At 57.9% G+C, this 57671-nt stretch carries 42 protein-coding genes and 6 pseudogenes (1 of these 48 running past the window's edge); 22 read left to right on the top strand and 26 right to left on the bottom strand.

All coding sequences use genetic code 11. The features are described 5' to 3' along the window. A pseudogene (locus SO139_RS19290) lies at positions 1–600 on the bottom strand (transposase); the annotation flags it as partial. Between the two features lie 257 nt (positions 601–857). Further along, positions 858–5771 (bottom strand): Ulp1 family isopeptidase, encoded by a 4914-nt coding sequence (locus tag SO139_RS19295; protein ID WP_498540362.1) that lies wholly within the window; start codon positions 5769–5771, stop codon positions 858–860. 773 nt (positions 5772–6544) lie between these two features. Between SO139_RS19295 and SO139_RS19300 the strand changes: the two genes are divergently transcribed. The 3 genes and pseudogenes from SO139_RS19300 to SO139_RS19310 all read left to right on the top strand — a co-directional run bounded on the left by SO139_RS19300 (position 6545) and on the right by SO139_RS19310 (position 8255). Then, on the top strand, positions 6545–6775 hold the full coding sequence (locus tag SO139_RS19300) for a transposase family protein (protein ID WP_498540363.1): 231 nt from the start codon (positions 6545–6547) through the stop codon (positions 6773–6775). A gap of 131 nt (positions 6776–6906) precedes the next feature. Further along, positions 6907–7102, top strand: a pseudogene (locus SO139_RS19305) (ISL3 family transposase); the annotation flags it as partial. Between the two features lie 125 nt (positions 7103–7227). Beyond that, positions 7228–8255: pseudogene (locus SO139_RS19310) on the top strand (IS110 family RNA-guided transposase). A gap of 849 nt (positions 8256–9104) precedes the next feature. Here SO139_RS19310 and SO139_RS19315 read toward each other — a convergent pair. From SO139_RS19315 to SO139_RS19330, 4 genes are all read right to left on the bottom strand, one after another. Further along, positions 9105–9407, bottom strand: a complete 303-nt coding sequence (locus SO139_RS19315) for an HU family DNA-binding protein (protein WP_498540364.1) — start codon at positions 9405–9407, stop codon at positions 9105–9107. Between the two features lie 826 nt (positions 9408–10233). Next, positions 10234–10710, bottom strand: a complete 477-nt coding sequence (locus tag SO139_RS19320) for an Lrp/AsnC family transcriptional regulator (RefSeq protein WP_458194561.1) — start codon at positions 10708–10710, stop codon at positions 10234–10236. Positions 10711–10919: 209 nt separating this feature from the next. Next, on the bottom strand, positions 10920–12020 hold the full coding sequence (locus SO139_RS19325; protein WP_498540365.1) for an NAD(P)-dependent alcohol dehydrogenase: 1101 nt from the start codon (positions 12018–12020) through the stop codon (positions 10920–10922). A gap of 226 nt (positions 12021–12246) precedes the next feature. Further along, positions 12247–13722, bottom strand: coding sequence for a benzaldehyde dehydrogenase (locus tag SO139_RS19330; protein ID WP_498540366.1), 1476 nt, complete (start codon positions 13720–13722; stop codon positions 12247–12249). Positions 13723–14111: 389 nt separating this feature from the next. Between SO139_RS19330 and SO139_RS19335 the strand changes: the two genes are divergently transcribed. From SO139_RS19335 to SO139_RS19350, 4 genes are all read left to right on the top strand, one after another. Beyond that, positions 14112–15899 (top strand): sigma 54-interacting transcriptional regulator, encoded by a 1788-nt coding sequence (locus SO139_RS19335; protein WP_498540367.1) that lies wholly within the window; start codon positions 14112–14114, stop codon positions 15897–15899. Positions 15900–16262: 363 nt separating this feature from the next. Beyond that, the gene (locus tag SO139_RS19340) at positions 16263–16928 is read left to right on the top strand and encodes a hypothetical protein (protein WP_498540368.1); all 666 of its coding nucleotides are present in this window, start codon (positions 16263–16265) and stop codon (positions 16926–16928) included. Between the two features lie 70 nt (positions 16929–16998). After that, complete coding sequence (hemN, locus tag SO139_RS19345) at positions 16999–18333, top strand: oxygen-independent coproporphyrinogen III oxidase (RefSeq protein ID WP_498540369.1); 1335 nt, start codon at positions 16999–17001, stop codon at positions 18331–18333. Positions 18334–18899: 566 nt separating this feature from the next. After that, positions 18900–20573: a carbon-nitrogen hydrolase family protein gene (locus SO139_RS19350; RefSeq protein ID WP_498540370.1), complete on the top strand. Its 1674-nt coding sequence runs from the start codon at positions 18900–18902 to the stop codon at positions 20571–20573. 228 nt (positions 20574–20801) lie between these two features. On the opposite strand, the gene SO139_RS19355 is transcribed toward SO139_RS19350, so the two are convergent. Then, a complete protein-coding gene (locus tag SO139_RS19355; protein ID WP_498540371.1) occupies positions 20802–21431 on the bottom strand; it encodes an FMN-binding negative transcriptional regulator in 630 nt (209 codons plus the stop codon). A 415-nt stretch (positions 21432–21846) separates the two neighbouring features. Beyond that, the gene (locus tag SO139_RS19360) at positions 21847–22581 is read right to left on the bottom strand and encodes a hypothetical protein (RefSeq protein WP_498540372.1); all 735 of its coding nucleotides are present in this window, start codon (positions 22579–22581) and stop codon (positions 21847–21849) included. 543 nt (positions 22582–23124) lie between these two features. On the opposite strand from SO139_RS19360, the gene SO139_RS19365 reads away from it, so the two are divergent. The 4 genes from SO139_RS19365 (at position 23125) to SO139_RS19380 (ending at position 26188) form a co-directional block, all read left to right on the top strand. Beyond that, on the top strand, positions 23125–23265 hold the full coding sequence (locus tag SO139_RS19365) for a hypothetical protein (RefSeq protein WP_498540373.1): 141 nt from the start codon (positions 23125–23127) through the stop codon (positions 23263–23265). Positions 23266–24164: 899 nt separating this feature from the next. Continuing rightward, positions 24165–24890: a LuxR family transcriptional regulator gene (locus SO139_RS19370; protein ID WP_449379823.1), complete on the top strand. Its 726-nt coding sequence runs from the start codon at positions 24165–24167 to the stop codon at positions 24888–24890. An 86-nt stretch (positions 24891–24976) separates the two neighbouring features. Beyond that, positions 24977–25609: an acyl-homoserine-lactone synthase gene (locus SO139_RS19375; RefSeq protein WP_449379824.1), complete on the top strand. Its 633-nt coding sequence runs from the start codon at positions 24977–24979 to the stop codon at positions 25607–25609. A 72-nt stretch (positions 25610–25681) separates the two neighbouring features. Continuing rightward, complete coding sequence (locus SO139_RS19380; protein ID WP_449379825.1) at positions 25682–26188, top strand: hypothetical protein; 507 nt, start codon at positions 25682–25684, stop codon at positions 26186–26188. Between the two features lie 42 nt (positions 26189–26230). On the opposite strand, the gene SO139_RS19385 is transcribed toward SO139_RS19380, so the two are convergent. Beyond that, positions 26231–27520: a cytochrome P450 gene (locus SO139_RS19385; protein WP_498540374.1), complete on the bottom strand. Its 1290-nt coding sequence runs from the start codon at positions 27518–27520 to the stop codon at positions 26231–26233. Beyond that, positions 27480–28127 (bottom strand): acyl-homoserine-lactone synthase, encoded by a 648-nt coding sequence (locus tag SO139_RS19390; RefSeq protein ID WP_449379827.1) that lies wholly within the window; start codon positions 28125–28127, stop codon positions 27480–27482. Before SO139_RS19390 ends, SO139_RS19385 begins: the two co-directional genes overlap by 41 nt. 90 nt (positions 28128–28217) lie before the next feature. Here SO139_RS19390 and SO139_RS19395 point away from each other — a divergent pair, with 90 nt between their 5' ends. Next, positions 28218–28991, top strand: coding sequence for an autoinducer binding domain-containing protein (locus SO139_RS19395; protein WP_449379828.1), 774 nt, complete (start codon positions 28218–28220; stop codon positions 28989–28991). Between the two features lie 871 nt (positions 28992–29862). Here the strand turns inward: SO139_RS19395 and SO139_RS19400 are convergent. After that, the gene (locus SO139_RS19400) at positions 29863–30435 is read right to left on the bottom strand and encodes a hypothetical protein (protein ID WP_498540375.1); all 573 of its coding nucleotides are present in this window, start codon (positions 30433–30435) and stop codon (positions 29863–29865) included. A gap of 155 nt (positions 30436–30590) precedes the next feature. Further along, positions 30591–31373, bottom strand: coding sequence for a hypothetical protein (locus tag SO139_RS19405; protein ID WP_449379830.1), 783 nt, complete (start codon positions 31371–31373; stop codon positions 30591–30593). A gap of 572 nt (positions 31374–31945) precedes the next feature. On the opposite strand from SO139_RS19405, the gene SO139_RS19410 reads away from it, so the two are divergent. The 3 genes from SO139_RS19410 to SO139_RS19420 all read left to right on the top strand — a co-directional run bounded on the left by SO139_RS19410 (position 31946) and on the right by SO139_RS19420 (position 33514). Continuing rightward, the gene (locus tag SO139_RS19410) at positions 31946–32233 is read left to right on the top strand and encodes a helix-turn-helix domain-containing protein (protein ID WP_498540376.1); all 288 of its coding nucleotides are present in this window, start codon (positions 31946–31948) and stop codon (positions 32231–32233) included. A 130-nt stretch (positions 32234–32363) separates the two neighbouring features. Next, the gene (locus SO139_RS19415; RefSeq protein ID WP_498540377.1) at positions 32364–33167 is read left to right on the top strand and encodes a HipA domain-containing protein; all 804 of its coding nucleotides are present in this window, start codon (positions 32364–32366) and stop codon (positions 33165–33167) included. After that, positions 33122–33514: a HipA domain-containing protein gene (locus SO139_RS19420; RefSeq protein ID WP_449379892.1), complete on the top strand. Its 393-nt coding sequence runs from the start codon at positions 33122–33124 to the stop codon at positions 33512–33514. Before SO139_RS19415 ends, SO139_RS19420 begins: the two co-directional genes overlap by 46 nt. Positions 33515–33979: 465 nt before the next feature. Here SO139_RS19420 and SO139_RS19425 read toward each other — a convergent pair whose 3' ends face one another. Continuing rightward, positions 33980–34474 (bottom strand): GNAT family N-acetyltransferase, encoded by a 495-nt coding sequence (locus tag SO139_RS19425; RefSeq protein ID WP_498540378.1) that lies wholly within the window; start codon positions 34472–34474, stop codon positions 33980–33982. 86 nt (positions 34475–34560) lie between these two features. After that, positions 34561–34818: a LexA family protein gene (locus SO139_RS19430; protein ID WP_449379893.1), complete on the bottom strand. Its 258-nt coding sequence runs from the start codon at positions 34816–34818 to the stop codon at positions 34561–34563. A gap of 43 nt (positions 34819–34861) precedes the next feature. Between SO139_RS19430 and SO139_RS19435 the strand changes: the two are divergent. Both SO139_RS19435 and SO139_RS19440 read left to right on the top strand, forming a co-directional pair. Next, positions 34862–35275, top strand: a pseudogene (locus SO139_RS19435) (helix-turn-helix domain-containing protein); the annotation flags it as partial. Positions 35276–35717: 442 nt separating this feature from the next. After that, positions 35718–35942, top strand: a complete 225-nt coding sequence (locus tag SO139_RS19440) for a hypothetical protein (protein ID WP_449379834.1) — start codon at positions 35718–35720, stop codon at positions 35940–35942. 2122 nt (positions 35943–38064) lie between these two features. On the opposite strand, the pseudogene SO139_RS19445 reads toward SO139_RS19440, so the two are convergent. The 3 genes and pseudogenes from SO139_RS19445 to SO139_RS19455 form a co-directional block, all read right to left on the bottom strand. Then, positions 38065–38604: pseudogene (locus tag SO139_RS19445) on the bottom strand (IS21 family transposase); the annotation flags it as partial. Between the two features lie 260 nt (positions 38605–38864). Next, positions 38865–39232, bottom strand: a pseudogene (locus SO139_RS19450) (ribbon-helix-helix domain-containing protein). A 107-nt stretch (positions 39233–39339) separates the two neighbouring features. After that, the gene (locus tag SO139_RS19455) at positions 39340–39942 is read right to left on the bottom strand and encodes a DJ-1/PfpI family protein (protein ID WP_498540379.1); all 603 of its coding nucleotides are present in this window, start codon (positions 39940–39942) and stop codon (positions 39340–39342) included. Positions 39943–40936: 994 nt separating this feature from the next. Here SO139_RS19455 and SO139_RS19460 point away from each other — a divergent pair. Then, positions 40937–41491 (top strand): peroxiredoxin, encoded by a 555-nt coding sequence (locus tag SO139_RS19460; RefSeq protein ID WP_498540380.1) that lies wholly within the window; start codon positions 40937–40939, stop codon positions 41489–41491. Positions 41492–41673: 182 nt separating this feature from the next. Then, positions 41674–41805 carry a hypothetical protein gene (locus SO139_RS19465; protein WP_498540381.1) on the top strand — a complete coding sequence of 44 codons (132 nt, stop codon included), beginning with the start codon at positions 41674–41676 and terminating at the stop codon, positions 41803–41805. Between the two features lie 1130 nt (positions 41806–42935). Here the strand turns inward: SO139_RS19465 and SO139_RS19470 are convergent. The 9 genes from SO139_RS19470 to SO139_RS19510 form a co-directional block, all read right to left on the bottom strand. Beyond that, positions 42936–43673: a sulfite exporter TauE/SafE family protein gene (locus SO139_RS19470; RefSeq protein ID WP_498540382.1), complete on the bottom strand. Its 738-nt coding sequence runs from the start codon at positions 43671–43673 to the stop codon at positions 42936–42938. A 160-nt stretch (positions 43674–43833) separates the two neighbouring features. Further along, positions 43834–44694 carry a xanthine dehydrogenase gene (locus tag SO139_RS19475; RefSeq protein WP_498540383.1) on the bottom strand — a complete coding sequence of 287 codons (861 nt, stop codon included), beginning with the start codon at positions 44692–44694 and terminating at the stop codon, positions 43834–43836. A 753-nt stretch (positions 44695–45447) separates the two neighbouring features. Then, positions 45448–46398, bottom strand: a complete 951-nt coding sequence (locus SO139_RS19480; RefSeq protein WP_498540384.1) for a class I SAM-dependent methyltransferase — start codon at positions 46396–46398, stop codon at positions 45448–45450. An 8-nt stretch (positions 46399–46406) separates the two neighbouring features. Next, positions 46407–47759, bottom strand: a complete 1353-nt coding sequence (locus SO139_RS19485; protein WP_498540385.1) for a coproporphyrinogen-III oxidase family protein — start codon at positions 47757–47759, stop codon at positions 46407–46409. A gap of 633 nt (positions 47760–48392) precedes the next feature. After that, entirely contained in the window at positions 48393–50171 is a 1779-nt protein-coding gene (locus SO139_RS19490) for an FAD-dependent oxidoreductase (RefSeq protein WP_498540386.1), read from the bottom strand. Positions 50172–50203: 32 nt separating this feature from the next. Next, positions 50204–51034, bottom strand: coding sequence for a phosphoenolpyruvate hydrolase family protein (locus SO139_RS19495; protein WP_449379845.1), 831 nt, complete (start codon positions 51032–51034; stop codon positions 50204–50206). Further along, positions 51021–52265: a Tm-1-like ATP-binding domain-containing protein gene (locus tag SO139_RS19500; protein WP_498540387.1), complete on the bottom strand. Its 1245-nt coding sequence runs from the start codon at positions 52263–52265 to the stop codon at positions 51021–51023. The genes SO139_RS19495 and SO139_RS19500 overlap by 14 nt, the downstream gene beginning before the upstream one ends. A 387-nt stretch (positions 52266–52652) precedes the next feature. Further along, the gene (locus tag SO139_RS19505) at positions 52653–53351 is read right to left on the bottom strand and encodes a hypothetical protein (RefSeq protein WP_498540388.1); all 699 of its coding nucleotides are present in this window, start codon (positions 53349–53351) and stop codon (positions 52653–52655) included. Between the two features lie 441 nt (positions 53352–53792). Beyond that, positions 53793–54677, bottom strand: coding sequence for a helix-turn-helix domain-containing protein (locus SO139_RS19510; protein ID WP_449379894.1), 885 nt, complete (start codon positions 54675–54677; stop codon positions 53793–53795). Positions 54678–54849: 172 nt separating this feature from the next. Between SO139_RS19510 and SO139_RS19515 the strand changes: the two genes are divergently transcribed. The 3 genes from SO139_RS19515 to SO139_RS19525 form a co-directional block, all read left to right on the top strand. Further along, positions 54850–55866 (top strand): ribokinase, encoded by a 1017-nt coding sequence (locus tag SO139_RS19515; protein ID WP_498540389.1) that lies wholly within the window; start codon positions 54850–54852, stop codon positions 55864–55866. Positions 55867–56193: 327 nt separating this feature from the next. Then, positions 56194–57024, top strand: coding sequence for a 3-methyl-2-oxobutanoate hydroxymethyltransferase (locus SO139_RS19520; RefSeq protein ID WP_498540390.1), 831 nt, complete (start codon positions 56194–56196; stop codon positions 57022–57024). A gap of 120 nt (positions 57025–57144) precedes the next feature. Continuing rightward, on the top strand, positions 57145–57671 hold the 5' portion of the coding sequence (locus SO139_RS19525) for a sterol desaturase family protein (RefSeq protein WP_498540391.1). The gene runs 469 nt beyond the window's last position; only the first 527 of its 996 coding nucleotides appear in the window; it begins with the start codon at positions 57145–57147; its stop codon lies beyond the right edge, outside the window.

Below are 57671 nucleotides of genomic sequence, written 5' to 3' on the forward strand. Positions count from 1 at the left end.
CTGGATGAACGAGCCGGCCACGCTGGTTCCACCATGCGCGACCATGTCGATCTCACAAAAACCAGGCGGCGGGTTGGCCCAGTCGTTGAAGGTTCTGATCGGCACCTCGCGTCGAATCGCCGAGTAGAATCCAACCCGCCGCCGGCGCCCCCCAGCAGCCGCAACTTTGACGTCGATTAACATTCGATCGATCGTCGCCGCACTCATCGTTACCAGTAGCGCGCGCTCTTCGCTTGTCGGCCTCAGCCGACCATGCCGCTCGAGTGCAGGCAACAGCGCTGGGATCATCGATACGAGGCGTTTGCCGCAGACGCGATCCGAGGCTTCCCACAGCGCGACCAGCGCGTCGCGCACACTGGCGTATCTGCGCCGCCGACTTCTCGCTGGTTCGGTTGCGCCGGTGACTTCCTCTTTCGATGGCGGTCTGGTTGGATCCCTTGCAAGCGACAGTGCTCGCACCGCGTGCTTGCGATGCCAACCCGTCGTTGCCGTCAACTCATCAAGGATGCGTCCCTTCTCAACTCGCCCTGCCGTACGGTAACGCTTCGCCACCGCCGCCAAAACCTCGCGCCGTGCGCCCATGCTGATCCCGCTTGCCATTGGCGCCACCGACCTGATTCGGTGACGCTGCCCCAGTCATCGGCGCGGAATCCTCCGGTAACATTCTCGATGAGGCAATGCGCCCCGGTCAAATTTGGAAGCCGATTGACAGTCAAGTGCCTGAACCAAGCAACATGGTCTCGCCGCGCTCCTTCCAACTCCTCACCGGCGGGGAACAATGGTATCTCCGCCGGGTGAAAGGGTACGAGGTATTCGTCCTCACATACGAGTTGTGTTGGCCGTCAGCCGTACTGCGCTCACTGCCTGAGGCGGTTTTGCAGCGCGCCCCGATTCGCGACGAGGTGGTCGAGATTCAGCAGCTCTGGCCGTTGTCCTTGCGCCAACTGGCCAACCAGCTCTCGCGTGCCGTCCACCACGTAGACGCCGCAATCATAACTGTTCTGCTGCTGGGCCATGGGGCGTCGCTCGAGGCGGGCATGCAGCGCCTCGGCGAGCTTTGCTGCAGAAGTGTGATTGCGTCCCTCGGCGGAGTCGTAATGATAGGCAACCGGCCCTTCCCGCGCGGCGCGATCAAGGAGCAGCAGGGACCAATGGCGGCCGCCATCATCCTCATCATCATTCACCGGCAAAAACAGAAAGCGTGCGGTATCGTTACCATCCTTGTCGTTCACGATTCCATGCAAGTTTTCCAGGATGACGTCCTCGTTTAGAGTCCTGCGCAGCATATGGGCCGTCGCGGGCTCCACGAAGCGAGTTCGGGCCGCCAAATCCGGATTGTCGCTCTGCAAGTCACGTGACAGGAGGGCGTAATCCGCCGCGATATGCTCATCGCCCAGCCATTCCAGGTCGTCGAGGATCCGCCCGCTCGGTCCGTGGATCGAGGCTGCCGGATCCCAAGTCCCGACTAGAGCATCAGGCGGTGTGCGCGGAAACGCGTAGTCAGCATCGTCACGCAGCTCGTAGGGTGTCAAAGGCGGCTGAGCCGCAACAGGCAATGATGGCGCGGCTTCCCAGGCCGGCCACAGACTCCAATCAAAGTCGGACGGTATCTGAAGCGACCAGGTCGAGGTGGATCCGGCAGGTTCCTGCCGTGGAGCTTGTTCTACCTCCTGCGTCTGCTCATGGCTTGTCAGGCCATTCGGTGGGCCGTCTTCCTCTATCGCCCAAAGCAGATCCTGATCGTCACCTTCCGGAGGGAGCTCCTCTGGCCAGTTATGCTTCAAAGCGACGCGCTCAACGTTTCCCTGGCGGACTATAATTGGTGCTATTCCGCCTTCGGACCGGGAGTCTCGTAGACGATCTAGGGCCGTAGATACTCGATTTTTTCGATCTTTTTCGAAGGCTGCGGCATCGTTGTCCAGCGATTCATCCTCCAAACGATCAGCGATTCCCGACCTGTCGTTTGCAAATAGCCACTGACTGAATCTGCGCAGAGGACGAACATACAGGGTTTTGGCCGTGATTGCCTCGTACCCCGCGCCGATCAGTGCGGGCTCAAGGTCTGCAATAAGGGAGGCGTCCGCAGAGTACAAAGGAGCGGGAATGCGTTTGCTCGCTCCCGCCCGGAGATGTGCGAGCGCCGCAGTGACAGCTCTGTAACCGCCAGCCTCTCTATAAAGATTAGCGTCTGTCTCTAGTTTATCGACGGCCCTGTCGTTAAGTTGGGCAGCAATGCTGTGTTTCTTGTTCTGACGAAGGTAGCGACTGAAATCAGTGAGCAGGCTTGCATAACCTTTAGCTGTACTTGCGGTACCCTCAGTCACGGCTTGCAGTTTGTACTTCTTGATCAGGTCCGCGTCGTCCGGATAGGGAGACTCATCAACCGCCGCTGCAGTCATCGCGACTTGGCTGGCCGACTGGGTCGTCGTGGCGAGACTTTGCGGACTGAAAATCCTCCGCCTTTTGGCCGGCGCGAAATCCGCTGTTCCATGCGCACAGTTGATCATCACCTCTTCGCTTGGCGAAAGGTTGATTATATCTAGCCGGTGCGAAACCGAAGATTGGAAGGCCTCGCCGGGGTTTTGAGCCGGGTAACCACTCGCAGCCGGCTCAAGTGTCATCTGGGCGTTATCCTCCCCAGGTATCCCTAGCCAGCTCAACGTTTGCTCAGAAACCCTCTGGTCATCCTCTCCGGGAGCGAGCTCCACTGGCCAATTGAAAGGCCTTTGTGACGCACCGTGCTGTTCGGCGGTTTCCGCGACCTCACCCCGCCGCTTGATTGGAGCGATTCCGCCGGCCGATTTGAATGCCCGGAGATGGGCTAGTGACAAACCGGCGAAGTACCCACCGCACTTCTTGGCATCCAGGTCCAGCAATTCGCTCTCAAGCTGAGCATTTATCGCTGGTTTCTCGTTAACTAAGAGCCATTGGCTCAGCCTGCGCAGAGCCTGTGCAGTGGCAACTGCGGTCCTCTCCTGGTAACCTGCCGAAATCATCGCTTCCTTAAGCCCAGAGATGAAGGAGGCATCCTCAGGATAGATCGGACGCGTGCTCGGTCCCCGGTCGACACGGAACCGGCGACCAGAATCTGCTTTCGCGTTGATAGAGAACTCGGCTGACGCGCCTAGAGTATGCAACGACGTCGTGCATCCATATCCTCCCGCGTACATCGTGGGCTGCGCCTCCTGCCAGACCGTCTCCAGGTCATCCGTGAAGGCCTGTGGCTCGCGATCGCCCAAGTTATCGCTCCAGCAGAGCCTGCGGTCAGCCGGAAGTGCTTGCGAATCGTCAAAAGCAGGCGTTCTCTCCACTAACGCTAATTCCGTTGTGTCTTGTGGGACTCGCTCATCGTTGAGCACCTCTTCGCATGATGGCTCCTCGAGTTCGATCGCTCGTGTGCCTGTCGGCGATTCTCGCAGGTGAGTCAGTGCGGCACCGATCTTCCGATTGCTATCGGGCTCCTTCCGGTAAGCCGAGACATCTTCATCCAACGATTTGCTCGAAAGCCGAGCAGCAAATCCCGGCTTGTTGCTCCCGCGGAGGTACTCACTGAAACGCCCGAGAGCAGTTGCGTATGTGCTCGTAGTTTTGAAGTTCTTGGTGGTGGTTGCTTTGTACTCTTTAATGAGGGCCGCATCGTTATCGTAAGGATTCAATTCTGCGCGGCTTGCGATGGGCGTGCCGCCGCTTTGCGACTGAGAAGCCCGAAGATGACGCAATGCCGTAAGGATGGACCCGTTCGGAGTCTTGTCGAAGACCTTGGTATCTTCATCCAGTGACTCGTGGTTGAGCCGAGCAGCCATTTCCGGCTTCTTACTTTTGAGGAGCCAACGCCCCAATCTGAGAAGCGCATTGACATTATCCCTGATGGTGCGCGGCTTGAAACCCCGCTTGATGAGTGCTGGCGTTAATCTGTTAATAAGCGATGCATCTTGGGAATAGAGAGGGTCCCCAATGGGACCTACGAAAGCCCAAGGTGACTGGCCCGGCTGCGATGCCGACGCGCCTGGCAGCGTTGCGCCGCCTTCCTGCGATTCCTGGATGTATTCACGCCCGCTCGCCGTCTCCGTTAGTGATGCAGCGACTTGCGCGGTTAGCTCAAGCGCCGACGAAGGGCGGGCTTCATCCATCATCTCCCAAGCCAAACTCTGATCGTCCTCCTCCGCACGGCGGACCTCGGCCACTCCCAGGGACGCGCTGTGCTGCGCAGCATCCTCTCCGACATGTCTCGGCTCTGTCAGGACCACGACGGGATCAGGACCGGCGGGACTCCAGCGCTCGGGCTCTATCGCTCTGACGCCCCCTCGCGACTTGAGGAAATGCGCCAGTGCGGTACGGATTTTCCGTTTGCCACCGGAGTCCTTATAGCCCTCGACATCCTTATCAAGTTCATGCAGCGACCTGGCGGAAATCTGAGCAGCAATGCCAGGCTTGCTTTTTTTGCGCAGATAGCTGCTGAAATCCGCAAGCAGAGTTGCATAGGTCTTGGCGGTATCTTGAGTGATCCCTCCCGCAGGCGCTTTTTTGTACTCGTTGATGAGAGCCGCATCCTTGGGGTAAGGGTTGAGGACGGCGCGTTTCACGAGCGGCGGGGCTACGTCGGCCGACCGGGGAGCCTTGAGACGAGCTAAGGCTGTAAGGAGCGACGAGGAGCCCCAGCTTCTCTCGAACTCTTCGACATCCTGACTGAGCGAGTCGTCGTGCAGGCGAGCGGCAATGCCCGGCTTATCGCTTGCAAAAAGCCATCGAGATAAGTTGAGCAAGTGCTCTCCGTCGGACCCAGCGACGGCCTCTTCAAGGCCGAAAATAAGGGAAGCGTCATCGGAATAGAGAGGAAGCTGGCTGCCATCGACGTAAGCCGCAACTGGCTGAGTCGACGGCAGTAGCGAATCGCACAGCATCGCTCCGCCGTCTTCACCGTATGGAGCGGGCGAGCGGTCCTGCACGCTCTGTTGCAAGATGCCTAGCGAAGGGTCCACTGGGGTACTCGACTGAAAAGGCGACGAGGGGGCCGTTTCGTTCATCATCTCCAACGAAACATCCTGATCGTGACCTTCCGCAGGAAGGACCTCTGGCCAGCTGATAGCTACCTCCGAGAGGCTTTGCTGCGTAGAGGCGTCTCCAATGCACGTCGTCTCGGTCAGGACCTCCTCTTCAGAACCTGAAGCTGTTGGGATAAGACGCTCGACTTCAATCGCTTGCGCGCCCGTTTGGGATTTTCGCAGGCGACCCAATGCGGATACGATCTTGGGATCATACCCGACGCTTTTCTTATATTCGTCGACATCATTGTCCAGCGACTTGTCAGAGACGCGGCCAGCAATGGTCCGTTTGCTCTTTTCGCGTAGGTAGTCACTGAACCTGGTAAGAGCAGTTGCGTTGTTCCGGCCGGTAGCTGTTCGTGTTTCGTTTTTGTACTGCCTGATGAGGGCCGCGTCTTGTGGATAAGGACTTAGCTTAACGACGCCCGTGATCGGCACGACTCCACCCGCGGACTCGGAGGTGCGAAGATGATCTAGTGCCTTACGCACCTTCTTGGTACCGCCCTTCTTTATAAACTCCTCGACATCAGCCGCCAGCGACTCGTCGTTAAGCCGAGCAGCAATAGTCCTCTTCCTGTTCTCAAAGAGCCAGCGGTCGAGAGTGAGAAGATTACTTACGTTGTTCTCTGCGGTGCACTTCGCAGCGCCTCCTTTGACGAGGGCTGACCCAAGCCTCGAAATGATGAGCGCATCTTGGGAATAGACAGGGCGATTGCTGTGACCGACCAAAACCCCAGTCGACTTACTCGGTGCCGAACCGCCTCCACCGCTATTTGGTGCCCCGCTATCTTCTGCCCCGGTCCGTTGCAAGACGGGCTGAGCCTCCGATGCCGATGCACCCGGTCGCCTGGACGGCTGCATCAGCACGCGACCACCTGAATTGCTTGTTTCGCTCAGCTGCTGCTCGAAAGCCGTAGCATCCGCGGACGGAGCCGGTGAGTTCTCTTGCGGGGCCGCCCTGCTCAATTGTTGACGCACCGGGTTTGTTGAGGCGCACTCCATTCGTTCTCACTTTCAAGATGTGGTAGAATTAAATCTTGAGTTTGGGGGCAACTTGCCTCGACGCGGCCTCGTCGGAACCGACAGAAAACCAAGGTGCGTCCCCCTCGACGCGCTCCATGTTCTTGCATTGCGATCGGCAGCTTGTCCTGTGGACACAGCTATGGGCGATAGCTGTCGAGAACCTGACGACAGCCCTGTTCCGAGTGCCGCGTCAGGACAAATGCGTGCACCGGGTTGTTGGGGACGAGGAGGTCACGCCGACGCGGGTGAGCCGTAGGCGCGGTCGCTGGCATGGAAGTTGGCCTTGACCTTGCCGCGAGACTCCCTCGTGCCGGGATGCGGCGCTGGGCGAGCTGATGGCAGGAATTGGCACTCCGCACATCAAGATGAAACGATTATGGAGTTCAGGAGGTGTCATTCGGCCTGCAATATTGGCTCTGACTCACTTTTGATGCAGTTTCGGGGATGTCTGGCGTTTTTGATTGGGGAGAATCAGCGCCATGCAGCAAGCACTCCAGCGCTCCAATTTGGTGCCGAGTGGATTTGTTGTAGAGAGTGCGTACTTCGAAGGTGATAATGCCGTTATTGCGGTCCGGGCGTCGGGAAGCGTTGGTCTGTGTCCATCGTGCGGAACGGTTTCCCGGCGTGTCCATAGTCGATATCGGCGACGTGTGACCGATCTGCCGCTCGCGGGGCGGATCGTCCAGCTCCTGGTAATCGCCCGCCGCTAGCGGAGACCGTCACGATCGCTGCGATCGAAGCTGGCGTACCAAGCTTGGTCGAGGCCGGCGACATCATCGCCGAATTCCACGTGATGATCCGGCGCAAGGTTGAGGAAGGGCTTACCTCATGGATCGAGGGCGCCCGCATCAGTCTCGTCGCCTCGTTCGCGAGCGGCGTCGTCAGGGATGAAGCGGCGGTTAGGGCGGCAATCACCTCGCCTTGGTCAAACGGACAGACTGAAGGTCAGATCATGCGCCTTAAGCTCGTCAGACGTCTAGATGTATGGCCGCGGTAAATTCGATCTGCTTCAGGCCAGACTAATCGGCGCAGAATAATCGGAGCTGCACCAAAACTGCTACAGAGCCAATATTGCAGACGATGACGTAATTGCGGTCGGCGCCCGCGGCACGAAAGGTCCGCTATCTTCAAGCCTTCCGCAATCTTACGAATCGGAGGGGCTATGAAGCAATATGTTGGGCTGGATGTGTCGCAGAAAGAAACGTCAGTATGTGTGGTCGACGAGGTAGGTCAGGTCTTGTTCGAGGGAAAGGCCAAGTCCGACCCCGGGACGCTCTCGGCACTGCTTCGCAAGCGAGCTCCACACGCCGAGCGCATTGGTTTTGAGACCGGGGCGATGGCGAGTTGGCTGTGGCACGAGCTTCGTAGGGTTGATCTTCCAGTGGTCTGTATCGACGCTCGGCATGCGCACGCGGCTTTGTCAGTGCGCATGAACAAAAGCGATCAGAACGATGCTCGAGGTCTGGCCGAATGGTACGGCTTGGCTGGTATCGAGAAGTCAAGATCAAGAGCGAGGAAAGTCAGAGGATCCGTGCGATACTCGTGGGGAGATCTCCGCTCGTTGCCATTCGTCGAGATATCGAGAACCAGGTCCGCAGTCTCATCAAAGAATACGCCTTGCCTGTTCCCTCGTGCGATCGGACTGCAATTCCGCAAGCAGGTTCGCGAGCTATTGGGCGAAGATCATCAGCTCCTCAGTGCAATCGCGCCGCTTCTGTCGATCCATGAGCAGATCTGCAAGCAACAAGGCACATTCGACAACGAAGTCCGCCAGTTGGCGAAGTCGGATGAGGCGACGCCTCGCCTAATGACGGTTCCTGGTGTTGGCGTGGTGACTGCCTTGACGTTCCGCCATACGATCGATGATCCATCGCGCTTCCGATCGGCATCAAGCGTCGGCGCCTATCTGGGTCTTACACCGCGGCGCTGCCAATCTGGCGAACGGATATCAACGGCAAGATATCCCGATGGGGCGACCGTCTGCTCCGGACTTACCTGTTCGAGGCGGCGACGGTGCTGCTTTATCGCACCAAGAAATGGTCTTCTCTCAAGGCTTGGGGAATAAAGCTTGCCAAACGAATTGGCAAGAGAAAGGCAAAAGTCGCCATCGCCCGCAAGATCGCCGTGATTCTCCACTGCATCTGGGTCGATGGCATACCGTTCGATTGGGGTCAGGCGAAGGAAGCCTGATCCTATTTATTAGCTTCTGGTCCGGTTCGCCAGACTGGCGATGTCCGGCTGGGACGGTGGTTGTGACGACCTCGTTCATTCGGCTGGTGGCGGCATGACCGTACCCCGCTGCAGACGTTGAGGCGTCCGCCCCGGACATCATCATGAGGCGCTGCGCGACCTCGGAAAGGACCATGACCCCGGCGATGGCATCAGGCTCAACGACGCCAAGCCGCAACCGAACTGGCATCGTCATCACCCGCGCTCGCCCTGTCTACGTAATGGCGGGCTCCGACAGGTCGAGCGCTACCGCCTTCAAGAAAGGAGACACCACTTGACATCAAACCGCAATTAAAGGTGCGAATGACATATTTTTCCCAGAACAGGCTGTGTATCAAAGCGTCAACCTGTTAGGATTGGGAGACGTGCCATGAAACTGAAGAGTGCACTTCTGGCCACTGCGTTTGCCTTTACGGCAGTGTCTACACTACCGGCGCTCGCCCATGACGAGTGGGACCATGGGCACGGCATTTCATTTCGTCTTGGAGGTTTTTGGCAATCGTCAGCGCCAGCACGGGAATATGCTGGCGCCCGCGGAAAGATCCTTCTGGCCGGCCCTGATCGCAGATAGGGAACTGGTTCCACTGCGCCCGTACGGTCACTTAGCCGGAATACTGGAAATCCTAGGTGTTCGGCCAGCTGTCGCGGAAAGAGCGGTGGGGGAAACGCGATATTCAGCTCCTTGCGGAGATGTGCCGCGTATGATCTGAAACCGTGACGGAGGCCATTTCCCAGGTATTGTCTTTTCCTGACCTGTCAGGCCGAGGGCGTTCACGCGCGTGAGGCTATCCACAGAGGGCGGGAGCTTCATCATATCGCGACTGCGTCTTTAGCAACCTTGAGCGGTGACGCCTTAACCGATTTGCTGGCCGGCTTGGCCGCGAATTCCATCGGCTGCTTAGTGAAGGGATTGACTCCGCTGCGAGCTTCGGTAGCAGGTTTGTTCACGACCGACATTTTGACGAAGCCGGGAATGACGAACTCACCGGACTGGTTCAACTCATTGTAGCCTACAGTTGCCATCTGCTCGATGACTGCCTTTACGTCAGCCTTGGAAATCTGCGTTCCTTGAGCAATTGCGTCAATTAGCTGGTTCTTGGTCATCTTAGGCACGCTGATCTCCTTTGAAAGCACAGAACAATTCAAATGCGTGAAATACGCCGGCTCCGTGACTCGTTCGAGTACGGCAAAACCGCACGAATCGCTTTCCTGTTCACGCGGAGGTTATGAAGAAGTAACGAGCTTAGAACCTATTGGAAGCCAAAACACAAGGATCAGTTCGGTGTATTTCCGGCATCCTGCCTGCTTCTTATACCAGGTAGGTTTGATCGCCGGCTCTTTTCCCGTCTTCTGATCGGGACCGAGAGAGCGCAGTGTTGCCGAGCGATTGCCTATGTGAACCGGTCCCTCCGAAGGTTGATCTCTATGACGTTTTGTTGGCAAGGGTCTCGCTGTAAAAACGGGCGCATTCATCGCTATCTGATGCATCAGTTTCTGGCACGTCGGGGATCCAACCCGGCGGGCGTGCATTTTCTTTTGTCGTCGGCCATCCTCGATCGGATCGCAAACGTGCTTGAGAGCTATTCGGGCAGGCAGCTTTCTTGCATCCGGTGGAGGCGACGCCAAGCGGCAACGTCGAAGTTCTCAACGATACGGGAGACTTCTACCGGTTCTTCGATGCGACGCGGCAGGTGGAGTTTCTGTGCGCGTGCGTTCGTCAGACAATAGAATGGGATCTTGCGTAAGCTGTCGAAGCGAGAGAGAGAGAACAAGTTCGCGGCACTTACGATGAACGAGGCCTCAAGGACAGTGCATCAGAGCGGGAATCTCGGCGTCTTATTGACTTCACATGACCTCGAGCTGCCCGGAGTCGCAGCGTATCGGGGGATTGCGGCTTTGTTACTTGCAGCGTCAAAGATTCGTGGGCTGCGATTCCTTGTCAATCCTCAGGCGGCTCCTCAACAGGAATGGCGAAGCCCGCCTTTACGCGATCTATTATGACCATCGTTTTAAAGCCCTTAATGTCCGTGTTCTCATAGAAGAATCGCCGCGTGAACTGCTCATATTCTTCCATGGTGCCCGCGGTAACGTAGAGGACAAAGTCGGCGTCGCCTGTGACGTAAAATCCATTGACGACTTGAACGGACGATTTGATGGCCTTCTTGAACTTATCGATTATGTCTGAACGCTCCCGTTCCAGGGTCACCAGCACAAGCATCTGAATTGGTTGTCCTACCGCCTTCGGCGACAGGATTGAGACATCAGCTTCGATGATGCCTTCGGAACGGAGCCTCTTCAGTCGTCGTTGACACGCGGTGGCGGAAAGTCCGGCCATTTCGCCGATTACATCTGAAGTTAGGCGGTTGTTCTTTTGCACGATCTCGAGGATGCGCGCGTCTATTCGGTCGTATCGCATAACTAGCCGCTTTGAGATGAATTTCGCCGTCAAGATCCTGTGCGATGGCGAAAATCCTCCGAAAGAAGAGAAAATGCAATGAAAATGCCTTCTTGGAGCGTTCAGACTACCAGAAATCCGCAGCAAGACGTCGAGAAGGCCCTTTTGGAACTGGGTCCGGCGGACGAGGAGCTCGGCTCGGCCCCTCGCCGCTACAAATGACCTTGTGTTCAGTTCATCAGCACGATCGGTTTGATTACGGCGCCGGTCTCCGAATCATGGATCGCAGTGTTGATCTCATCGAGCGTGTAGAACTTGACGAGCTTGTCGAATGGGAAACGGCCGCTGCGGTAGAGATCGATCAGCATCGGAATGAAGACAGCGGGATTGGAGTCGCCCTCGACGATGCCGATCAGGCGGCGGCCGGCGCACATGAAATGCGTCTCGTTGAGCACGATCTCCGCATCCGACGTAGATGCGCCGAGAATGCCGCAGGTGCCGCGCGGGCCAAGGCTCTCCACGGCGTTGCGGATCACCGCAGGCAGGCCGGTTGTGTCGAGGGCGAAATTCAGACCCGTGTCGGTGATCCGCATGATCGCCTCGACCACATTGGTTTGGCGCGGATCGATCACGTGGGTGGCCCCGAGCGACCTCGCAATCTCGAGCCTTGCCGGGTTGACATCGACCGCGATGATGGTGGTGGCGCCTACCACGTGCGCCGCCATTAGCGCTGACAATCCGACCGATCCGGATCCGAACACCGCGAACGATTTTCCGACGGAAACCTTCAGCGCGTTGATCACCGCGCCAGCGCCGGTCTGCACGCCGCAACCGAGCGGCCCAAGCAGCTCGAGCGGGACGTCGGAAGTGACCTTCACCACATTGACCTCGTGGCAAAGCGCATAGGTCGCGAACGACGACTGGCCAAAGAAGTTACCGTTAATCGGCGCTCCCTGCGCCGACAGCGCGCTCGATCCATCCGCGCGCGCTGCAAAGAAGTTGCGCGGGAAGAATTCATGGCAATAGCTGATCGCATGGTCCTGGCAGCTCGGGCACGCGCCGCAGGAATTAAAGGTCATCACCACGCGATTGCCGGGTTTCACCTTGGTGATCTCAGCGCCGACCGCTTCGACGACGCCCGCGCCTTCGTGACCGAGCACGACAGGTAACGGCGTCGGCAGCATGCCGTCGCGGACGACAATATCGGTGTGACAGACGCCCGCGGCCTTTACTTTGACGAGAATCTCGTTGGGGCGCGGGGCCTCGAGGTCAATGGTTTCAAGGCTCAGCGGTGCCCCCTTCTCGCGTGCGACGGCGGCGCGGATCTTCATCTTGGTCTCCAGAGGTGAGGGATTGAAAGGTGGGATGCTCCTAAAGCGCGAATTGGGATGAATCGTCATCGCGCTTTAGGTTTTTGTTTGAGCATGATCTCCGCGCAAACGCGTTCTGCGTTACTCGCGAGGGAAAACCGCTGCACACATTGCGCTAACGCGGCCCTTCGGGTCCGGATCACGCTCTAGCGCGCGGGCGCGGGGAAACTGCACGAGGTGCGGCGGGTCAGAACGGATAGGGAGTCGCCTGCGGCTTCTCCGAGGTCCACATCCATTGCGTAAACTCTTCCCAGATTGCCGGACCGCTGATCCGGCTGCCATTGCCGGAACGACCGCGCCCTCCGAACGGTGCGAACGGCCCGCCATTGACAGTCTGGTCATTGATGTGGAGCTGGCCAACAGCGAGGCGATCGCCCACAGTGCGCGCGCGTGCGAGCGAACCGGAAATCACGCCGGCCGCGAGGCCATAGTCGGAGCGGTTGGCAAGCTTGACCGCTTCATCGTCGGTCGCGAAGCTGACGAGGCACGCGACGGGCCCGAAGATCTCCTCCTCGAACGCGCGCATACCGGGCTTCACGTCGGCCAGCACGGTCGCCTGGTAGTAGCGTTCGTCGTGGCCGCCTCCGGCGAGCAGCCGCGCGCCCTTCGCCACCGCGTCGTCGACGATCGCCTGGATCTTCGCCACCTGCGCGTCGCTGATAATGGGACCGAGCGCAACCTGTCCCGACGACGGATCGCCCGCGGGCAGATGTCGGGCCTTCTCGGTGACCTTCGTCGCCAGCGCGTCAGCGATGCTCGCCTGCACGAGCACGAGGCCGGTCGACATGCAGATCTGCCCCTGATGCAGGAACGTACCCCAGGCAGCATTGGAGGCCGCGACGTCGACATCGGCATCGTCGAGCACGATCAGCGCATTCTTGCCGCCGAGTTCGAGCTGGACTTTCTTGAGATGGCGGCCGGCGACCTCGCCGACCTTGCTGCCGCCCTCCGCCGATCCGGTGAAGGAGATCATCGCGATGTTGGGATCGGCGCACATCGCCTCGCCCGCGGCCGCGCCGCCCGGCACGACTTGCAGCACGCCTCTGGGCAGACCCGCGTGCTCGAAGATGCGGGCGATGATGATGCCGCCGGAGACCGCGGTGCGTGGATCCGGCTTGTGCACTACGGCGTTGCCTACCGCCAGCGCGGCGGCAATGGCGCGGATGGAAAGGACCAGCGGGAAGTTGAACGGCGATATTACGCCGACAACGCCGTGGGGTACGCGCTTCGCAGTGTTCGATCGCCCCTGCTCCATCGACGGCAGCACGATCCCATTGGGCTCGGTCGCAATCGCCGCCGCGTGGCGCACGAAAGCCGCTCCATGCTCGATCTCGATCGCGGCCTTGGGCTGGATTGAGCCGCTCTCGCGCATGATCCAGCCGATCAGCTCCTCGCCGTTCTGCTCGAGCAGATCAGCGGCCTTGTTGAGGATCGCCGCGCGCTCCTGGGGCGGCTTCGCAGCCCATGCCGGCTGGGCCTGGCGCGCTTCGCGCGCGGCCTTGGCAATGTCCCTCGGATCTGCGACGCCGACCGAACCAAGCACGGCGTGCGTCGCCGGATTGCTGATCTCCATCACGCCGCCATCAGTGGTATTCCATCCCCCCAGGAACGCCTTGCCGCGCCAACGGTCGACGGCAATGAAATCACGGGCCTGCATGTTCATCAAAATTTCCTCCCCTCCGCCTGATGCGGATCGATTGAGTGTTCGGTCATTGCGACCGCGGCTTGCCGTGCTGAGGAGAAAGAGGCGCAAGACCCGTTTGCTGGACGCCGCGTGGCAATCGTCACGCGCCGCACTCCTGGTCGAGACCGTGACCCGGTCCTCTTGCTTCGCTTCCTCCCGCGAGCGGCTCAGCAATTAGCAAGGCTGGTGCCAACCGCCGTTAGACGGCCACCCGATTCTTGAAATTACCTCGTGATATCCAATACTTCGGTGAAAATAGCGAACATGGGGAGGTTCAACACGATAGGACTTCCATCGGCCGATTTTCCTGAAATAATGAAGTCCCCTCCGGAAGATATTTCACCATTTAATGAAAGAGTGAGGCCCAGATGGCGGAGCGTGGCTCCCGGATTTCACTGGCGGAGGCGTCCCGCCGAGCGGCCCGGATTGTCACGCGTGGTGCCAGCAGCGAACTCGAAACCGGCGCCGCGCCGACTTTCAACGATCTCGCCGAGTCGCTGCATTTCGCGCTCGGCGACGGCCGCATCTGGCTCAACGACCAGCGGATGGTGCTGATGCAGTCGCAGGTGCTCGGGCGCCTGCGCAGCGAAATCATCGACGCGTTCGGAGTCGAAACTGCGAGAGCGCTGTTCATGCGTGTCGGTTACATGCAGGGCATGCGCGACGCCGAGTTGATCCAGAAGCGCTTCCCGAATGAAGACCTCACGCACGCGCTCGCGGCCGGGCCGCGCGTGCATACGCTGGAAGGCTTCGTCAAGGTGACCACACGGCATTTCGAATTCGACCGCGACAAGTGCACCTATTTCGGCGAATTCCTCTGGGAGGACTCCTCGGAAGCGGCAGAGCACCTCGCGAGTTATGGCCTCGCCAGCGAGCCGGTCTGCTGGCTACAAACTGGCTATCCCTCCGGCTACACCACCAAGCTGTGCGGCTGGCCGGTGATCTTTCGGGAAGTCGAATGCGTCGGCATGGGTGCGCCGCGTTGCGTGGTGGTCGGCCAGCACGCAGATGCATGGGGTGATGACGCGCCTGAGCGCAACTATTTCGGGCTGGAATGGAGGAGCCGCTCTGTGCATCGGGTCGGCAAGGGGCCAATCACGACGACCGAAAGCCCGGCCCGCGCGGACGACAGCGACACAGTCGCAGTCGGCGTCTCCGCTGCGTTCGTTCGGACCCGCCGCCAGCTCGAGCGCGTCGCGGCGACCGACGCCACCGTGCTGTTCGTCGGCGAATCCGGCGTCGGCAAGGAGCTGTTCTCCAGTCAGTTGCACGCCATGAGCCGGCGCAGTACCGGTCCTTTCGTCGCGATCAACTGTGCCGCGATCCCCGAACAGCTTGTCGAATCCGAACTGTTCGGCGTGGAGAAAGGTGCCTATACCGGCGCCATCGCCTCGCGCGCCGGCTATTTCGAACGCGCCTCCGGCGGCACGTTGTTTCTCGACGAGATCGCGTCACTGACCTATTCGGCGCAGGGCAAAGTTCTGCGGGCGCTACAGGAACGCAAGATTGAACGCGTTGGAGGCACGAAGACCACCTCGCTCAACGTCCGCGTCGTGGCGGCATCCAACGTCGATCTGACCGCCGAGGTCGCGGCCGGACGTTTTAGGCAGGATCTCTATTTCCGGCTCTGCGTGTTCCCGATTGCGATCCCGCCGCTGCGGGAGCGACGCGACGACATCCCACTCTTAATGGCGCATTTCATCGGCATCTATTGCGCGCGGCACGGCCGGCACCTGATGGGGTTCAGCCGGCGCGCCACCGACGCGCTGTTCAAATACGATTATCCCGGTAACATCCGCGAACTGCAGAACCTGATCGAGCGTGGCGTCGTCTATGCCGACGACGGCGGCATCATAGATATTGGTCATCTGTTCAGCGGCTCAGAGCTGCTGCCACCATTCTCAATCCAACTCACAAGTGAAGGGCGACTGGGACGCATGCCGCTACTTGGCGTGGATCCACCGTCAGCGGAAGACACCGCCTCTGTCAACGGAGGCGCATCGTCTCCGGATAAGTCGTTTGCTGAGATGGAGGTCGCCGCCTATCGCTCCGCGCTGGCCCAGGCAAACGGAAACGTGTCGGCCGCCGCGCGCCTTTTGAAGATCAGCAGACCAAAACTCGACTATCGACTTCGCCGTCTTGGCCTAAGACCATAGCGACACATCGTTCCACTCGCATTAGTGCAAAGGCGCTTCCAGGTTGGCATCAGATGATGGCGCTTCACTTTTGCGAATCGGCGGTCTGATCGAAGAACCTGGCCTGCAGCACGCTACGTGAGGCGCCAACTCGGGTGGCGAGCTGGTGCGCGGTTCGACTGGTCATCGCACGGGGCGTGCCATGCCATCGGTGGGTCCCTACAGAACCATCAAGCTCGCACTCGAATCCAAGACGTTAGGTAAGGAATCTAACAGGCGCGTTCTGTTGATGCGCTGGATTGTCGGGCTTACGACGAGGCGTCGCTGAGCTGCGCAGGCGAGATTTGCTCCAAGCGCCCCATTTCGCGGGTCCAGCTGGCTGGCATGGTTGTTGCCAACTTCGAATGTCAAACTAACAGGACAAAGAAGATGTTGCGATTATCCGTGGTCACACTGCTCACAGTCCTGCTTCTCCACCCGGCATGTGCCGAGCACACTTCACCGGTGGCGCACAACCTCGGTGGCGCGACAATCGCCGACTTCGCCGGAAAGTGGTCTAATGAGAATCCGAGCAGGGGTATTATCACACACATATTGATCGACCAGCAGTTCGACAAAGCCCTCGTTCATGCATGGAGCAGATGTCGTCCGGCCGACTGCGATTGGGGCATCGCGCAGACGCAGGGTTCCAAGTTCGACTATGGAAGCCTGGAAGTTAAATGGAACTCGGGGTCTTCTGTGAGAAGGGCAAGGTTGACACTCAGCGGACGTGATCGACTGGAAGTAAGGACACAGGTTCGCCACTACGACGACTCCAGTAGATCGGATTATGACGCCGTTGACTACCTCATCCGGACACCTGAGGAGGCGGCGGGCAACAGTGCAATCAAGACTGAGTATTCACCATCTCGCGCCCCGGCCGTTTCAATACCGCGGCCAGGAAGAGCTGCAGTGGCCCTGTCGTGCTTATCAGGAAGCCTCCCACAGCACTCGAACTCAGATGCGTTTCGCGCCGGGCAGACCATCAGCGCGCTTCCATCTCAAGATTGATTGTGCAAGCGCTTGCCGCTCATCGCGACTGAGAGCAGGTGATGCTGACATAGGCAGGGGACAGTGGCCGTTGGATACCTCAACCTTAAACAAGTATTTTGATGCCCGCCTGCCTTGGTACACGATCTATCCAACCGTACCGCAGTTTTCCGATGCGATCGGTGCCAAGGCTTGTGAGACATGGCTGAGGTGCCTGCCCGCCGCCGAGCCAGTATCGCTCTATCTCCACGTTCCGTTCTGCCGCTCGATTTGCTGGTATTGTGGCTTTCCAACGACGATGACTGACCGGGATGCACCGATCCAGGATTATTCGGCGGTGCTGCGTGAGGAAATCCGCTTGGTCGCGGCGCTGGTGCCGCAAGGGTTAGTCGTGAGCGACATACACTTCGGCGGGGGATCGCCCACCCTCATCAAGCCAACAGAATTCTTAGGCTTGATGGAACACTTGCGCGTCCACTTCGGATTCAGGAGATCGGCTAGTATTGCCATCGAGATCGACCCGCGCACATTCACGGCCGAGATGGCCGAAGCTTTAGAAGCAGCCTGCGTGAACCGCGCGAGCCTCGGCGTGCAGAGCTTTGATCCCACTGTTCAAAAAGCGATCAACCGGGTTCAGACTGAGGCGCAGACTGCGGCTGCCGTCGAAAATCTACGCCAGCGTGGAATAAGCCGCATCAACTTCGACCTGATCTACGGTCTTCCAAGGCAGACGGTGCAGTCATGCGTACGAACCGCAACAACGGCCGTGGCCATGCGCCCCGACCGGCTCGCGGTTTTCAGTTACGCGCATATTCCTGCCTTCAGGAAAAATCAACGCCTCATCAACGAGGCAGCGCTACCCGATAGCTTTGCCCGCGCTGAACAGGCGGCGGCCGTGGCCGATACACTGGTCGCTGCCGGTTATCGCCAAATCGGACTCGACCATTTTGCCTTACCTGAGGATGATCTCGCGCTGGCGCAGAAGGCCGGTTGCTTGCGGCGTAACTCTCTGGGGTACTCGGCAGACACCTGTAAAACCCTGATTGGCTTCGGTGCGTCGGCCATCGGCCGCTTGGGCGAGGGTTACGTCCAGAACGAAGTCGCAGCGGGTTGCTACAGCCGGCACATCAGAGCTGGCCGCCTGGCGACATCAAAGGGCTGCCATCTCACCCACGAGGACCGGGTCCGAGGCGCGATCATCGAGCGGCTCATGTGCGATCTAGAGGTCGACGTGCCGGCAATCTGCGCTGCTTACGGATCCGATCCGGCTTCTTTTCTTGATTCAGCTGAACGCTTGGCGAGACTCGCCGAAGACGGGATAGTGGACATTGAAAATGGGTTGATCCGTGTGAGGCGGGAGCACCGCTTTCTAATTCGCTCTGTTGCCGCAGCATTCGACGCTTATCCATACCGCTCGCCCTGTTAGCACATCCAAGCAGCGCAAGCGGTCAACGTGAGTATAGCGACGGCAAAGCCGGCACACCGGAACGAGTGCACCGACGAGACCGGTTTGAAGCGGCCACGACGTGAGAAGACCGTAATAGCGACAGCCGAAGGCGAGCTTCCCGCGAGTGCCGCAGCAGTTCCTTACTTGCGCGACGGGATCGTTACCCGAACGGCCGAGACGCCACTTCCGTGGCGACTCGGGACGAGCCTAAAGCGCGATGAGATTGGGATGAATCGTCATCGCGCTTTAGGTTGCGGTTTGAGCGTGATCTTTTCGGAAAACCGCTTCACATTTTTCCGGATCACGCTCTAGAGCCCGGTCCCCCCGGGGCGGACGCGCCCTGCTCGCTCGACGGGTCCGCCCGTTGTCGCCTTCAAATCTCGCCAAAATGAACCCGCACGGGGGGCACGAGGCGAATTTCAGCACGCACACTGCTGTTTAGAAGCAGCAGTGTCGATCAGCAAATCGCACACCGCCGTCTTTCAACAGTGCTATCGCGTTTAACGGAGCATCCCATGAAGTCCTATCTATATCGCGCTGCCGCCGTGCAGACGCTCGCCGAGGTCGGGAACGTCGAGGCAAATCTTAGAATCTGCGAGCACTATGTGAAACAGGCTGCCCTTCAGGACGTACGTCTTATCGTCTTTCCGGAGTGCATGAACGCCGGATATCTTTACGATTCAATTTCGCACGCTCGAAAGGTCGCGGAGCCAATTAACGGGCGCTTTGTCAGCAGCCTTGCGAAACTCGCGCGCGAGAACGCTATGTTCGTCGCCAGCGGCATGACGGAATGGGACCCGAAAGTGGAGAAGGTGTTCAACACTGGTATTTTGCTCGACAGAAAAGGAGAGCTTGTGGTCCACTATCACAAGCAATTCCTGACGACGCACGACCAGAACTGGTTCGCGTTCGGCGAGCGCGGTTTCCCGGTGGTTGAGACCGAGCTCGGCAGGGTCGGGCTCATGATCTGCTTCGATGGCCGCATCCCTGAAATTCCGCGCTGCACGGCCTTAGGTGGAGCACAGGTCATCATCGACATGGCCAACTTCTTCCTGATCGATCAGGCTGACATGTGGCGTCCTGCCCGCGCTTTCGAGAATGGTGTCTGGATATGTGCCGCTACGAAGGCAGGACAGGAGCGATCGATCTACTATCCGGGCGGAAGCATGATCGTCGACCCCAGCGGCAATCTGCGCGCCAAGGTCGCTTGGGACACACATGGCATGGCCATCAGCGATATCGACCCGACGCTTGCTGACAACAAAGCCATGACTCTCGGTGCGGACAAGTTCGCCGACCGCCGGCCCGACACCTATAAGATTCTGACGGCTGCCTATGCGGACACGAAAGTCGCCGAAACCAGCAATCGGCCAATCGTTCCGGGCAAAATGACGTTCAACATCGCTGCGATCCAGAGCCATGTATCGGAATCTCCACCCACGACCCTCGATCGCGTAGTGGAGCAAATCGGGCATGCGGCAAGGTTCGGTGTCCAACTCATGGTACTACCGGAATATTTCGCATCGCCAAACTGGAGGATCGACCCCGCCGAGGCGAAACGGCTGGCCGCGATGAATGGCAAGCTTCTGAACACGCTTGGCGCGCTCTGCAAGTCGGAAGAATGCGCCATCCTCGTGCCGAACATCGAAGAGGCGGCTGGAAAGCTCTATTCGACGTCCTTCCTGATCGGACCGGACGGCAATGTGCTGATGTCCTACCGAAAGGTCCATCTCTTTGCGGATGAACGTGCATGGGCGACGGCTGGTTCGGACTACCCTGTCACCGAAACGCCGTTCGGGCGCATCGGCGTCATGATGGGATATGATGGGATGTTTCCCGAAGCGGCCCGTTGCCTCGGAACCAACGGCGCCGATGTGATCCTGTGGCCATCTCGCTTGCAGGATCGCAAGGAGCGGACCTTGCTGGCCGTGCCACGCGCGGTGGATAACCGATGTGCTGTCATCCTCGCCAACCGTGTCGACGCGCCGTTCGGCGGCGGCAGCATGGTGGCGTTGCCCGCCCAGTTTCCAGTGTGGGACGTTGATGTCGCGATTCCGTACTATCCGGACATGCACAAGGTGGTCCTGGAGGTCATCGAGATCGCCAATGCGCGCCAGAAGCATATGATGGCGAATGTTCATATGTTCGCCAAGCGTCAACCCTGGACCTACGGCGCACTCGTCGAGCCACATGGCGTTAAGAACACCGCCGCGAAATAGGCGAGCGCAGCGCAAGATGGCGGCCGGTCACCCGGGCCGCGCCGTCACTGTCGCACCAATGGCGGGACCACCCTCCATCAACCATTTAATCGAGCCGGGAGCGTTCCTCTCGATTATCAGCTGGCAGGCCGCTTCGCCAAAGCGAGACTGCCGCCTGCCACTCGCATGCGGCTCCCGACTTTTCGAAGCCAAGCTCGCTCACCTATTCGTCGCGTTGCGCCGCTTGTCTTAGCCCTGAACCGGAATAAGACAAGCCACTTCCCGATCCCGCGGCTGTTCGCTCGCGGCAAGGCCGGCGGCGACGCCTATGCGGTCGCGTACGGAGCGATTCTGGCTCATCTTGTGCTTGCCCTCGAACCTGGTCACGAGGATGCGCACCCCGACGATCCCGCGCAACTCGGCGACAATGAAATCTGCGGGGGCGTCGCTGACTGCCCAAGGGTTCGCGCGCGACGTCTCATGAAGGTCGGTGAGCCGTGTCACCACGTCGCGGAGCCGTTCCGGCTCCTCGAAAAACTCAACCGGGCCGTAGGCGTGGACGGCGACGTAGTTCCATGTGGGCACCACCTTTTCGGTTTCTGACTTGGTGGCGTACCATGAGGGCGTCACATAGGCTTCCGGACCCATGAAAATCGCTAATGCCTCCCCGATTGGAGCCGAGCGCCACTGTGGATTAGCCTTTGCCAAATGCCCGTACAGCACCCCGTACTCCCCTGCCGTCTCGTCGAGGAAGAACGGCAGTGGTGTTGCGATTGGTCCCTCGGCCGTGGCCGTGACGAGGCTGGCCAAACGAGCGGAGCGGACGGCCGCCCGGATGTTTTCGATCTCATCATTCCTGAAGGCGGGGGGCACATACATGGTGGCTCTCCATTCTCCGATCTGGAGATAGTCCCAATCTGTTTCGCTTGGAACTGCCAGCTATGATGGTCGAGTTGCGGCCCTTCCGACTATCGCAGGGAATGAAAGCCTCGCCATTACTTCAAGTACCGAAAAATTGGCGTCTCGGTCATCAACCGTGCTTGGCAACCTGCTGCCGGACGGAGAATCAATAAGGCAAGGGTGCTCGCCGAGCCGGTTGGGGCAAGCGGCACTGATTCTCCAGCATGAAGCAGGCGATCAGCATTACCGCCGCAAGAACAGGAGAGATTGCTTACCGGGTACGGTGCTCGCGTAACGGCGAGCACCGCTTCCAAACATTCCAGAAAATTTCGAATCTTCCGACGCTTTGCTGAACCCAACGTGGCTGCTCAAAGAAACCTTTTTACGCCACGGCTCAAGCCTTTCGGGGAGGTCCTCGCCGCGGGCGAGACGCTGATGAATACATCGTCTGGCGCTTGAGGAAATGAGCAACAGAAATGTGCTGATCGGGTGAGATCGCCTGACCACCCTGTTCCTGGAAAATTCGGACGGCTTCCTTCAACGCAGTTTCTCGGTTTGGAAGCGCGAGATCGTCAGGCCAACAATTGGATCGACGAAAATTATAGATTGCAAGATAGAGCGACTTATCCAATTGCTTTAGGTGCGGCATCGAAAGCCCGGCACGTAAGAACGGCCCCCAAACCCTTCGAAAAAACTCGGGAAGCCCCTCATCGGAGCGCCTTTTCCCAGGGTATTTTTCAGGAGCTTCTACGGGTAACTCGACCCTTTCAAGTGCTTTCTCCAAATGCTTCTTAGCGTAGTGGCGACGATCAAATAGGACATCAAATCTTACCGGCAAAACGGTCGGATGATACTTCAGAATGTATGAGACCAATAGCAAAAAAACGTAGTGTGCTTCCCGTTCATGAAACAGTATTTCTTTGATCTGCATTAGCTCGCTTACGTTACTCGGCAACTTTATGTCGACAGCGACCCTTACTTCAGCGTTTTTGCCGCAGATAGAGCTCTTGTAAACATTACGTACGCAGCTCACGCTTGTGATGCGAGCCGGCGCAAGCTCGTGCAGACGCCTCTCGAAGCTTTCCACAGACTCACGCGCTTTCCGATAACGCGCCAAACGTCCCTGCATTAGCTGCCTTTCCAGCAACGGAGACTTCTATCGACCCATGCGAATGATCCGCCTGCTTCTCCTTAAGAGCTCGGTGCGCATTTGAACCCGCCGAACGGCAAGCAGACCCAGGCGCGCCTGGATCTTGCCGGATCTGAGCCCGCCTCCGAGAGCAAACGAATAACGCCAATATCCAGTTGCGTCTCGGCTAAGTGAGTATGAGGCACCTCGATGCGTGCCCTCGCATTCTGCAGGTGGATTTTGCGACTTGGCATGACCGGCCTAGACTAATCGCATCCAACCACCGAGAACCGAGAGTCGCGGCCGCGACAATCCGCTTGACGAACCCACGGCCGAATATGCCGGCATAGATCTTCAATGTGCTGGGCCCCGCCATTTGATGACCAGGGAATATCATGCGGATTCGGCGCACTATTCCTGCTGTTATCCGCGGAGATTGCATTTTTTCGGCGCGATCATCGTGGAGTTCTCGGTCTTGCTGCAAAAACGTTATTTGGCTTTGCTAGCCAGACTCGCTGTGATGGACTTTTGGACCGAGAGCTAATGACCGCTGTCGAACTCCTCGCGCTCTGCTTCAGGCTAAATGTCAGCGAGGTGACGGTGAAGCTCAATCATGCGCGGATGATGAGAAAGCTTGAGCTTCGGTCACCCGTAAAGGTCGCCTCGGGACACTATCAGAACTGATGTCGCGACAGCACATCGAAGCCTCGTCCGATCACGTAGTCACTTTCAAAGCCAGATCAAAAGCGCGAAGTCGTTAGGGAGCAATCGCCCTCCCCGCGAAAGTATGCGGCGACGTTCTATGTAACATCCTCCAGGGCCCGGCCTTCGTGCGCGGCAGGGCCGAGCTCAATTTCGTTGTGGCCAAGACGCCCTCGCCTGAGGATCGGCAGGACTTCGAGACGCAGACACTGACTTACGACCAGCTTGTGGTCAGTGCCGCAGCGACCCTCCTCGCCCTCAGCATGACCTAGGCTCCCGCAACCTGCCGCACGCGACGCCGGGGTGCATTGGGCTCCCCCCGCCTCTCGTTTTCCCATCATCTGCCTGCACAAAGGCATACTCGAATAGGCTTTGACGCCGTTTACTCATCGTGCCGCCGACGCCCCGACTACGATGGTATCGAAAACGCTTCCGAACACTGAGGGCTGCGGGCTAAAGTCGGCAGCCGCGGGGATCATCGAGGCGCTGAAGACGATCTGCGCTTCCTAATCAGGGGCCGAAAGCCATAGCAAAAGGCTATGGCTTCGGTAAGATTATCTCTAGTATCGGAATCCTGTTTTGCTCGGAGCCCAGAGAGCCGGGTTGCGGGCCGATGGGGACAGGGAGGATGGACCCCAATCAACCGCATGGTTTACCCACGTGATGTTTTTTTGGCGCCAGAAATTCGATCTAACGAAAGTCGGCGACTCTATCGGAAGCGTAATGACGTTTTGATTTTGGGTTTGCCGACCAAAGGATTGGCGGCAGCCTCTAAGGAACGCGACCGAGATAGCCGGTAACGGAACGCAGCTCCACACGGGTGGTCGACCGCGAACAGCGCGACCAGTCTGAACAAGATAGCACCGCTAAGGTCATGTGCAATGCATCGTGTCTTTCAGGAATTTACCGATCTCCTAGCTCTGGCCGAAGATTCTCAGGATTTTTGCAGCGCCATGTCCGGCCCAGCCGCAGCGCTGGATCTCTCATGCTTTGCCTATCTTGCACTGCCACGGCGACCACAAGAAAGGCCCTGCCTCATCTCCACCTACCCATCCAAATGGACATCGCACTATCTCCGCAACAACTATCAATCCATAGATCCGGTCATCGAAAAGGCGCTTCGAACGGACGATCCCTTCCGTTGGGGTGTCGGCTTATCATCGAGATTCACCTTGACGCAGCAACAACTGTTTGAGGAGGCAGCGGAATTTGGCATTCGATACGGATTTACTATTCCCATTCACGATAATCATGGTCCAGTTGCCGCATTGACGTTCGCGACTGACGCGAGACACGCCAAGTTCGAGGCCTGCATCAACTCTCAAGAGCACCTCCTTCAGCTACTCGCGATATCGTTTGATGCTCACGTGCGCCGGAAGTTGATGCGCGCGCGCGAGATCAATGGGATTAAATTGTCTGCCCGCGAGTATGAATGTGTTGAGTGGGCTGCTCAGGGGAAAACGACATGGGAGATTGGTCGAATTCTTGGAATTTCCCATCACACGGTCGCCTCTTACCTAAACAATGCGAAGAAAAAGCTCGGAGTCCGTACCGTGATTCAGTCGGCAGTCCGCTTTGCGGCTGCTAGAAAAAGAGAGCGAAAATAAGACTTACTCCTCCTGTGGTTGCAGGTGGTGCGTTGATCTCCTGAATCCGCTCCAAAGGGCTAAACACATCTGCCCTCGGAGGGAACATGATCCAACTCATAACTCGGGCATCGTATGAAGAGCTTTCGAGCACGCTCTCAGGCATGTATCAGTTGCGCTATCGCATATTCAAGAGCCGCTTGGATTGGGACGTTCAGACGAGCGCCGGCATGGAAATCGACGAATTCGATGCACTGGGTCCGGCCTACCTCGTGCAGCTCTCTGATGCGGGTCAGGTACGCGGCTCGGTGCGATTATTACCCACCCTCGGGCCAACGATGCTTCGGGACACGTTTCCAAAACTTCTCGCAGGCAACCCAGCTCCGTCGAATCCGCTCGTCTGGGAAAGCAGCAGGTTTGCCATCGATATTTCGCTCGAGGACCCAATAGGCGACCATGGAATAGCTCGCGCTACGTATGAGCTGTTTGCAGGCATGATCGAATTCGGGCTATCGCGACAGCTCACCGACATTGTTACCGTCACGGACAGTCGGATGGAACGGATTCTCCGACGGGCGGGTTGGGCGTTGCGGCGAATTGGAGGTCCCTGCAGGATCGGCCCTACATCGGCTATCGCAGGCTATCTTGGAATTTCAAGTGAAGTTCTTTTGGCAATGCGCAGCGCCGGCACTCTGTCCGGACCAGTCCTTTGGACGCCGGTGATGTCGGCCGCGGCATGAAGCTCCAGCTTTTCAGGAATCTTCTTGAAGCGACTGCCAGTCGTATTCCCGCATTCGCCGGCAAGCATTGACATGATAAAGATCAAGACTGCGGCCAGTTCGCTCTCAGCGGCGACTGACTGCCGTGAACTGAACGTCCTTCAGGTAACCGCCGTTTCCGCGGGCCAGGTCTCGGCTGGACGAGAATTCGGATGGAGACGGCGACTACGGCCGCTTGCCCAACGGCCTGGAAGTTGGCATAGTTATCACGTTGCTTCTGGCCGTTTGATCAACTTCAAGGCGAGCCATATCAAGGATCATGACGACGAAGCTCAGGCCGGCCTGCTCTGCGCAGGTGATAGCCTCGTCAAGTCTGCTGCAAAGCTGCTCAATATTCGTTTGCTGTTTCATCGTAGTTTCCATTTTGAAAGAACCAGAATGACCGATTCCCGTCTTGCCGAATTCCTTCGGTCCCAGGAGGGACGATCTGTGTCGCGCGAGACCGTCGAATGCCTGCGATTGCTGAGGATGTTCATCAAACTTTCTCCCGCTCAGCGCCGCGAAATAATCGAGCTGGTCGAGCAATATCCAGAACGCTGATCGCAGCACCCGGTGGATTTTGTCAGGCTGATTTTCGCCTGCCTATGCCACATGCTGTTGTTTCCTTGCCTGTGCACGAGGTCGCAATTGCAGCTCGATACGCGGCGGCAACAAGGTGATCTGAGGCGTTGGCTCGTCCGCCGGAACATCGGACAAGATCTCCAGTCTGCTCGAGGCCGATAGTTCGAGCGCCAGCAATTGGAGTTCGAGTAACCCCAGGCCGATGCCAACACAGGCGCGCGGCCCCAATCCGAAAGGCATGAAGGCCGGCGTGTTATAGGCACGGTCAAGCCGGAACCCAGCTGGATCGCCCCAATAACGCTCATCGCGCTGCAATTGCCACGGGCTGATAATGAGAGACGTTCCGCGCTTCAAATGCAGCCCGCCCAGCTCCTGCGGTACCCGTACTTCCCGCGAAAACCAATAGAATGGTGGATAGAGACGGAGCACCTCGCGTGCGACGTGAAGGCTGATCTCGGCTTTCGGCAGTCTCAGCGGATCGATCTCTCCGAAGCCATCCATCATCGACTTCGCTTCATTGGCAAGGCGCTCTGCAAGGCCCGGCTCCGTTGCGAGATAGTAGAGCAACCAGGCAGCCGCATTTCCGGTGGTGTGATGCCCGGCTAGCAACAGCAACAGGATTTCATCGCGCATATCGTCAGGAGACAGGTTGAGCCCTTGCAAGGCCTGAACCAAGGTGCCATCGCCGGCTCTATTGCGCACGCGGTCCACGACCGCTCCCATGATGGCCCGGCTTCTTCGTAATTGTCGTCGCTTCAAGAGGCTACGCCACGGCGTTCGCGGTAAGATGCGAAAAAGGCTATCGGCCATTTCCTCTTCCGCCACATGCACCGCTTCCATCAAGGCGGATTCATCCGCTGATGTCAGAGCGCCGTGACCGAACAGCAAGGCGACGATCATTCGAAGGGCAAGCGGCGCGGTGACCTCATGGGCATCGAAACAGGGCTCACGAACCAGAAGCGATGCCTGTCGTCGGATCAAGCTCGTGATCTGCGGTACGAAATCGTTCATAATCCCGCGTGCCAGGTGCTGATGAATGATCGCCCGACGTCGTTGATGCTCAGCACCGCTCAACGTAATGGAGCTGGTGCCGATGACGGTCCGCAGCTTGTGGACCAGCCGCCCCTTGTCGATCATCGTTTCATCCGCTCGCAGTACGGCCTTGGCCACCGCCGCGTCGGTGACAAGGTAAACCGGCGAGGAACCGAGGTTGAGCCGAACGAGAGGCGCGGCTCCCGTGGCGCTGCGCTCCTTGAATAACGCCAAAGGATCACGCCGAAAGGCGTTCACATCCGAAAATAGATGCTTCATCGCTAATCTCCATAAATTGCGTGAGTGCAAGGAGCGAACGGAAAGCAGGCGAAAGCTCTCGAGGAATGGGGATCTCTCCGGCAACGGCGAGAATCCATGCACCATCGTCGCGAAACCCGACAATCTGCGCACCGCCGTAGCGCGATGTGGAAAGGCCGATCCGATTGAGCAGCCTTTCGTGAGGGAGCTCTGCCAACGCAACCAGGGCGAGCGCGTTACGGGCCAACGCAAATCGTATCAGCAAACTGTAAAGCACAGTGCTCGCCTGACGGTGGCCGGCCCGGACACCGAACCGGCTGATCTCGACGTGGCCTGCGTTCACCGGGAAGGGCCTGTGCGTCGCCATATGCGAAAATATCGTTTGCGATAGATATGGACGATCGCAACTGATCGCGCGAAAGCAACCGATCATTTCCCCATCCAGGGACAAGCCGCAGTAGACGGCGTCGTCCGTGTCAAACTGATCCCTTTCACTGCCCCTATCCGCCGGTAACGACCAGCCCAATTCGCGCACGAAGAGCCGGTAGCGCAGTCGAAACAGAGTTTCAGTGAGGTCTGGACGTGTCGCGGCGGAGAAGAACGCGGCCCTATATCGCGGTTGCTGCACTTCCCGGCTCCCCATGGCCTTGCATCAGCTTCGGGAAGATGATGGGATCGCCCTTGATTTTTAAATTAGGAATTTTCCTAGGTTTTGAGGATGGGCGCTCTGGAACAGGATTTAAACGCGTTGGAGGCTTGCGCCTCGATCGAGGAGATTCGCGCAGTTTTTCAGCGCATAATTGAAGATTACGGCTTTAGCACCTTCGGATTCATGGACGCATCGCATCCCTGGGAGGACCAACCACTCCTCGTCTCCACCCACGCGCCTGCCTGGATCGACACCTACCGGTCAGAAAACTTCATCAATACCGATCCTTGCCTGGCCATGGCCCGCCGGACAAATCTACCCTTTCATTGGGGAAGCGTGCGGCTGCCGCCCGTGACGGGCAAGCGCAAGCCGGGCGCGGTCAAGACCATGGAGGCCGCGCGCGATTTCGGTGTCAAGGAGGGGCTGACCATACCGGTTCACTACAACGATCCGCTTGGCCGTCGTTATTCCAGTGTTTGTGCGTTGTTCTGGAACAATCCCGTAGAGGGGTTCTTCGCGAACCTCAGGCACAACGGACTCCAGCTGCATGTGATTTTGCTCTATCTCGCTCAGAAAATCGTGGATCTGCACGCGATCGAAATCAAGACCTCGACAAGGACCGATCATTTTGCCGCAGTCCAGCTCTGCGCTTTGACCGACCGGGAGAAGGAAGTGCTCAAGTGGGCTGGAATGGGAAAGACTTCGGACGAGACAGCCGTCATATTGAGCGTGAGCCGCAAAACTGTGGAAGCTCACGTTAAGGGTGCTATGATCAAGCTCGGGGCCACCAACAAGACGCAGGCCACGGTTCAGGCGGTCTACCGCGGCTTGATTGATATTTGAAGGCCAAAACGGCTACAACGATTGAGCTTGAGTAGCCTTGCGTGCGCGGACGGGGCCGGCTCGTCATGAACTCGACGCCGATTTCGGAGCCGTCCAGCCGGATCAACTCGCATCGGCGGTAGACCAACCCCATGGTCGACAGCAAAAAGAACTACCGCGCCTTGAGGACCCCGGGCGACTTGTCTATCCGAAGGTGCGCTCCCCGTCCGAGACATCAAGGAGAACGCAATCGCGTGCCATGTGCCTGTCGGCGCTCACCAGAGTAGTTCGACATCGATGATCGAGCCGCACGCGTTTTGCTTTTCGCTGCTCCCAGCTCATGAGCTTAAAGTGGGTCTCAATCGCGTTCTGAAATAGTCTCTAAAAAATCTGTCAATGCCGTAGAGCCAAACGGTCCTTGGCGGGGACGTAACGAAGCAGTCAGTTACCAAGCTCAAGTTAGTGACTCTTGCCGGCGGGCAGGACAGCCTATCGATGGCGCGGCCCCTGCGCTGAAAATCATGAACGAAAATCGGCATGACCCGAAGAGATTATGCTTTTGAGACCTCTAACGGGATGACATTACCTTGCGATGCTTCCCTCTCAACATACCGCGCCGCTAGTGCTCTTAATTCTTCCATGAAACTGATGCAGAATATCGGCGCAATTCGCGGAAGAATTGGCGAATAATGCTCGAGAACATCATGCCATGAAGAAATTCGGTGCTGGATGCACTGGATGAAAGATCGCGTCGCGAGCTAGACACAAAAGCTAGCACTCGAAACAGTTCTTGCTCGGGGAGAACGGAACGTCTCATTACCCAGTTTGCGTTCGAACGAAGTGCTCATTTTGGCTTTTCCGCTACATCGCTCTACCGGAGAGCCAAGCCGGATTAGCTCTGGTGCGTCGCGCCTTCGACCTTCTTGAATGCCAGCGCTATATATTCCTGAATGGCATCTAACCATTCTTGCTGATGAGCGGGAAGCAGGTCCGAGAGGCGGGGCATATTTCCTGTGAGCGTTCGCAACGCCGATTCCGTGCCTTGCTTAATCTCGCCCACTGAACCTGCGATCGCCTTGGCCAAGGCTTCATTGTACTTGTGTCCCACTTCAGTCCGTCCCCACCATGTCGAGGGACTTGTTTCCACGAAACCATCCTTTGAGATTGTTGCTAGATTTAAGGGCTGCCCCTCGGGAGAGGCATGCTTGAGATTTAATCCGCCCTTTCGCTCTACGTAGAGGCCGAGTTTTTCCGCTTCGACGAGGAAGCCTTTCAGCAAGACTGGCCAACGCGGATCTTTTCGGGCAAGCACCTCGTAAAACTCATCCTCGCTAATGCTCACCGAGCGCTTGGGTGACGAAAGTGCCGCCCCACCCCCGCTGGATACGGATGCGTCAACTATGAGCGCACGGCCCTTTTGGTCGATCTGTACGACTCCGCGCTCGATTAAGACGGTCTGGGCCAACACGGACGGCACGAAAGCTTTACACCCTCAATTGGAGCCTCATAGACGGCTAATTCTACAAGAGCGAACGTAAAACGTTGGCCCGCATGCGATTGCAGCAATTCCGTTGCATTAGATTCTTGAGATAACGGTTTTGAGCGTCAGACGAACCAACTTTAGCAGGGGGTTTGAGTGCCAGAGACGCGTGACACGGTTAGTTCAGCAGAGTTCACTAGATAGCCGATTCCGCCGTCAAGAGTATCGTCCGCATTTCGCTGCTCTGCATGACCATAGATGCAACGGGATCGGTCGAGCGGAACTGTTTGTGACTTGAGGACCGCCCCTTCGCTCGATTTCAGAACCAATGTTAGATGTTGTTCGCCTCTCCACGTTCCCGATCCATTATAGTAGCCGAACGCGAGATGTGCTCTTTGCTTAGACGCCGTCGGTGTGGGGCATTCTTGAATGACGCTCACGGCGATGCCAGAGAGATCGCCAACATGATTGCCGTTCCCGTCCAGGGTCGGTACGTTCGGCAACGGGATGTTCTTCAGGACGCTGGGCACGCATGGCGGCAGATCATTCGACGAACTTTTCTGACGAGCCGCCTTGTATTTCATAAGCGCGTCGAGTTTCTCCGGCGTGGTGAATTTGGGATCGGCGCTGATAATCGAACAGAAGAGATAGCTAAGATAGGCTTCTTGTTGCGCAGGATAGTAGTCCTTGGATTGAGTGTATATTTCGCTCTTGGTCGTCTCGATCTGTCCACCTAGCTCTGCTTGTCCAACATATTTCGAGAGAAGCTGTGCCTTGCCTTGCAAGTTACCCTTTATTACCTCGTTGGTTTGCAGTTCTTGGCTGAGTGTTGGAGGCGGCCCGCAATTGATCTGTTGCCCAAGTGCGGAATTCATTGTCCCGACGACAAGACCCACGAATATCATGAAAGCATGCCATCTCATGGTCGCGTCACCTCCCGGTTTCAAATACCTTATTGGATGGACGGCGTGTGAGACAAGCCTAACGCAATGATTGCGTGTCTTTTATCTTGGGTATCACGTCCCTACGAAGCTCTGATTACGTACCGATGCAATTGTGGGGCATCCTTGTCGTGGCCCCACCAGTACGGAAATCTAGCGTCTCCGACAAACGAAGAACGATTGAACCTGCCTGCCTTCTCTTGTGCGATGGCGTGGGCTTTGTCGTAGCCGTCGGCCACGTCGACGGGGCCTCTGACCTTAGGCTGAGACTCCTCTCGGACCGGCCACGGCATTTCCTCGTATATGGCAACAAGCATCGACACCTCTGCGGCAAGGCCCAATTGCGCTACACTTGGCCTTTAGCAATGGGTGACTTTGAGCCTATTTTTCAATCTATGATATTGATATATATAACTATTTTTAAGACGCGTCGGAGCGCCTTAATGTCAGCGATCGCTGACTTTTGGCAGGTGTCGACGAACGCTGACATTTTCTAATTGTCAGCGATCGATGACATATGATAATGTTGGCGAACGCTGACTTTTGGACTTGCCATGCTTATTCGTACCGCCACCGATCTCGGAGCTATCATCCGTGACAGACGCAAGAGGCTGAAACTCGATCAATCGAGCCTCGCCAAGCGCATTGGCGTCAGCCGTCAGTGGGTGATCGAAATCGAGCAGGGCCATGCACGCGCTGAACTCGGACTTGTCCTCCGCGCTCTCGACGCCTTGGATATTCGCTTGGATGCAAGCAGCGAGCCTTCCAATAGCCGCACGTCAGAAAAGACCGCCGTCGATATCAACGCGATCATAGCCAAAGCCAGAAAGCGCAAGACATGACGAACCAGCTCATTGCTCTCCTGGCTGGCAACGAAGTTGGCCGGGTGCATAACGATGCACGCGGCCGACTGACTTTTGTCCACAACCCGATTGGCGTAACGCGCAGGGAGCCTATCCGCTATCGCTCTCCATGCCGCTCGCGGCCGAGAAACACGGACCTTCCGCCGTTCAAGCTTCTCTCTGGGGCCTACTGCCGGACAACGAACGTGTGCTCGATCGTTGGGCCAAGAAATTTCAGGTTTCAGCCCGCAACGTGTTTGCCCTCATTTCGCATGTCGGCGAGGATTGCGCTGGCGCGGTTCAGTTCGTCACTCCTGACCGTTTGGAAGTCTTGCAAAGCGGCGCGGACGATAAGGTCGAATGGCTCGACGAAACGGCCCTCGCAAAACGCCTGCAAGCGCTCCGCAAAGATCACGCCGCATGGCGGTTGCCGCGGGACACAGGGCAGTTCAGCCTCGCGGGCGCTCAGCCAAAAACCGCATTGCTACTACAGAAGGACAAATGGGGCATACCGTCTGGGCGTATTCCGACAACTCATATCCTGACGCCGCCGACCGGTCATTTCGACGGCCATGCCGAGAACGAACATATCTGCCTCATGCTCGCGCGCAATCTTGGTCTGCCGGTCGCAGAAACCAGAGTTATGCGGTTCGAAAAGGAAATTGCCATCGTAATCGAACGCTACGATCGGCAACTCAGCGGAAACCGCGTCGTGCGCGTCCATCAGGAAGACATCTGTCAGGCACGCGGTACAATGCCGACGCAAAAATATCAAAGCGAAGGCGGACCGACGCCCACCGACATTATTGAACTGTTGCGTACCCATTCTACAGATCGTGTCACCGATGTCGATACATTCGCCGATGCGCTCTCGCCTTTAACTGGCTCATTGCGGGTACGGACGCCCACGCCAAGAACTATTCACTACTTCTAGCCGGCGGTCCCACCGTGCGGCTTGCGCCGCTCTACGACGTAGCCAGCATTCTTCCCTACGACGACGTCGATCTAAAGAAGACCAAGCTCGCCATGAAAATCGGCGACGAATACAAGCTGAACGAGATTAGCCTGCGCGACTGGCAGAGATTCGCGCGCGAAACCCGCTTCGACGCCGACAAATTGATTGCAGGCTTGACCTCCATGGCCGCGCAGATCCCCGACAACATAACCGCCGTGTGCGCAAGCGCAAAGGCACAGGGACTCGACAACGCGATCATTGCGCGCTTGACCGAACGGTTGATTGCAAGAGCCAAGGACTGCCGACGTATCCTGGGCACGGTCTAGTGCTCGATTTCCTCAGCCCTCGCGGACAGCTTGAACCAAGTCGGAGAATCTATTTTCCCATTGTGTGGGCTTCTACTCTCATGAGCGGTTACCTTCTCGACCGACAGTTGCCCCGCTTCAATTCGGAGGAGCAAGCTATGGGAGGCAGAAGCTGCTGAGGGCCCGGACTACCTGCCTTCGGCTGATGGAGGGTGCCGACATCTACCAGATCGCCAAGAACTGCCGCACAAGCGTGGAACAAATCGAGAATTCTAGGCCTCGCACATCAAGAACCAGCTGAGCGCGGCGGCGATCAATATCAACGGTTACCGAAGGTCGAAGACAAGCTGCTGCGAAAGATGGTCAATCCCAGCCGACCAAGCCCCCCATCAAGCGAAAACCACAGCCACGCACGAACTACGTTCGGCGCAAGCCGCAATACTCACCAGCTTGAGCCTTCGCGAGGGCTATCTAACCGCCTGCGTATCATGTCAGTTCAAGGACCATATACTTTGCCTGGTCATCATAGCTTGCGAGCTTCTGGTTCAGATCTGCATCATCCAGCGTTCGGAAACCGTGTCTCTCCCAGAACCTTGCTGAATTGTTGACCGCCACCAGCGAGAGATTGGGAAACCTGGCTTTTTTCGCGTGCCTGACCAGCTTGAGCACGACCTCGGAAGCTGCGCCACCGCTGCGCGCTTCCGGCAGCAACGCGATGTCATGAATATAGTAGGTCGATGCGGGCTCGGCGGCGGCGCCCAAAAGCACGTTCAGCGCGGGAGGCTTCTTGAAGTGCCAGGGATGGCTGACGATGTAACCGGCCAGGCCATCCCGCGCGCGTTCGAGTACGAAACATCCCTCAGGGTGCAGCTCCAGCCGTTCCGAGAAAACGGCCGCATCCTCGGGGTAGTTCAGGTGGACGCGATGTGCAATGCCACGAACTCCAGGAAGATGGTCGGGCTCCATCGCTCGCCACAGCATACAAAACTACTTTCAATGAATCTCCCAAAGTATAACGATCACTAGTGGCTCTGCACAGTGATTTTGACCGGTTGGACTGGGAACGGTCAGATTAGCTCGGGCAGGCTTTTGGGATCGACGAGGATCTCGATGCTGCGGGGGGTTCTTGGCTGCCGTCTAATGAGGCCAGCTCGTTCCAGGGTCAGCACCATCTGGTGAACCGAAGGCGGGCTGACGCGAAAGTATTCCTGCATGTCGGTTTCCGCCGGGGGCCTGCGGCGGAGCCGCGTGTAGAGGTGGATGAAGGCAAGGTATTGCCCCTGTTTGGACGTGAAGGTTTTTGCCGAAGGACTCACGCCGGCCATCCGATTCAGTTGTTGGTGCGTGCCTCGAACAAGGAGGCGCGCCATGAATGTACGCTACCGGGTCGACCTCAGCCAAATCGAGCGCACTGAACTCACGACGCTGCTGGGCGGCGGCAAGCATGCGTCCCGCAAGCTCAAGCGAGCGCAGATTTTGCTGGCTGCCGATGCCGGGGCCGGCGACGAGGAGATCGCCAGAAGTGTCGGCGTGGGCGGCTCGACCGTGTACCGGACCAAGCGACGCTTCGTGGAAGGCAATCTGGAGCGGGCGCTGAGCGAAGAGCCGCGTCCCGGGGCGGAGCGCAAACTCACGGGCAAGAAAGAAGCCTGGCTGGTGGCCACCGCCTGTGCCGGTCGGCCGGAGGGCCGCGCCCGCTGGACGCTCAAGCTGCTGGCAAGCGCGATGGTCAAGCTCACCGAGCACAAGAGCCTGTCCCGCGAGACGGTTCGGCGGCCCCTGACATAGATCTCACAAGCCGGAATATTCTAAGCTACCCTGCAATTCGAGAGGTCGTGCCGCCACAATGGTGGAAAAGTCGGCACGCGGTGCATCTTGGAACACGCACCGCGTGCCGCCGAAGCTCGTACCAGTGCGTGGGCAACCCGCTTGCCGAACCGGGCTGCCTCTTCAACGAGCATCAGCTTGTCGGGTATGCCGCATCCACCTGACGAGAAGCTGACGGGGCGGCCACTTGCATCTGTCTGATCCGGAGGCGCCATGACCATTCTTGAGGGCTATACGAGACCTATTGCGCGCTGGAGGTGAAAATCACTCGCGTTCCGCCGCACAATACCGAAACCATCTGCCTCTACTCGCAGCATTGAGGCCGGCGCCATGATTTCGCCTCTGGGCGATCCGCTAATTCATCATTGTCATGCAGCGATTCGCGTGAGGCATTGAGATGCCCGACTTGACGCTCTGGAACAAGCTAACTCGCAGGGAGCAGAGAATTGTTATTAAGCTGTTCGGCGGAGGTTCCACGCATGGCGACAGCCTGATCGAGACGGTCAACCTCATGCGGATGGGTCTCGTCGCCGAGAACGGTTTAACCTCCTCCGGCCTTGAGGTCTTCATCGCCGCCTTCAATGCGCAGCGAGACGCGCGTCAGCGGGAGTTGCTGGCGTAGATCGGCGGCGCTACCAGAACGGCAAGCCGGGTGCGAGCTCTATCCGTTAGACGGATCGGGTACGCTGGTGCGCCGGACCCGATACCAAGCTGAAAGTTTCTTTGAAGGGATTGGCTTGTGCCTATGCTTGACCATACGCTTAAGGCGGACGTGACGGCGCTGGAAGCGATCACGGAGACGTTATCGAAGGACGACAAGGCCGGAGCGTCGAGGAGACGCTGTTACCAGGCGCGGTCGCTTTCGATATAAACCGTATTCTCTTTGCCTTAGGTGTGAATTGCGCCGTATTTGCCCTAGGGGAAACCCTGGGCGCAGAACTGCTCAAAGTCCAGGCAACCTTCATCGGCAATCACGAGCCAAGCCCCCGCCAACTCGATGGCTTAAGTTCGATGCATCTACCAGTTCCGCCACGCTCGCATCGGCCCATCTATACAAAAACCGCCCTCAGCTCTTTGCGTCCCTCCGCCGTCAGGATCTTGGGGAGGCAAGCTGGAGATTGCAAACGCCCCGGCCGACGTGGGAGAGCTTATCGAGTTCACCGTTTGCCAAATTCCGCCGACGTGCTCTCCTTCAAATCGTTCATCGTCACCTCAAAAACTTCGAATTGGATAACCTGGTGCGGGTGGCCCGACTCGAACCGGCACAGGCCTTGCGGCCCCACGGATTTGCGCACCACTTCGGCTTTCGCCGCCGCCAGCGCATTCGTTCCGCCGGAAGCTGCACCGCGACGCCAAGATTATGTCCGATGACGTGGCGCTTCTGGATATTCAGCGTCAAAACCGTAAGCGCTTCGGGTGAAAGCGCCACATGCCCTAACGGAGGCCGCCCGTGCAACGTTGCACGCAGGTTCAGTGCCACACTTCCAACTCTGTCATTCCCCACCCCAGCGGCGCGCTTTGATCGCCGCAGGCTGCCATCAACTGCGCGGAAGTTACGCCTAGGCCCGCTTATGCCGTTTCGTTGATCCGCGGAGGTGTTGCCTTCCCCACGACGAAATAGACCGAACCCGTAACCCGGGATGAACGCCGACAAGGCGCAATTGAGATGGACCTGCTTTGCAGTCCTCGAACACGACGGCTGTGGTCCGGATAATGAATTTCGCTCGAGCGGGATGGTCATCCTAAATCGCGCCCATCTTCACACAAATTGCGTAGGCAATCACAAACGCTGGCAAGAATAAGAAAAACCATACGAGGCCGTTCGGATCGCGATGCGATGCGAACTCACGGTTTGCATCAGTCTCTTGGCCGTGCGGGACGATTGAGTAGAGCTGACTTGGACGCCTTCGCCTGGCTGCCTTCCTTAGCAGTTGCTTCACGGCGGTTTCATGCTCGATTTCTCGATCGGACATCGGCGCGTTACCTCCTAGCCAACCATCCAAAGCGCGGAAACGACCGCGCATAGAAACAATCCGGCTACAGTAGCCAGACCAATCAAGAGGCGTTCATCCATTGACGGTTCTCGCCGCCAGCCACGTTAACAGCGCGTGCAAAGCAGACGGCGGGCTGGCGACGCCGGAGCCGCCCGCTCTTAGAGCGCCTATCCGACCGCAAACCATATCGGGAAAAATGGCAACCGGGATAACCATCTATGGGTGTCCCCACCACAATGGGTTGCACCAGCGAGCATGATGCCGATCATTGCTTCTCTGCGGGGGCGTCGCTGGGCGGTTCAGCCGGCGATGCGGGCAGCGGAGCTTGCGGCGCCGCAGTACAGTCGCCCGCCCATAGCTTAGTGCCCCTGACCGTGCCAACCAACTTGCAACCCATCGGGGCTTGCTGCTTTGCCTGTACTGGCGGCCTTTTAGCGGCTCTCGGCGGAGCGGTTTGAGCGAACGCGCTGGTCGTAAGCAGTAGCGCGACAAGTCCGATTAGCGGCTTCATGGTCAGTCCGTCCCCAAAGCTTATTTCGCCTTCGCCCTCAGTCCGATATCGACGAGCCGCCGGATCACCTCTGGCCGTCCGGGAAGGTCGTCCTGAACTCGGCTCCCAGCGGCTTTGGCAGTTCTGGCTGCAGGCCGCACCAGCACCGCCTCGCCGGCTTCGGAAGGTCTCTTCTTTGCTGATTTCGTGATATCATGAGTTGATTTGCTCATACACATGATATCATGAAAGCAAACTGGGACGAACAGGCGCGGCCGGCGGTGACGACCGCTCCTCGGGTCACGGGTCAGAACGCCCTCGCCATAATCGACCTGGGCTTCCTCGCCGGGGCAAACTCGATACGGTCAAACTGTTTGGGATCGATGTGGCGCAAGGCACGCACGAAGCGCTTGACGCTCTCGTAGCTGGCAGTGAAGCCGAACTGATCAACCAAATCCTGATAGATCGCCTGCGCGTTGCGCCTCAGGCGGGCCTGCTGCTCGATCCATTCCCGATGCGGTTCACAGGCTGGGCAGGCGAAATCAAACGTCTTGACGGCCACCGTCACTCCGATAGTGGCGGTCGCGGAGGTGGGGGAGTTTGGCCTTCGGTGGCCTCAGAGCCGGCGGTCACCTCGGGGGAATTTGCCTCCGCCCCTCGCTGGTGTACGAAAATCGCCTGGTAGCGCCGGATCGTCTTGCGGTCGATCCCCGTCAGCCGCTGGATCTCTCGTTGGCTCGTCTGAAGCTCAAGAACGTAAATACGGTGCTTTGCAGATGCGGCTTCAAGACGTTCGCGATGCGAACTTACGGTTGCATCAGTCTCTTGGCCGTGCGGACTGGGCCCGCGTCAGCTTGTCTTCGATGCCGATGTGTGATGCGTAACAACTTGCAAGAAGCGCGTGTAAGCATGCGCCCATCGCCCGGCTGGATAGCGTTCCGAAGGTTACACGTTCAAATCGTGTCAGGCGCGCCATTTGAAAGTAGCTTGTTGTCCCAGACAAGTTCGGCAACAGCCATGACGCAATTCCGCCTAACGAGCGACTGAAACCCTCGATTTGTTATTCGTGCTCCCGGCTCGCAGCAAAAAGTCGTGCCTCGCTCTCGAGGATGCGGTTGGCGTCTAGCGATCTGATCGGCGTGGCGAAATCGCGCGGGATGTCGTCAGAGAGCTGCAGCATCAGATACCGGCCGCAGCAGACGCGGAGGAACGAGGAAAATTCTCCACGTTCGCCCGGTCCTCCAGCAATTCTTCATGCAGCCGGTCCAGAAGCTGCGAGAGTGTCATGCCGTCGCGCTGCGCGATCTCCTCGAGAATTCGCCAGTAAAGGTTCTCCAAGCGGATGCTGGTGGAGAAACCGCGCATTCGCACGGACTTCAGCCGGGTCTGCCAAAGCTCCGCATCCGCATTGACAAAGAGCCTGCACATGGGCGACCTCCTCGGTCAACAGAACCAGCCGGATCACAGCCTATCACCCTGCCCTGCGCCTGTACCTACGCTCATTCCCACTGGGCGGGCGTCGTCAAGCCGGACGATCATGCGGCGCGGCGCATGCCGGAATGGCTGATCGTCGTCCCCAGAACGGCAAAAAATTGCGACAGCCACGACGGGTGAGCCGGCCAAGCCGGCGCGCTGACCAGATTGCGATCTGTCACAGCGCCATCAATTGGGATATCGGCATAGACGCCGCCTGCAAGTTCGACCTCGACGCGGCAGGCCGGATAGGCCGAACAGGTGCGCCCCTTCAGCACGCCGGCGCCCGCAAGGAGCTGCGCCGCATGACAGATTGCGGCGACGGGCTTCTCGGCATCGAAAAAGTATCTGACCAGATCGATCACCCGTTCATCGGTGCGAAGGTATTCGGGAGCTCGGCCGCCCGGTATCACGAGCGCGTCGTAAGTTGAGCAATCGATTTCGGTAAACGTGTTATTGATCGTGAAATTGTGGCCGCGCTTTTCGCTGTAGGTCTGCTGGCCCTCGAAATCATGGATCGACGTTGCGATTGTGTCGCCTTCGGCCTTGCCGGGACAGACGGCATGAACCGTGTGGCCGACGGCGAGCAGGGCCTGGAACGGCACCATTGTTTCGTAGTCCTCACCAAAATCCCCGACGATCATCAGAATGCGCTTGCCGTTCATGCGTTATCCTCGCTCATTGGGTTCCAGCGCTCGCACTTTTCGCGCCTGAAGATACAGCCGGCGGACGAGACGTGGCGTTAACCAGTTAACGCAGTCGAGCGAGCGGCACGCGCACGCTGCCGTCGGCAGTGTGCGCGCAAAGAGCCCAGGCGTCAAAGAATGCCTCAGCTTCGTCGGTAACGATCAAGCTACGAATGGACAGTTCTTCTTTCAAATGCCTCGCGCATATTCCGTATACAAATCCGGCCACAACTTGTCCCAACGCGCGCGCACAACAGATGGTTCGGCAGCAAACATCGCCGGAGTAAAAGCATTGAACAATACCTTGGGACTCCAGTTCCATCGAAGCGGCACGACACATCCAACTGCTCCGAATCACAGCGGTGTGAGACACTCTTCGTTCCGAGCGCGCGTTCCGAGCGCGCAAAGCATATTGCTACACAAAGTAGCATGTTGTCGCCTCCTTGTTTTGGTGGGGTACAAATCTGTGCCACACTCCCGCAGCCGCAGTTGAAGTCCCTCGCGAGCGTCACCGATCTGCGACGACTCGATCACCGATGCCGAGAACAGCCTCGCAGAGCGTTTCTTTCTCGCGGATCGCTCGCGTGATCGCCAGGCGGCCCCTGAAGGAAGTCGTTTCGACTAAGTCCAAGCACATCGAGATCGCAGCAAGCGGTATTTCCAGAGAGAAAGCAGGATGAGGGCACAACACATGCGCCCGAATGGGAATGCACGAGCGCTTCGCGGTATCCTCTGCCTTCCATTCACCAGATGATGTTGACGTTCGAATGTGCAGGTTTTCGTCAGGCCTCCAACCCGGCTCGCCCCACAGCATCGAAGTGCTGGCCCCTCCCCGATCGGCTCTCCGGAACTTTCAAACCAATCAGAGCCTGTGTTGCATTTCAGCCAGTCTAAACCTCAAGATCGAGTGGCATGTCGATTGCTTCGATGAAGCCAGACCACCGCTTCCACGCGCAACCCCGAGAGGACACACATGCTTGGAATTGGAAGTAAGTTGCCGTCGTTCGAAGTCACGGGTGTGAAGCCGGGCTTTCACCTGCAGGAAGAAAAGGGGCAGAGCGCGTTCGAGACGTTGACTCAAGAGAGCTTTCCCGAAAAATGGAAAATCATCTTCTTCTACCCCAAGGATTTCACCTTCGTCTGCCCGACCGAAATCACCGAGTTTGCCCGGCTATCGAAGGACTTCGCCGCTCGCGATGCAATCGTGCTCGGCGGCTCAACCGACAACGAATTCTGCAAGCTCGCTTGGCGCCGCGAGCACAAGGATCTGCATCACCTTCCCATCTGGCAGTTTGCTGACTCCAAAGGCACCCTTGTCGATGGCCTTGGCGTGCGCTCGCCTGAGGGCGTCGCTCATCGCTACACGTTCATCGTCGATCCGGAGAATACGATCCAGCATGTCTATGCGACCAACCTGAATGTCGGCCGAAGCCCGAAGGACACGCTACGGGTTCTGGACGCGCTGCAGACCGACGAACTCTGCCCCTGCAATCGCGAAATCGGCGGCGAGACGCTGAAAGTCGCCTGAGGCAACACGTCAATTGAGCAGTTGAGGATTAAATTCCGGATTGCGCCAAGGACGTCAGACTCTGCGCCGACGACGACCAATGAGACGCTTTTACCGCAAAGCAGATACGGCCTGTTGCTGGCGAGCGTGATTGCGACCCACAACTCAGTGTCATAGAGGCGATAGAATCCGCGGCGACCGTCGTGATCGCGCTGGCGGCGATCGCAGCAGCGAAATGTGCGGCTGCCGTGACGGCGATGAACAAGATTTACTACCGCTTCGGCCACCTCCCATCCAATCCGGAATACAAGGCGATGCCGGTGCGGTTGCGCTAGCGGTTATAAGAAAATCGCTGCGAGCGTGCCCACCGCGCCGCAAACCAGCCCAATCAGAGAGCCGGTTGTCGGCACCTCGCGGAACAGCAGAAATGTCAGGATCGGCTCCGCCACTAAAATCGATCCCACCGATATCGCGACAATTATCCAAATTTTTGAAGGCACGCATGATGCCCCTGTCGCGCTGGTTTATCTCCGTGCAGTCGCGGCCGAGCATGTAGGGGCCCACCGGGGGGTCCATAATTGGCGCATAGGTGACGTTGAAGATGTCAGGCTGAGCGCTTCCTGCACGTCCGGGAAGCGGGTGATAAACACCGGCCCTTCGGACCGCGATGAAGCGGCTCTCAGTCGAGATCGACGACCTGGTGAAAGAAGTCGCAAAGGAGCAGGTACCGTGGCTCCATATTCCTGAAGGCCAGGTTCTGAAGACCAGCCGGGACGCAATCTGGTCCGTTCAAGTACCGTCTTGAACCCACCTGGATCGAAAACCGATAGGCTATCCGGACTATCCTGTGGAATGGCGCTAGGATGCGTTTGATCCGCAGCCGGAGAGTCGGAAGTTTGAGCTCTTAAAAGCTTAGTCGGGTGGCCCCGGCAGTGAGACGCCGGGACCGTTTCATCTAATTCGCGATGAAGCTCAATGTGCTGGTGCCCAAGCGACCAGGCGAATGCAATAATGGCTTCAGATCGCTATTTGCCAGCGAGATTCCGCCGTCCGGAGGCCGCCTCGTCCGGAGCGCCTGAGACAGGGGCGCTGGGAGGCCCATGATAAGGATACGCCAAATTCGTTCGTGTACGTCGTCCGCAACGTAGAGCGCCCCGTCCGGCGCGATTGCCGACCCACAATTCCAGGATGAGAGATACGAGTTCACGGTCGAGCTCTTGGAGAGCAAAAACGCTGGGAAGTCAAAACGGCACTTGGGGAGACTGGAGCGGTCGATCTTATCGGCATCGTGGGCTATTACAGGCTCGTCTCAACGATCTTGCCCAAATGAGGAGACGCTTTCCCGGTTGCGGTCGCGGGCAGATGCCGGGAACGTGGGCGGCCACGACCGTATTCTTCTCCAGCATCAGAAGCAGACGTTGCTTGGTCGACGTCCCGGATGGATCCAAGAACCGATCTGACGGTGTTATCTTGTTGAAAAGAGCATAAGCTGGATCCCCGCGGCGCCAAGTACGGCAGCAAGTACATAGCGCGTTGTGGTCTCCGACAGCCAACGAAGACCAATCGTGGTCCCTACCATCGCCCCTGCGACAGCCCCCAGTGCGTATAGCCATGCCTGAGGTGAAGGCAACTGTCCGGCGTAAATCGCGCCGACCAATCCAACTGCGGAGTTCACCCATATGAAGGGGGCAGACAAAGCTGCTGTCTCTTTGGGCGAAGCCCACCGCATCGCAATAAGAATAGGCGCGAGGAAAACGCCCCCACCGACGCCAGTAAGCCCCGAGACCAGGCCGATGCCGGCTCCTGTCGTAATTGCGCCCCATGACGGCGTGCCACCGTCAGGGATCGCTTTCTTGGCTCGCCCGATCAACAAGATGGCAGCAGCAAAAAGGAGGATAATGCCGGTGATAGCATCATAGAGATGCGGGGGTAGAATTGTGAATCCTCCAATTAAAGCAGTTGGCACCGAGGCGGTTAGAAAAGGTCTCAATCTCTTCCAATCAATAAAACCACCGCGATTGAAGAGCCATGTCGAATACGTGGCAGCAACGATGTTAAGTAACAATGCTGTCGGTCGCATCTGAGTTGATGGAAACGATGCAAAGGCCATTAAGGCAAGAAACGCGGTGCCACCCGCCTGCCCAACCGTCGCGTAAAGGAGGGAAATGATAGCGAAGAAGATTGTGAGCATCGCGATTGGCACTTCAGTGTTCTGCGCAGCGGCAGGGGGAAAGCATCCGTATGCCCAATGCCTTCGGATGCGGAAAAGATTGATGTGCTAAGCTACCTGCTGCACGAACTGTCCGGTGCCTACACCGGCAGTTCACGCCAAAGAGCGCGCCAAAAGTAGCCTCTCTCTCTAACTATCGGCGAAAATATCGACGATTGTTCGGTCGGGGCGAAATAAGTTTCTCGATTGCCGCGACGGCGCTGCATCCGATGGATCGCCCTCGTTCATCCATGCCAGTCCAGCAAGATTGGCGTCCGCGCGGATCGACCTCCAGCAATTTTACGCCCTCCCGCACGCGCGCGCCGTCCCGTGCAATACCGCGTAGCACTCCTTCGATGGGAGCCTGGACCGATTTGCCGCCGAGACAACCCAACAGCAATCCCTTGGACACCAGCGTGCCGATATCGAGGCCTGTCCGCCAGATGCCATCGCGGGGCGAGTACACGAAGCGCTCGCGTCCAGCGCCGCCGAGCTCGCAGGCTCGGCCGTCCGCCAGCTTGGTGACACCTCGCGAGATTATTGCACCAGTCTCAATCGGATGGGTCTCGATGGCGGTGTCGCAGTTGACGCCCACCTCGAAGCCGGGCCCGATTCCGACTGTCACCCGCGCGAAGCCGCGCAGATCGGGAGGTCTTCGGTGCTTCTGCATGCGTGCATCCACGATCACGGATAGTGAGCGCAAGGCAATGACGTCGGAGAAGTGCATTTCGGTCACTGCCACGCTGCTCGGTTCGGTGTGAATCTCTGTGATTTCCGCTAGCGTATCGGCCCGTTTGCCCACGACGCCCTCAATTTCACTCGGCTCGCCGAACAGCGAGTCGTGAAATGCCATGCGGCGGCGGATCACCGGTGGAAAGGCATCGTGTCTCATTACGACAGCAAACTTCGCTTCGGTGAGCTTCGTGGCGATAGCAGAAGCGATTTCGTTCGTGCCGAGTACCAATGCGAAGAGCCTTGGCGCGCGTGCATCCTGGATCTTAGCAGCGACTTTCATGGGCGGGGCCCCGTTACCGGGGGTCCGTAGCAAACTACGCGCCAATCGCGAATTCGGGTTCATATATTTCAACAAAAGGGGTTCGTTCTGCCGACCACGGTGAAGCCGCGCGTTCCAACATGTCCTTCGAGATTGTCGCGGATACGACAATCGCGGGTTCGGCTTCTGTCAAATGGCCGGAACGGCACCGCGATCGGGGACCGAGCAAGAACGAGCGCCGGCCCAGGACGATGCGTGGCCAGGCGCTGTATGTGCATTGCAGTCGTAGACGTGGGCTTCACCGCCTGTCACTTTCACAGAGAACTTGGATGACGTGTCGTGATCGAAGTGCGCGGCGCGGCAAGTGAGCCGCGGCAGCCGCGGCTGCCCGCGCGTTCACCTTCATATATTCTCCTACTGGCGGGTGTCAGAAGTAGAGCGAGGCAGCGGGGCGGCCTGACGCGCCGACGCCTCGATGTGATGCGCCAGGTCGCCCCTGCATCACCGGGGGGAGTTTCGGCAATGCTCCCTCGGACGAAGCAAGCAGCGTGCCTAAGCCGGGCTGCAGCTACTGCGCGCATTTCCTGCAAGCTTTTGCCTGTCTAGCCACTCGCCACAAAGGACATGGAGCGTTTTCAGCCGCGGCCTGGATAGTCCTGTGCGGGGGCGGCGGGCGCCATGATGGCACGTTGGAAGTTCTCCGGCAGGAAACGAAGAGCAGACGAAAGACTTGCTTCGGCTAGCAGGCTACCTAATCAGAACTTTCGTCCGAGCTTAAGCTTCCCGAATGCTCAAGCGCTTCGGGGACGTGAAATATCGATATTTGCCAGTCAGCATTCCGTTAACAAACTGGAGGCCGTGATCGCCATAGATCATATCCTCGCGCACATAGCTGTCGGCTATGGCCCCCTGATTGTTGCCGCCGACCGTCTTCCGGTTAGTCGCCACCCCATGGCTGGCTGGTGGCGAGCCGAGCATCTCAATTATGGCATCGCGTGATGTGCCCAGTTTCAAGTCATCAAATTGTTCGGCAGGAATCATTCCGGCCGCGTCGATGGGCTCAGCTCGCATTGGCGGGAGATCTTCAGATCCAATTGGCTTACGAGCCACAACTTTCTCGATGCAGTGCGAATGAATTGGAATGCCAGGATGCGAGTCCCATTTAATGTAATGGTCAGACCGTAGAATCTCCCAGTCGGCTTCCGCATAGATTGCTTGAAGCTCTCCCCGCGAGAAGGACTTCTTGTGACCGGACGCCAAACTCTCCTTCGAAACGGGATGGTCTGGTTGATCGAGAGTATTGGTGAAGCAATGAAATCCTCCAGGCCGAGTCCGATCGATTAAGGCCGTGATGAGGGGTTTCCAGACGCTCCGTTCCGTGAAATGCAATACGGAATGCGCTATAAACACGTCGAGGTAAGCAGGTGGCTGAAACTCTTCAACGCGAACCACACCGCTCGTAATGTTTACGCCAAGCTCACCTGCGAGCCTATTCAACTTGGAGATCGCGACTTCAGAGCTGTCACTCGCGATCACCTGATGATCAAAATGGGCCAAATAGAGAGCATTGCGCCCCTCGCCGCACCCCAGCTCGACAACCACGCTCTTCGAGCGGAGAGCTGGCGCGATCTCGAAGATTTCGGGGCTAGGACCACCCATAGACGAAACGTTGTGGTCGGCGTAGCCCGAATCCCACCAGCAAGGTGAATTCGCCATCTCTTCCATACTGCACCTCACGCCGCCTGATATTGTTCCTCAAGTCTAACCACCGTGTCGGAGTAAAACATCCGAGCTATAATGCTCGAATATTTGACCCCCTTTTGCGTAAGCTGACAAACATCATCATCGGCCAAATTGATGAGTTGCAAAGACTCGAGCGCCTTGAGTTCTTCGCCGAAATCGTCCGCTAGCGCCCGTCCGAATATCGCGGCGTAATTCTTTCTGCTTAAAGCTGACAATGTGAGGCCAAGGAGAGTGTAGCGACGCGCAACATCTTCCGACGTCAACTTGATTCCGTGTGATGCTATCGCCTCAGGATCGAACGGACGATCCGAGAATGTGTCGATGATGCGCGAAGCCGTGCCCCCGTCTACGGCATAATCCGTGCCGCAGTGATATTGGCCGAAGTAGCTTCTGGCACCAGCCCCCAATCCGAGCAGGGGCGTTCCCTCGAAATCCGACACTTCCTGCCGGTAGGCATGGTCGCCAGTCATCCTTGTGAAACGTGTGAAGGATTCTTGCCGGTAGCCTTTGGACGCCATCCAAGCAACGTTCTGATCGTAGACTTCATACTTTTCCGCTTCAGAGAAGAATAATTCAGGATTATGCATTTTCGAGGTAATGACGTTCGTCATGGGACGAACAACAACGGGATAGAGAGAGACCGTCTGCGGCTCATAGTCGAGCACGCGACCAAGCGAAAAGAGCCAAGAGTCACGGGTTTGACCACGCAGGCCGTAGATCAAATCAAGATTGACGTGGGAAAAGCGCTTGATGAGCGCCTCGATTGCCGCTCTTGCAATCTCAATCGAATATGGCCGACCAGAGTGCGCAAGCTCGCCGGGTTCCATGCTTTGGATGCCCATGCTCATTCGGTTAGCGCCAAGTGCCTGCAAGCAATCCATAAGATTATTGTCGAAAGAATCCGGTGCGCCCTCGACCGTAATCTCGCATCGCCGGCTTCGTTTTGGAAATGCAGTATCGAGGGCGGCGAATAGCTCGCCGAATTGATGCTCCGTTAGCAGCGTCGGAGTGCCGCCGCCGAAATAGATACTGACGACCTCTTGATCTCCGAAGTACTCTCCATATCGAGCAATGTGCTCCACCAACCGACCAACATAAGACTCCTGACTCCCGCGTCTATTGCGGGTTGCAAGAAAGAGAGTGCAATAGGTGCATCGGTAGCGACAGAAGGGAATATGGATATAGATGTTGATTTGCTTTGAGCGACTAACCTGCTCAGCAACATCGGTTATGCGGAGTGGTTGCGGGAAAGCCCTATACGCGCGCTTCGAAGGATAGCCATAGACGTATGTTGGCAGCTCCTTCTTCTCTATCTTCGTCCGAAGAAATTCCAGACGATCCATGATTTAACCCCTGGGTCGACGTGCATGACCTGAAGGTCATGACTCCTGAACCAACGACTAGGACCGCTCGGCCGCTCCGGCGGCAGTGCCAAAGAGAGAAACTCAAGAGTCGTGCCAAGCGCGCGAAATGCCCCAGAGAAGCTCGTTCTGTATCCTATTCAATGGCTTAGTTGCGAGCGGGGAACGGCACGTTGGCCGAGCATCACTGTGTCTTGGAAGCGACAAACCCGACAAAGAGCAGAACAGGTCGTGAAACTTGGGCGCGTATTCATTTTTGATACACGAGACCAAAACGGGTACAGGCCCGACCCGTGCGAACCGGCGGGGTGCCGAGGCGGGAGCCAAGCCACGCGTACAGGCAAATGGAGGACGGAGCCAAAGAAGTTGTTCGTTCAGGGCATCAGTACGGCGTGCGCCTTTCAAGTGGACGAGATCGCCGGCGTCTTTCGAGGCTCGGCAGGAGCATGAATGCATTGTGACGCCTGTCCTGGTACCGCTCGCCGTGACCACGCTGATCCGATGAGACAGCCGGACGGCCCAAAAAAAACCGCTGCTGGATTTCTCCAACAGCGGCTCAAGTCTAGGGAGAAAGCAGACGAACCGGTCTGCCAGCGGAAACGGCGAACTTGACCGTCAAGCTCCGGAAGCCGCAGCCTTTTGCCCATGTTGAGCCGATACCAACATGCCGTTGACCGCGCGGTACGCGAACACGATGGCCGGACCGATCGTGATGCCTGCTCCGGGGTAAATTCCGCGCATTGGCGAGGTCATGTCATTCCCGCAAGCATACAGACCCGGAATCTGCCTGCCCTTTTCGTCCAAGACGTTTCCGTAAGTATCGGTTGCCAATCCAGTCGCCGTGCCGAGCGTTGCGGGAACGATCGGCAGCGCGACAAACGGCCCATTTCTGATCGGTCCAAGGTTTGGATTTTTCGTTCCCACCACCGGATCGCCCAGCGTGCGATTGAAAGCCGATTCACCGCGGTTGAAGAGCGGATCGCGTCCCGCGGCAGCGTGTGCGTTGTGTTCCTCGATCGTCCTTTGAAGCTCTCCGGCGTCTAGTCCTATCTGCTTCGCGAGTTCTCGAATCGTCTGGCCTACCTTGATATAGCCAAGCCGCTCATATTTCCCGATGCTTAACGTCCAGGGCCAGGGTAGCAAATGTCCCATGCCTCTGAGGCGGACGAAGTCCTGGTCGCAGATGAAGTAGAATCGCTTGTCTGCCGGATATCCGTTCTTGAACATTGCCAGGCAGATATCGTGATACGAATTGGATTCGTTGACGAAGCGTCTGGCACTTGGCCCTACCGCGAGGACACCGGGGCGACCGCGGTCTAGCCAGCCGTACGGGACGACTTGCGAGCGGCTGCCGCTGTTCAGGATCGACACTGGGGTCCAGAAACCGGCAGAGGCGACATCACTGTCAATCGCGGCACCGAGCCTAGACGCAAGGGCAATGCCGTCACCGGTGACATCGGGATGCGCCAGCGTGTTGTTGTGCTGATGCGCACCGCTAAGCTCCGCTCTTAATCGCGCGTTACGAGCAAACCCGCCCGTTGCGAGGATGACACCATGCGAGGCGCGCACTTGAATTTCAGAATCGATCAGCTTGACGACAGCTCCAATGACGCGCCCCTCATCCTGGATGAGTTCTATGAGAGGAGACTCTGGCCAGATTTCTGCGCCATACTTGCGCAGGCTCACGAGCAACCGCGCGATCAAGGCATTACCCCCGCTGAGCTCAGTGCCACGTCTGTAACTCAGCCGATCCCACGCGTAGCGGCTGACCCGACGCAAAACATGCTTCAGCGAAGCGAAAGATTGAAACGGGTTCAAAAAGCTTCTCACCTCTGCGGAGGAGATCATCATTCCCCCAAGCACAACACGAATAGGGTCGCCTATTAGGTCGAAATCGCTGCCGAGAAGCCTTCCATCATAGGGGGCGGGGCTCAGTGCCCGGCCCTTGTCAACTCCGCCGACCTGGTTCGAGTGATAATCGGGGGCAGACGCAAGGGTAAATTTGACCTCTGTCCCGCTCTCAAGTGTTGAGAGCGCGGTTGGACCGTCCTCTAGATAAGGCTCTACAAAGTCTGCCCGATAGTAGTTGCCAAGTTCATGCTGCAGGTACGTGCGCGCTTTCGCAAGCGAGTCCTCAACCTTCGCGGACCGCGCCTGGGGCGAACAAGGAACCCAAATCATGCCGTTCGATAGCGCCGTCGTCCCGCCAAGCCGCGGCGATTTCTCACATACTATAACGCGCAGTCCGGCCTTTGCCGCATAGAGCGCCGCTGACAGTCCGGCTGCACCGCTACCGACCACGAGGACATCTGTCTCCCAATCATGATCGGGCTTACCTCGTTGCGGGAATACCACCGTCTTATGCCTGATTGATTGATGGGTCGGCTCGTTCATTCCGGCCTTGCTCCAAGATTTGCCCATGAGCGTCAGTGATTTCGAGGAAGCGAGACAGCTTTGAATTGCTCTGCCGCCGTCTTCACTGCCCGCTCAATTGGGATTCTTTCAATGGAGGATGCGCCAACGAAGCCGACACACTTCGTCGACCGATAGACCTCGACTGTATCCTGCGGCTCTGCGATTGCCCCGCCATGGCAAAGCAGGACAACGTCCGAGCGCACTCTTCTCGCTGCGATATTGATGTTATTGATGCGCCTGATCGCCTCTTGTATCGACTGGCCTTCTTCATGCCCGGCGAGCCCGCCACGGGTCGCGCCAACATGCGGGACGATGCAGTCGGCTCCTGCGCTGGCCATCGCCTTGGCGTCTTCCGGGCTTGCGACATAGGCCAGCGAGAAGAGGTTCTTTTTGCGGGCAGTCGCGATCATTTCGAGCTCACGTTCAAAGCCAAGCCCGACCCGGCCGCGGCGGTCACGCCATTTTTCGCCCATGGTGGAGATGGTCGGATAGTTAATCACGCCGGAGAAGCCGGCCGCCCAAAACTTGTCCAGAAGGGCATCAAGGTCGAGGCGAAGAGGATCCCACGCTTCGACGCCGCCTATCACAGGTACGGAAGAAACGACGTTGCGGATTTCTGCTGCGAGATCGAGGGTACGCGCATTCGAATCACCGATCCGGCTCGTGGGAAGTCCCATGAGACGGGACAGCCCGGTGCTGTAGACCACCAGCATGTCGGCGCCTCCCAGGACAGCGCACTTCGCAACCAGGCCGCAGCTACTCCCGGCGACAAGAACCGCTTTTCCTTGATCGACCTGTTGGCCGATCCTGGAAAGGATTTCGGCTCGCTCAAACATGCGCATCGCAATGAGCCCCTTGCCCCAACCGCTCGAGGATCCACGTCGTGGCGTTCTCGGCAAATTCGGGATCATTGATGTGGCAGTTCAGTTCGCGAACCTTAATGTTCGGCGCGAGACCAGCCTTGACCGCCTCGAGCCAAGCACTGTCAGCGTCGGGATTGCGAAAAATACCGCCCTCGCGGTCATAATCGGAAACACCTTCCGCGGGCCAAAGCACAATTGCAGGCCCCTTTGCCCGCGATAGCCGCTCGGCCGTGAGCCGGCCGATGCTCGCGTTTTCAGAAGGAGTTGTGCGCATGAGAGTCGTATAGGGCGTATGGGAGTACAGCTGGCGGCCGCGAAATTGATCAGGAACGCTTGATGGCGGACCAAAATTGACCATGTCGACCGCACCAGGCGCGATCACTTGCGGGATGTGCGATGCTGCTTTGAGTCGATCCGGACCGGCGCTGGCGGTGCCTCCAACAATCTCGTCGGCCAGCTCCGTTGTGGTCAGATCGATCACAGCGTCGAATTCGCCGGCCGCGATCAACTGCTCCATTTTGCGACCGCCGGCCCCGTTGGCGGGAAAGACAACCGTATCTACGCCAGCCTCGGCAAGGCGCGCCACGCAGTGATTTGCCGCAGGCGTCGTCACTCCGAAAGCCGTGATGGCAACGACCTTCCTTTTCCGCCCATACTTCGTGGGCGCATAGTTCATGGCCGCAATGGCCCTCCCCGCATTCTCCAATACCCGTTCGGTAAAGGTGTTGATCCCGAAGAGATCGACGAGCGTTGGATAGAGGATAATGTCGCTATGGACGGCCAATTCAGCGAGCAGCGCTGGCCTTGCACTGCTCACGAGCAGCTTGGGAAAGCCATAGGGCAAATCAGCCACGATCTCGCCGAAAACTGCGCTCCCCTTGCCACCGGCAATTCCGACAATCGCGCCAATGGCGCCCGTTGCCAGGAGGACACGGACCCTTTCGCTCGTCGTTGCGGCTATCTCCTTCAGGAGCTCGGCCGGCGAGACGACACGAGGGCCATTACGATCAGGTTGTTTTGTCCTCGCAGCCGACCCGGAGGTGCCGATGTCAATCAGGACGACTTTGCGGCCACATGCCTCGATGATATCTTTGAGATAGGACGCTTCGCGGCCCTTGGTATCCAGCGTTGCCACGATCGCGACCGCGCGCAGCTTGGATGGACTACCATCCCGGACTGACCTCTGGTCGTCCGTGCAATGGTGAGCCACGATCTTCCTCCCCGATCATTTTACACCAGGCACCCTTAGAGCGGGCGGAGGCCGGCTATAAGGTTGGTGACGCGCGCAGTTGGGTAAGGTTGGGTAGAGGCAGTGAAGGTGCTGCGCAGCTACTGCCAACGAGGTGTCGCTGGTCTGCATGCACCATCTTCGCGGCCCCACTGAAGCCCCATGCTCGTCTTCAGTGTAGTCTTCGATCTACGGCTGCCAAGCTTGCGCAGCATCCGCAGCAGAATGCCCCTGCCACGATTGTCATGACTAAAGTTCGCGGACGATCTTGGCTCAGTTCTTGAAAGATGCCGGCGTAAACGAGATTGCTTCCGCCGGCGATCAATGACAGGGAACCACCTTGGATCACGCAAGGTCGCAAATCAATCTCTAATACTTTTCAAATCCAACCATTTTCAAGGTCCAGTCGCTGACGCCCCCCTTATCGTTGCGGTGGATAAACATTTTCCGGATCGAGGTCTCAAGATTTCTGCGCTCGATTCCACTCAGAAACGGAATGTCGAACTGACGCGTTTGCTTGAACTTCTCAACCACGGCCTCAGTCGGATCGCAGACCGGTAGCCTTGCGGCAATCGCGTGCGTGGCATGCAGATCCTCGATAAAGTAAAAGCCCCCTGGCTCAACGATGGGGAACAGCTTTCCGAGAGCAAGCTGCTGGTGGTAAGCTGCGTGCGAAGCATCTTCGATAATGATCCTTACGGGAGGTAGTGAGCTCGCAAGTCTTTCCAGGGCTAGCGCGTCTCCCATGTCAAGGCGCTCGAAACGGAATCGGTCCAATTCAAAGGCGCTGAAATCGGAGATGTCGCAGCCGACGATGTTGGCTTTGGGAAAGAACTCCAGCCACATCTTGATGGACGGAATGTCGTAGACCTTGCGAGCGAGCAACGCACCGGGATCGAGAGAGCCGTACCCATGCTGCAATCCAATCTCGACCATCGTGAAAGGTTCGTCGCGGAATTCTTCGAATAGAAAAGAGTAGAAGCTGGTGTAGCCATGTGCGTCGCCAACCTCATCTCCCTTGTCGGTTCCTAGGCTATTTGCTCGCTTCGTCAAATTCGGCACGTTCATTCCAACATCACCTGTTCTTGGAAGAGACCCAGAGATAGTGGACGGCTTTTCAAAGCGCGTGCCAAACCGTAAGTGATGATTTCTTTTGCGTATTCTTATCAAGCCTCTGTCGCCGGTTCGACCGAGTGTCGCGATTCTGACAAGTCGGCACACAAACGCTCAACCGCGCTCGATTTTTAGCGCATCGCCATTTCGACGAAGTTTCAACGGCAGGCGAACCGTTTCATCGGGATGCGATCGGAGGCACATTGACGTTGGCCTAACGATCCCCTCTGTTGAACGTCAAAGTTGCGACCGGATTGAGCACGAGATCGCGACAACGAGCAGGCTTAGACGCATTCAGAGCAGGGAAAGACGACTGCGCCGTCAAAGCGCTTGATCACGAAACGACAAAGACGCGAAATACATAATATTTTCGATGAAAACTGTGCGAACGCCAGTTCAACTTCCTTCGGCGCGCCGCCAAGTTCGAGGGCTGGTGCCGGTGCTACGTTTAAACTCACGACTGAAGTGATAGACGTCGCAGAAACCGCAGCGTTCGGCAATGGTACCGAGCCCGGCGTCGCTTTCCAAGAGCAGCTTCTGCGCCATCATGATGCGCTCTCGGATCAGCCAGCGCCTTGGGCTGATCTGCAGATGCCTTTGGAATAGCCGCCGCGTCTGTGCGGCACTCAGGCCCGTGACCGCGACCAGTTCGTCGGCATGCCAAGATCGCTCCGGTGCCTGCCGCATCTTTGAGACGATGGCCCGCAATGGAGCGGGGAGACGGGAATCACCTTGCTTAGACGGTGCTGCGATGAGGTGCAGCAGTTCCGCCACGAGGCGATTGAGGGCCAAATCAACGTTATCATCTCTGGCGCGCAAGACATCAAACAGGTTTCCGAACCACCGTTCGAGGTCTTTCGGTGCCGATATCGTTGCGAGGGTTGCGCCGGTGCCGAACACTTTTTGGCGAATAGCCGGCGTGTTCGGTCCGTCGATCCTTACCCATAGAACGGTCCAGGGATCGCTCTCGTCCGGCCAGTGCGCATGTGGCGCCTCGTTGGCAATCCAAATCAACTGATTGCGCCCAACAATGAATGTCCTGCCCTCGCTGGATACGAAGCCACGTCCCGCTGTGCAGTACAGAATGTCCTGACCCGGATAGTTGTCTCGCGCGATGTGGTGGTCGCGCGCGGTGATGGCTTTGCCAGCCCTAAGCACCGTAAAGGCGCAGCGAGTCCAGGCGGCGTCAGGAAGGACGTACTGATAGCTTTCCGGAAAAACTGTGCGCTGCGGTAATAATGCCATGCGTGTTTTATATAAACCGAAGCGTGCTTTGTCCATTTCCACCCGCGAATTCCACGCCTACGCTCGCAGATAACGACTAACAATCAAACTCGCCGATCGGCATCCAGGATGCACGTTTTGTATTCCTGAGTAATTGCTGCGAGGATTCAGGGGGAGCCGGTACCGATACTCACCGCCCGCGAACTGCGCCAACACACGCCGAGCAAGGATGTTCTTCTCTTCCGCTGCCGATATCGTGAAGGCAATCGACACCATCGCGCTGGCTTCAGGCACATTCAGGGAGGAATTGATGAGTAAACCGAGAATCACCGTGGTCGGCAGCTTCGCAGTGGGACTTACCATTCGCGCTCCGAACATCCCGGTCTTCGGCGTCACGATGTTAGGCAGCAGTTTCGATATGGGGCCTGGGGGCAAGGGGTCGAATCAAGCGGTTGCGACTGCGCGACTAGGCGCGGATTCGTCGCTAGTAGCCATCATCGGGAAAGACAAGTTCGCCGATATCGCGGCCGACCTCTACAAGGCCGAAGGCGTTGGCACCACGCATGTCAACCAAATCGCCGAAAGTCCGACGGCGGTGGGCTTCATCATTCTCAACGAGCGTGGTGAGAACTTTATCATCATGGACTATGGCGCCACCAACGCCATGGATGCAGCTTTTGTGGATCGTGCCGAGGGCCGTATTCGGGAAAGCGACCTCGTCATGGCAGTCCTCGAACCTCCTGTCGAGGTAGCAATGCGAGCCATGGAGCTAGGCCGCAAGCACGGCAAAACGACTATCCTCAATCCGGCCCCCGCCGTGCCGCTTCCGGATGAGATCTTCCCGTTGGTCGATTACCTGACGCCGAACGAAAGTGAACTTCGTATTCTGCTCGGTCTGCGGCCGGACGATCCGCGGCCCTCACGCGAGCTCGTGGAGATACTGCGCAAACGCGGCGCCGCCAACGTGATTGTAACGCTTGGCGACCGCGGCGTGCTCGTCGTCACCGACGCGATCGACGCAGCCATCCCGGCTGCCGAGGTCAATGTAGTTGACACGACGGGCGCAGGCGACGCGTTTAATTCCGGCTTCGCCGTGGCTCTGGCCGAAGGCCACGATGTGATCGAGGCCGCGCGCTTCGGGGTCTGCTGCGGTGCCCTGGTCTGCACGAAGCTCGGGGTCATTCCTGGCATGGCAACGCGCAGAGCAGCCGACGAGATGTATCGTAAATTCTCCGCCTTGAGTTGAAGGAAAGCAGGATGGACCTAAACCACAAATCTTCCGGATGTCGAGTTGCCCGGGCCAACGTTAAGAGGAATCGCAGCGAGGTGAGGATCGTCTGTAAGCCAGAATGCCAAAACCTGCCGAACTGCTATTCGCCTGATCTTGCCATCGCTGCAGGGCGTCCCGCACATCGAACCATGTGCGTGGTCGCCACCGGCGGCTCGGCGAGTTTTTGGGGCACTCGGCCGAAGGACGATACGTCGCTGCCTGGTAGCAAGTCTTCCGTCCGGAATTCTTTGACCAGCGGGCGCGTTGGAACTTTGGCACGAAGCTAGAGAGCTGAATTGCAAGATGCCCCGGATTTACGATTGGGCCGCACGCGAAGCCCAGCGCACAGTGACGGTGGCCGACCTGCGCGGCGCCAAAGACTCCGGCAGGCGCTACACTCAAGTCACCGCTGAGACGGCGGACGAGGCAGCAGCTGCGGAACAATCTGGTATCGAGATGCTGGTCACCCGCGCCCGCAACGTGGAAGCCGTTCGCAAGGGCTCGAAGCAGCTTTTCGTCACGGCGGCGCTCGGCTTTGCCGATGCCGCAACCCAGGACGATATCCTACGCACCGCATTAAAGGCGTTGACCGACGGCGCAGACGCCGTGATCACAGCGCGCGGCATGGCGACCGTCGCTGTGCTCGCGGCCGAAGATATTCCGGTCGTTGGTCATCTGGGGCTAGTTCCGAGGAAATCGACCTGGGTTGGAAAGCTTCGTGCGTTCGGCAAGAAAGCAGATGAAGCTTTGGAGTTGTTCCATCGCTTCCGCCGTCTAGAAGAGGCCGGCGCGTTTGCCGTCGAATGCGAGGTCATTCCGGCCAGAGTCATGGCAGAGATCCGCCGGCGGAGCCGGCTGGTCACGATTTCGCTTGGCTCCGGACCTGATGCAGAGGTGATCTTTCTCTTCACCGCAGACATATGTGGCGAGGAAGGCCGGCGTCCCCGGCACGCTCGGACCTATGGAAACCTGCAGGCCATACAAGAACGCCTCAAACAAGAGCGTGTGAAAGCTCTTAGTGCGTTCCGCGCCGACGTCAATGCGAATGCGTTTCCGGGACCGCAGGAATCCGCGCAGATCGACGACGATGAATTCGCAGCATTCTTGTCAGCGCTGGAGCAAGGAGGTTTTTGATCCTCGTTGGCACGCTGGGGCAGCGATATCAGACGAAATTACGATTTGTCGGTACTTGAAGAATTTCGCCCAGGTAGGCGAGCATCTCACGTCAAAAAATCCGGCGGAGCGGAGGCAAATATGGATGACATCTTATACGGTACGCGCGACAAACGCGGTAATTGGACGCCGAACAAGAGGCCGGAACGCGCGCCGATTTTTGTCTGGCCGGTGCAGCCGAAGAAAATTCTTCGTTGGTTGCCGGGGTATCTCTTGCCTTGGAATACCCTCTATTTCGCGATCTCGCTCGTATCGTGGATCTATCTGACACCGGCGCTTGATACAATGCGGGAATTCCACACTGAATGGCTTTCGCTCATCCTTCTGCGCAATGCCGGGCTAACGGTCCTTGTCTATGGCGCCTTCCACTTCATCCTTTATGTCCAACGACGTCAACAAACGAACTTCAAATATAACGCAAAGTGGCCCGACACCGACAACACTACCTTCCTGTTCGGAAGCCAGACAGCTGAAAACGTATTTTGGACTATGTGTAGCGGCGTGCCGGTATGGACCGCATACGAGACCCTTACCTGGTGGATGTACGCTAACGGCTATTTGCCGTACGTCGATTTCGGAACACACCCCGCGTACTGCGCTGCCCTTGT

The sequence above is a fragment of the Bradyrhizobium sp. UFLA05-89 genome (assembly GCF_059803475.1).

Excerpts from the sequence above, each read along its gene's own strand:
- SO139_RS19300 (WP_498540363.1), top strand. The coding sequence starts at position 6,545 with ATGCAGCAAGCACTCCAGCGCTCCAATTTGGTGCCGAGTGGATTTGTT.
- SO139_RS19320 (WP_458194561.1), bottom strand. The coding sequence starts at position 10,710 with ATGCGATACGACCGAATAGACGCGCGCATCCTCGAGATCGTGCAAAAG.
- SO139_RS19325 (WP_498540365.1), bottom strand. The coding sequence starts at position 12,020 with ATGAAGATCCGCGCCGCCGTCGCACGCGAGAAGGGGGCACCGCTGAGC.
- SO139_RS19330 (WP_498540366.1), bottom strand. The coding sequence starts at position 13,722 with ATGAACATGCAGGCCCGTGATTTCATTGCCGTCGACCGTTGGCGCGGC.
- SO139_RS19335 (WP_498540367.1), top strand. The coding sequence starts at position 14,112 with ATGGCGGAGCGTGGCTCCCGGATTTCACTGGCGGAGGCGTCCCGCCGA.
- SO139_RS19340 (WP_498540368.1), top strand. The coding sequence starts at position 16,263 with ATGGTTGTTGCCAACTTCGAATGTCAAACTAACAGGACAAAGAAGATG.
- SO139_RS19355 (WP_498540371.1), bottom strand. The coding sequence starts at position 21,431 with ATGTATGTGCCCCCCGCCTTCAGGAATGATGAGATCGAAAACATCCGG.
- SO139_RS19360 (WP_498540372.1), bottom strand. The coding sequence starts at position 22,581 with ATGCAGGGACGTTTGGCGCGTTATCGGAAAGCGCGTGAGTCTGTGGAA.
- SO139_RS19365 (WP_498540373.1), top strand. The coding sequence starts at position 23,125 with ATGACCGCTGTCGAACTCCTCGCGCTCTGCTTCAGGCTAAATGTCAGC.
- SO139_RS19370 (WP_449379823.1), top strand. The coding sequence starts at position 24,165 with ATGCATCGTGTCTTTCAGGAATTTACCGATCTCCTAGCTCTGGCCGAA.
- SO139_RS19375 (WP_449379824.1), top strand. The coding sequence starts at position 24,977 with ATGATCCAACTCATAACTCGGGCATCGTATGAAGAGCTTTCGAGCACG.
- SO139_RS19380 (WP_449379825.1), top strand. The coding sequence starts at position 25,682 with ATGATAAAGATCAAGACTGCGGCCAGTTCGCTCTCAGCGGCGACTGAC.
- SO139_RS19385 (WP_498540374.1), bottom strand. The coding sequence starts at position 27,520 with ATGAAGCATCTATTTTCGGATGTGAACGCCTTTCGGCGTGATCCTTTG.
- SO139_RS19395 (WP_449379828.1), top strand. The coding sequence starts at position 28,218 with ATGGGCGCTCTGGAACAGGATTTAAACGCGTTGGAGGCTTGCGCCTCG.
- SO139_RS19405 (WP_449379830.1), bottom strand. The coding sequence starts at position 31,373 with ATGAGATGGCATGCTTTCATGATATTCGTGGGTCTTGTCGTCGGGACA.
- SO139_RS19410 (WP_498540376.1), top strand. The coding sequence starts at position 31,946 with ATGCTTATTCGTACCGCCACCGATCTCGGAGCTATCATCCGTGACAGA.
- SO139_RS19415 (WP_498540377.1), top strand. The coding sequence starts at position 32,364 with ATGCCGCTCGCGGCCGAGAAACACGGACCTTCCGCCGTTCAAGCTTCT.
- SO139_RS19425 (WP_498540378.1), bottom strand. The coding sequence starts at position 34,474 with ATGCTGTGGCGAGCGATGGAGCCCGACCATCTTCCTGGAGTTCGTGGC.
- SO139_RS19430 (WP_449379893.1), bottom strand. The coding sequence starts at position 34,818 with ATGGCCGGCGTGAGTCCTTCGGCAAAAACCTTCACGTCCAAACAGGGG.
- SO139_RS19440 (WP_449379834.1), top strand. The coding sequence starts at position 35,718 with ATGCCCGACTTGACGCTCTGGAACAAGCTAACTCGCAGGGAGCAGAGA.
- SO139_RS19455 (WP_498540379.1), bottom strand. The coding sequence starts at position 39,942 with ATGAACGGCAAGCGCATTCTGATGATCGTCGGGGATTTTGGTGAGGAC.
- SO139_RS19460 (WP_498540380.1), top strand. The coding sequence starts at position 40,937 with ATGCTTGGAATTGGAAGTAAGTTGCCGTCGTTCGAAGTCACGGGTGTG.
- SO139_RS19475 (WP_498540383.1), bottom strand. The coding sequence starts at position 44,694 with ATGAAAGTCGCTGCTAAGATCCAGGATGCACGCGCGCCAAGGCTCTTC.
- SO139_RS19480 (WP_498540384.1), bottom strand. The coding sequence starts at position 46,398 with ATGGAAGAGATGGCGAATTCACCTTGCTGGTGGGATTCGGGCTACGCC.
- SO139_RS19485 (WP_498540385.1), bottom strand. The coding sequence starts at position 47,759 with ATGGATCGTCTGGAATTTCTTCGGACGAAGATAGAGAAGAAGGAGCTG.
- SO139_RS19490 (WP_498540386.1), bottom strand. The coding sequence starts at position 50,171 with ATGAACGAGCCGACCCATCAATCAATCAGGCATAAGACGGTGGTATTC.
- SO139_RS19495 (WP_449379845.1), bottom strand. The coding sequence starts at position 51,034 with ATGCGCATGTTTGAGCGAGCCGAAATCCTTTCCAGGATCGGCCAACAG.
- SO139_RS19505 (WP_498540388.1), bottom strand. The coding sequence starts at position 53,351 with ATGAACGTGCCGAATTTGACGAAGCGAGCAAATAGCCTAGGAACCGAC.
- SO139_RS19510 (WP_449379894.1), bottom strand. The coding sequence starts at position 54,677 with ATGGACAAAGCACGCTTCGGTTTATATAAAACACGCATGGCATTATTA.
- SO139_RS19515 (WP_498540389.1), top strand. The coding sequence starts at position 54,850 with ATGTTCTTCTCTTCCGCTGCCGATATCGTGAAGGCAATCGACACCATC.
- SO139_RS19520 (WP_498540390.1), top strand. The coding sequence starts at position 56,194 with ATGCCCCGGATTTACGATTGGGCCGCACGCGAAGCCCAGCGCACAGTG.